Raw genomic sequence first — 42,855 nt, 5'->3', positions numbered from 1 at the left:
CGTCTGTCCGACCAGGAAGTGGCCGACGTGTCCACCTTCGTGCGTGCGAGCTGGGGCAACACCGGCGCGCCAGTGAGCGCCGAAGACGTCGGGAGGGTCCGCAAGACCATCACCGTGAGCACGCCGGGGCTGCCGCCTGGCGCAACGCTCAAGCGCTAACGCGCCCCGCGCAGCACTTTTCCCTCCCCGCGTTTCACACCTGCGGTCTCGTTCGCGAGACCGCACGTGTGTGCGCGCATAACCAGAAATCGCTCAACAGGCGATCTTTAGACGTTGATACAACAAATGATGAGAAAACACCTGCTCGCCGCACCAGTCCTGTTCTCGCTCGCCGGCATCGCATCGGCGCAAGGCTCGGTCACGCTGTATGGCATTGCCGACGCCGGCATCACGTATCGCAGCAACGAGCGCACCGGCACCACCGGCGCTTACACGGGCCATTCGAACGTGGGCCTCTCCACCGGCAACCTCTCGGGCAGCCGCTGGGGCATCAAGGGCAAGGAAGACCTGGGCCACGGGCTCGCGGCCATCTTCCTGCTCGAAGACGGCTTCGACATCACGAACGGCACCTCGGGCCAGAGCGGGCGCCTGTTCGGCCGTCAGGCCTTCGTGGGCCTCTCGGACCAGCGTTACGGCTCGCTCACCATGGGCCGCCAGTACACCTCGCTCGACGACTTCGTCGGGCCGGTCGCGCCCGTGAACTTCATCGGCGGCTTCGGCGCGCATCCGGGCGACATCGACGACCTCGACCAGACCACGCGCGTCGACAACTCGATCAAGTACACGAGCGCGAACTACGGGGGCTTCACGTTCGGTGCGCTGTACGGTTTCGGCGGCCAGGCGGGCAGCATGAAGCGCAAGAACACCTGGAGCGTGGGCGCGGGCTACGCAAACGGCCCGCTGCGCATGGGCGTGGGTTATGAACACTCGGACAACAGCAAGACCGGCCTCGACGATCCCACCTACGGCAAGTGGCAAGGCACGTACGACGGTACGTTCAACTCGTCGATCAACGAAGGCTATGCGAGCGCGCAATCGCAGCAGGTGGTGGCGGCGGGCGCAACGTGGGACTTCGGTCCCGCCGTGGTCGGCGTGAACTACAGCAACGTGCAGTATCGCTCGGGCGCGAATTCGCTGTTTTCGGGCAATGCGATCTTCAATACCGCGGGCATTTTCACGCAGTGGAACGTGCAGCCGCGCACGCATCTGTTCGCGGGCTACAGCTATACGCGGTGCAGCGCCGTGGAAGGTGTGGATGAAGACGCGCAGTACCACAACGTTTCGGTGGGCGCGACCTATGATCTCTCGACGCGCTCGACGGTGTATCTACTCGCGGGCTACCAGCATGCAGGAGGCATGACGCTCGACGCAGCCGGCAATCCGGTCGCGGCAACCGCTTCGGTGTCCGACAAGGGCAACGGCCACTCGTCGGCCACGCGGTCGCAAGCCATCGTGAGCGTGGGCTTGCGTCAGAAGTTCTAATACTCCGAAGTTTCGTTGCTTGCGCAACGAAATTGCGGGTGCTCACGCCATGAGCGCCCGCTTGCCTTTGCCGGCCGCGCCGCCGCTCAGTGCAGCACCTCCGGCCGGTCCAGCAGGCCGTAGAACTCGTCGATCGTCACGGTCGGTGCGAACTGCGAGAGCGTGGCGACGATCACGTCGTCGGTAATCGCCGATCCTGCCGCCGATTCGAGCTGAACCCCGGCCGCGGCGGCCTGGCTCTCGGCCAGCTCGAGGGCGATCGACAGGATGAAGCGTGCGTCGGTTTGGGTGAGTAGGGCTTTCATGCCTGCTCTAACGGCGCGCGCACAGGGAATCTTTAGGGTTTTGTGGGGTTTCGTAAGGCTTCGTAATCGTTACGCGCAGCCCTATGTTCAACGCGTACGGGCCACGAACTGTCCGGGACTCGTGCCCGTCAATCGTCGGAACATTGCGATGAAAGCCGACGACGTGGCGTACCCCAGATCCAGCGCCACGGCCTCGACGCTGCGCCCGGCATGCAGCATCGGCAGCGCGTTGACGAGCCGGATGCGCTGGCGCCATTCCGTCAGCGACATGCCGAGCTCGTTTTGCGCGCGGCGCATGAGCGTGCGCTCGCTCATGTGAAATGCATCGGCAAGCTCTGCAAGCGAGCGATTGTCGGCGGGGTTCTGGCGCAGCACCTGGAGGATCGCGTTGAGATCGGCGTCGTCGGTATGCGGCACGAAGCTGCCCGTGGTCGCGCAGGTCGACAGCTGATCCACGAGCACGCGCAACAAACGCGCGCGCTGGGCTTCGCCCTCCTCCTCCGTTGGCGTCACACGCAGATGCTCGAGGATCGCGCGCACGAGCGGCGACACCATCACCGCGCAGCTTGTTGCCGGCATGCGCGTGCACAGGTCGCGGCTGATGTAGACCGAGCAATGCACGGTCTCCTGCTCGTTGAAGCCCACGTGCTCGGTGCCCGGCGCGATCCAGAGCCCGAGATGCGGCGGCGTGATGTAGTGCTCGTCCCCCGCCTTCACCTCGGTCGTGCCGCTGAACGCGTAGACGAACTCGCCCCACGGGTGGCACATCTGCGGATAGGTGGCATGCGAAGGCATGTGCTCCATGCGAAAGAACACGGGCGTGGGCAGCACGTCGGTGAAGGGCGGCAGGCGCAGGTAGCGCGCCGGGCGAGCACGGGCAGGTGTTTTGGGCATGGCGGTCTGGGGCTATCGATTGTCAGTTTTGCGCTATATGCGCGCATCCCGTCGCATCAATACTACGCCCACTGCCAACAAACTTCAGCCGAATCCTTCAAATCAGTGAGCCCGCAATGAGAAAGCAAGTCGACGCAACGGCCGTGGCCATCATGGTGGCGCTCTGCCTCGCATGGGGTCTGCAACAGGTCGCGATCAAGGCGGTGGCCGGGGACATCCCGCCCATGCTGCAGATCGGGCTGCGTTCGGGCGTGGCGGCGGCACTCGTGTGGCTCTTCAACCAGCTCGTTTCGCGCGAGCGCTGGCTGCCGGGCGTGGCGCGCGGCGCTGGGCTCGTCACAGGCGGCTTGTTCGCGCTCGAATTCGTGTTCGTGGCCATGGGCCTGCGCTGGACCAATGCCTCGCACATGGCCGTATTTCTCTATACCGCGCCGATGTTCGCGGCAATCGGCCTGCATCTGCGCCTGCCCGACGAACGCCTCGCGCGGCTGCAATGGGGCGGCATTGCGATCGCCTTCGCGGGCATCGCCATTACGTTCCTCGGGCCCGCGCTGCTGGGCGCCGACATCCCGGGCTCGCCGTTGTGGCTGCTCGGAGACTTCATGGGTCTTTGCGCGGGCGCGGCGTGGGGGCTCACCACTGTCGTCGTGCGCACGAGCCGCCTGAGCGAGGCGCCCGCCACGCAAACGCTCTTCTATCAACTGGCGGGTGCTTTCGTCGCGCTGGTGCCGTTCTCGTTCCTGACCGGCCAGGCGCATTTTCACGGCACGCCGCTCGCCCTGGCCTCCCTCGCATTCCAGACCTTGCTCGTCTCGTTCGTGAGCTATCTCGTGTGGTTCTGGCTGCTGCGCCGCTATCTGGCCGCTCGCCTCGGCATACTGTCGTTCATGACGCCGCTGTTCGGCGTGGCGTTCGGCGTCGCGCTGCTGCACGAGCGCGTAGAGCCCGCGTTCCTGTTTGGCTCGGCGCTCGTGCTGATCGGCCTGCTGGTGGTGAACGCCCAAAGCTGGGTCCGCCAGGCTTTCGGCCGTCGTGCCGCCAACGCAAACGGCGCTCGGGTTTCCTGATTCGATCAACAAAGTACCCGAATTACGCGGCATCTACGGTCTTTCGGTTGGCGTGACGGCGTCTCGCCGCACGCCTGCGCTTTCTGAGGTAAAGTCGCTCGGGTTCCGACTCACCTCGAATCCGGCACCCGATGCAAACCCTCTCGACTTTTACGCCCGTAGCGCTCGAACACGCGAGCCGCCTCATCAATCACGGCCCCACCGTGCTCGTCACCAGCAGCGACGGCAAGCGCCGCAACGTCATGGCGGCCGCGTGGTCGATGCCCGTAGAATTCACACCGCCGCGCATCGCCATCGTGATCGACAAGCGCACGTTCACGCGCGAACTCATCAACGCGAGCGGCACGTTCGGCGTGATCATTCCGGGCGCCGCCGCCATCGATCTGACCTACGCCGTGGGCAGCGTCAGCGGCCGCGAGACCGACAAGTTCCAGCGTTTCGATATCGCCGCCATTACGGGCCCGAAGCTCGGCTTGCCCCTGCTCGAAGCAGGCTGCTGCGCGTGGATGGAATGCCGCCTGATTCCCGAACGGCACACCGAAGACGCCTACGATACGTGCTTCGCCGAAGTGATCGCTGCCGCGGCCGAGCCGCGTGTCTTCCGCAATGGCCACTGGGAACTCGACAGCCGCAACGCGGACCTGCACACGATCCACCATCTGGGGGCCGGCAATTTCGTGCGCGCCAGCGACACGATTAAGGCACGCGAACTCGCGTAAGCGCACCAACGCGATCAGGCCGCTATGATTCGCGTGTGGTGTGAAATCGCCACAAATATTTCGCATTGCATATATTTGAAAACATCTATTGGCGTGTTTTCAAGCGGCACAGGAGCCACGCATGAGCGATCTCGATACGCCGGCATCATTTGGCAGCCCCAAGGCGACCGCGCAAGCCGGACGACTCGGTTACCTGCCCGTCGCGCTGTTCGGCTCGGTCATGGGGCTTGCCGGGCTCTCGTCGGCGTGGCGGCTCGCGCACCGCATGTACGGCGTGCCGCTGTGGATCGCGCAGTTGATCGGCGTGCTCGCCGTGCTGGCGTTCCTGATGATCGGCTTCGGGTACGCCGTGAAATGGGTCACCGGCCCCGATGCCGTGAAAGCCGAATTCAATCATCCCATTGCGAGCAATCTCTTCGGGACGCTGTTCATCAGCCTGTTACTGCTGCCCATCCCGCTTGCCGACGTGAGCGTGCCGTTCGCGCGCGCGGTGTGGATCGTCGGCGCCATCGGCATGATCGTGTTTGCGTGGTTCGTGATCATGCGCTGGCTCAGTCAGCGTCAGCATCCGTCCCATGCCACACCCGCGTGGATCGTGCCCGTCGTAGGGCTCATCGACATCCCGCTCGCCACGCCCGCCATCCAGATCACGGGCGTGAACGGCGTCTTGATGCTCGCGCTCGCCGTGGGGCTCTTTTTCGCTGTGCCGCTCTTCACGCTGATTTTTTCGCGCCTCATGTTCGAGGAGCCCATGGCCAACAATCTGCAGCCGACGCTCCTCATTCTGCTCGCGCCGTTCGCCGTGGGCTTTTCGGCCTATGTGACCGTGACGGGCGAAGTGGACCGCTTCGCCGATGCGCTCTACATGCTCACGCTGTTCCTGCTCACTGTGCTCGTCGGCCGGCTGCGCTATCTCGCGATCACCTGCCCCTTCCGGCTCTCGTGGTGGGCCGTGAGCTTTCCGCTCGCGGGCTCGGTGAGTTGCGCCGAGCGTTACGCCGACCATGCTCCGGGCCCCATCACGCACGGCATCGCGATCTTTCTGCTCGCGACGGTCACGCCGCTGCTGTTCCTGCTGGCCGGCCGCACATTGTGGGGCGTGCTGCGGGGAGAACTGGAAGCGCTGGCCCACTAGCAGCTCGAACACAACTGCGTGCTTGAATTTTATAGACGATCGGTCTAATATCGGCGACATGGAACCGATCATCGCCAAACCGCGCCGCGGCAGGCCGCCGAAAGATCCGCGCGCGCACGCCGACACACGCGACACGCTCATTCGCGCCGGCATGGAAATGCTGACCGAACAGAGCTTCGCGGCCACGGGGCTGGATGCCCTGCTCAAGCGGGTGAACATTCCCAAGGGCTCGTTCTATCACTACTTCGACAGCAAGGAAGCATTCGGGCGCGAGTTGATGAGCGCGTACGATGCGTACTTCTGCGCGAAGCTCGACCGCTGGCTGCAGGACGACACGCGCCCTGCTCTCGAGCGGCTCGGCGCCTTCGTAGACGACGCCAGCAAAGGCATGGCCCGCCACCGCTATACACGCGGCTGCCTCGTGGGCAACCTCGGCGTCGAGGTGGACATCCTGCCCGACGACTTCCGCGACACGCTCGAACGCATTCTGCAGGGCTGGCAAGCGCGCATCGTGGCATGCCTGCACGAGGCCCAGCGCGAAGGCGCACTCGCAAAGCGAATCGACCTTGCGTCACTCGCCGCATTCTTCTGGATAGGCTGGGAAGGCGCCGTGCTGCGCGCCAGGCTCGTGCGCAGCGCGGCTCCACTCGAGACATTTTTTAGGGGTTTCATCGCAGGGTTGCCTCGCGCGTGAGCGCGTGAGCCGCGGCAACGCCAACCGTTCACCGTTTCAGGAGCAAGATGCATCATGTTCAAGGCCATCGTCATTGATAAGGAATCCGGATCGTATGAAGCGCGCGTTGCCGAACTCGACGAAGCGCGCCTGCCGGAAGGCGACGTGCTCGTCGATGTCGGCTATAGCACGCTGAACTACAAGGACGGCCTCGCAATCACGGGCAAAGGCCCGGTCGTTCGCAGCTTCCCCATGGTTCCGGGTATCGATTTCGCGGGGACGGTCGCGCAAAGCGCGAACCCTTCCTACGCGGTGGGCGACGCGGTCGTGCTCAACGGGTGGGGCGTTGGCGAACAACATTGGGGCGGGCTCGCGCAGAAGGCGCGCGTCAAGGGCGACTGGCTCATTCCGCTGCCGGCGGGCTTTACGCCGCGGCAAACGATGGCAGTCGGCACGGCCGGATACACGGCCATGCTCTGCATTCTCGCGCTGGAGCGGTACGGCATCACGCCCGCGCACGGCGACGTGCTCGTCACGGGCGCGAGCGGTGGCGTGGGCAGTTTTGCCATCGCGCTGCTCACGCGCCGAGGCTATCGCGTGGTGGCGTCGACCGGCAGGCTGCAAGAGGCGGAGTATCTGAAGCAACTTGGCGCCGTCGAAGTCATCGACCGCGCCTCGCTATCGGAGCCGGGCCGCCCGCTGCAAAAAGAGCGCTGGGCTGCCGCGATCGATTCGGTTGGCGGCCACACGTTGGCAAATGTCTGCGCGAGCCTGTGCGCCGATGGAGCGGTGGCTGCCTGTGGCCTGGCACAAGGCATGGATCTTCCCGCGACGGTCGCGCCATTCATTCTGCGCGGCGTGAGCCTCCTCGGCATCAATAGCGTCACGCGTCCGTTTGCGCAGCGGCAGCAAGCCTGGCACGCGTTGGGAGAGACGCTCGATCTGAAGCAGCTCGACATGATTACGCGAGAAATCGGCCTGGCCGAGGCCATTGCCGCCGCAAGCGATCTGCTCGCCGGACATGTGCGCGGGCGGCTCGTGGTGGACGTCAACCGGTAACGTGCACAGCCGCGGCGATTCGACGATTCACGATGTCGCCGCGTTCACGAACGATTCGCAAACGCGCGCGGCGTAACGCCGAGAAGCCGCGTCATCCAGTGCGCCATATGGCTCTGATGCGCGAAGCCTGCTTCGAGCGCCACCTGGCTCAGGCTGAGTTTGCCTTCGATGAGCAGCGCCCTCGCGCGTTCGACGCGCCGCCGCACGACGTATTGATGCACCGGCATCCCCAGCGTTTCGCGAAACAGGACCTTGAAATGTGGCACGCTCAGGTCGACGACTGCCGCGAGTTCGACGAGTGTGAGGCGTCGATCGAGATGGCTCTCGATGTAATCGGTCACGCGCGCCGCTTTGTGTGTCGCAAGCTTGGTTGCGCCCCGGCCTTCTGATGCGCCCGTGCCGCCGAGCAGCCGCACGACCATTGCCGTGGAAATGCTCTCGGCAAATAGCGGATCGCAAGCCGTTCCCGCATCGATCTCGGCCAGCAGCGCGCCAGCCAGCGAATTGATGCGCGGGTCGCGCAACTGCAGATGCGGCCGGATCTCGCGCTTACCCCACGGGTTCTCCATCTGCTCCGCAATCGATCGCACGAAGCGGTCGTCGAACCACACGCGCAGAATCATGCAGTCCGCATCATCGGTCCATTCGCCTTCGACCCCGGCAGGCACCACATCCGCGTCGCCGTGCGCCTGGAGCCGCGATTGACGGCGGCCGTCGCAGGCGCATCGCGCACGCACCGGCATGCCGACATGAATTCCTATGCGGTGGTACGCCATGGCGGGAAAGCGATGCTGCCCCGCACTCACACGCAGCAGTTCGGCGCCACCGCCCTGCCAGCCCAATCCGGCGCTCGAACGCAGGCTGACGCTTGTTCCAGCATGCCGGTGCGGATCTGCAGTCAGTGCGCTCATGGCAATCCTTTTCGACGCTCAAGCCGTGCGGGAATTCGTGCGATGTTTGCGGCCAGTTTACTGGATTCGGGCCACGCTCGCGCACCGCGCCATGGTGGACGTATTCAATCATCCGTTTCTGTCCAAGGCCATCCGTTCCTGCGCGCCATACGGCGTTCGTCTGCCTACGATGATGCAGACCACGCACACCAGGAGAAAGCGATCATGTTCGTGATTTTTGGAGCAGCGGGAAAAGCCGGGCGCGTCACCGCCGCCGCGTTGCGCCGTGCGGGCAAGCCCGTGCGCGCCGTGGTGCGCCACGCTCGTCAGGGCGAGAGTCTCGCGGCGCTGGGCTGCGAAATCGCACTCGCCGACCTGACAGACGCGCACTCGGTCGCGGCCGCGATCAAGGGCGCACACGCCGTCCAGCTGCTATGTCCCGTTCCATCCGGTGATACGGATCCCGAAGCGACCATGCGCACGACGATCGACGTCGCCACCGATGCCCTGCGCGAAAACCCGCCCGCCACGCTGCTCGCCATTTCCGACTATGGCGCGGAGCTGCCGTTGAATACCGGCATCACGCGGCTCTATCACTACCTGGAAAAGCAGCTGAAACCCATTGCCACGCAATTGGTGTTGCTGCGCTCGGCGGAACATATGCAGAACTGGGCGGCGTTCATGCCCGGCGCGCTCGCAACCGGTGCGCTGCCGAGCCTCCATCTGCCTTTGGAGCGCCGCTTTCCCACGGTTGCCGCACAGGACGTTGGCGCGGCGAGCGCCGAACTGCTGCTCGAATCGCATCAGTCCGGCACGCCGAGAATCGTGAGCGTTGAAGGACCGCAGAGGGTCAGCGTGAACGACATCGCGACGGCATTGAGCATTGCGAGCGGCCGCACGATCACGCCTCATGCGCTGCCGCGCGAATCGTGGGCACCGATGCTTCTCAAAGCCGGACTCAGCGAGAAGCACGGCCGGCTCATCACCGATCTGTACGACGTTTACAACACCGGCCGCATCGACGTGGAAGCGAGCCGCAGCGAGCGGCGCTTCGGCATGACTGCGTTAAGCGACGTGTTCGGGCCGCTCGTTGCGAAATTCAAGAGCCAATAGCGTGCACGCCGCAGTGACAAAAAAGCCGGGCGCTACGCACGCCCGGCCTTCAGTGCATGACTGCGCGGCGATCAGAACCACTTGCCGAACTGGCCGCCCGGCGCAAGCGACACCCCGCGCAGCACTTCACCGAAGCCCGCGTTGCGCAGCGTCACGAAACGCTCGTTCGCCGCACCCGAAGCCGTGGTGTTGCGCAGCACGTCGCGCACGGCGACGAGGCGATTCGGGTCCGCGCCCTGGTCGCCGTTGCCGCTCACCGTCGAGGTGATCGCCCAGATCGTGACCGTGCCGTCCTGCTCGACGTGGCCCGTGATGTTACGCAGGCCGTCGGTGGCGGGCGACCACGGCAGGCTGGTCGCGCTGTTCGTGCCCACCGGATAACCGGCCACGGTGTACGACGTCCCCAGATTCAGACCGTTCTGGATCGTGTAGGCAAGCTTCCACGACTTCGTTCCGGCGTTGTACACCCACTTCTGCAGGCCTGCACCGGTCTGCTGCGCGGCGTGCGTGTAGAGGTCCGTGCCGCCCGAATAGCCATCGCCCTCGTCGGCCACATAGAGCGTATTGGCGTTGGCGAACCACAGGCCGAACGGATACGAGAGCGTCGTCGCCGTCTTGTTCGGCGTAGCCGGGAAACCCGCGAGCACGCATACGTTGCTCGGCAAGCCGCTGGTCGTCAACGTGGAGGCGTCGTACGCGAGCGGGTTGGACGGCAGTTTCGCGCCCGCCACCGGCACGCCTACGCCGCCCGAAGGGCACGCCTTGCCCGTGGTGTCGACGAAGTACACTGTGTTCACGCCGTTGCCGCCGCTGCCCTTCGTGAAGTACACCACGTTGTTGAAGACGGTGAGCCCGCGGAAGTTGTCGTCCTTGCCGACCTTGTCGGCCTTCGCACCGAGTTGCGTGACCGAAAAGCTCGCGAGCGGCGTGGGCGTGCCCGGCGTTTGCTGCGCCTCATGCTGATGCGTCGCCTCGATGAATTGCGCACCTGCACCGAGAATCACACCTGCCGGCTGCGGATTCGAACCGTTGCCTGCGTTGCCCACCGTGAAGTAAACGCCATTGCCTTCGCCGTTGTCGTTGCCGTTGTTGAGCAATGCGGCGCGGCCGTTATTGCCGCTGTATGCATTCGTCTCCGTAAAAGAGAAGTGCCCTTCGGCATCGAGCCGCGCGACGGCGCGATAGAACGCCTGACCATCCGGATTCGTCGGATCGATCGCGCCCGGCGTATTCGAGTTCGATACGTCGATCGTATTGACCGGCGCAACGTAGCCCATGAAAGTCAGGTAACGGCCGTCGCGCGAGAGGTTGAGCCCGAGTTCGGACTTGGAGCTGAAGCTCGTTACGAGCTGGTCGTGGCCATGGCCCGGATGCAGACTGTTGGGCACTTCCAGCGTGTGGACGACCTGGCCGCCCGGCGTAATGGTATCGAGGAAAATGCGCGCCGTGATGCCGAAGCTCGGATCGTAGAGCGCGTTGTTCCAGACGGCCGGATACGTGCCGTCAGTGGGCGCGCCGCCCGTGGGGCAGCTCGCCTGCGCGCTATTGCAATTGGGCGGCAGCGTCATGCCCGGGGTGACGTTGCTCGACACATTGTCGTAGACACTGCGGCTCACGACGAGCAGGCCCGAACCGCCGAAAAATGCGTCGGCATCTTGCGCGGAAGCGGATGCGCCTGCACTGGCGCAAACCAGGGCAGCGGCAATAGCAAGTCGGGAAGGACGTGCGGCAAAACAAGGGCCGCGAACTACTGGGCGAAGGGTATTGATGGCCATCTGTAGCGTCTCCGAAAGGAATTACAAGCGTTTTGTCAGGACGAACGCGGGGTCAATCCTGCTTACCGTAGCGAAATTTTGTGAAAGATTCGTTGCAGGCAATGCGGCTTCGTTCACGCGATTTCCTCTGCGGAAATCGAACGGCTCAGCCTGTTTTCCGATGCAGACTAATTTCGTTTGTTATCCTCATCATCTGTTCGTGCGCACGCACGTAACGCTTCGTCATAAAACCGCCGCACGATAGCAGGATTCAATTTGAATCCTGCTTGTCACCATCCTGTAATTGACAGTACGCGGACCAGACAGACTCCGCGACTTCCCAGAAAACATGAATAACGGGAGAGGCTCGTGAGACCATTGCGCCCCCTGATTGCCGCGCTCGTTTGCGGCATTTGCACGTTGTCGGCCAGCGCCGAAGACGTGACCGGATGCGGCAGCACGCTCGCCGCCCCCCTCTACTCCCACTGGGCCACCGCCTACCAGAAATCCGGCGGCGGTAAGGTGATCTACCGCAGCACAGGCTCCACGGACGGCATCAAGGAGATCGTCGCGCACACGGTCGATTTCGCCGGCTCCGACGCCCCGCTCACGAGCGAGCAATTGAGCAAGGACGGATTGCGGCAGTTTCCTACCGCGATCGGCGGCGTGGTGCCGGTGGTGAATCTCCCGGGCATCAAGGCCGGGCAGTTGATGCTGAACGGTGAGGTGTTGGGCCAGATTTTTCTCGGCAAGATCCTGTTCTGGGACGACCCGGCCATCGTGCGGCTCAATCCGAAGATCAAGATGCCCAACACGCCGATCGCAGTCGTGCGGCGTCTCGATGGTTCGGGCACGACGCTGATCTGGACGCACTATCTCTCGCAGGTGAGCCCCGAATGGAAACGCAAGGTCGGCGAAGGCACCACTGTTCACTGGCCATTGGGGATAGGCGGGAAAGGGAATGAAGGCGTCGCCACGTTCGTGGGCTACCTGCCCGGCGCGATTGGCTATGTCGCCTGGGACTTCACGAAGCAGAATCGTCTGACCTACACGGCGATGACCAACGCGGCGGGCGTGGTCGTGGAGCCGGGCATCGACACATTCAGCGCCGCGGCCGCGAATGCGGACTGGTCAAGCACGCTCTTTCAGGTGCTGACCAATCAGCCGGGCAAGGACGCATGGCCCGTGATGGGCGCGACCTACGTGCTGTTGCAGGCGACACCGGATCACTCGGCGCGCAACGCTGAAACGCTGAAGTTCTTCGACTGGGCGCTCACGCACGGCGAGCCGACGATCCAGGCACTGGACTATATTCCGCTGCCGGCCGTAGTCGTGACGAAAATCCGCGCGCAATGGCACGACGGCAAGAGCGACGACGTCGCACCGAAGGACGCTAGCGCGCAGTAGCGTCAACAAGCGCGTTGCCTGGGTAGATGAAAAACGTGGGCGAAGTTCTGTGACGGCGTGCGCGAATCAACGCTTGCCTGCTTTGCGCCTGCGGGAATCGGATTTACGGCAGAGGTCCGTCAACACCCAGCGCGCGATGATCTCGGGGCGATTCGTCCCGTACTGCGCGAACTTGATTTCGCTTTCGAAGTAGACAATGACGCTTCCGGCCATGACGCGGTAAGTACCCGCGTAGTTCACGCCATCCAGTTCAACGCTCAAAGGATGGGTGGTTTCGTATTCTGCAAGAGCCAAGGTAAACGCGGAAATGTCTAAATTATGACAATATCGTTTCGCGGCCCCATTGGTCAATTAAATATGCGTTTTGTTTCATATTGACGATTGCCTTCCCGATTTCCGCACATTACGGGAACCTGTCGCGCCTTTTAACGGGGCACGGATTAACGCCGCCTGACTCAGCCTGCCATAGGGGCTTGCCGCGAACCACCGCTCGCCGACGGAAGCGCTCCAGGCATTCACCCAGCGCGTCGCCATCAATTTATCGGGTTCTGCTTCGGCGTTCATCAGCCGCTTCATTGCCAGGCCAAGGCGGTGCATTGCATACCGCTTACGGCGCGCTTCAGCATCTACTCGCGCGTTCATCGTCTCGCCTCTTCCGATTCAGTATTGCGTAGACAAAACCTGGAGACCCGCCTGCACCGATACCTTGCGAAGCCGGAGCATGACTCCCGCCGAACCAGGCGAGAACACTCATTAAGGCACGGAAATAATGGCGGAAACATCAGGGAGAGTATGGACGCAGTCGCCATGAAAGCGCTTTCGCCGGACAACGGGAAAAAGGGCACGCCACCCATGACGATCTGGCTCTCTGCTCACCACTCACCACATTACGCCGACCATATGACACTCGTTAGTAAGCCACGAATTCGAGCCTTTTGTCGAAATACAACCGGTGAATGGCGGCGACCTGGCGACGCGCTGCGAGATGATGGTGGATCGGCAACCCCTTTCCAGAAGGTTCACAACGTATCGATCCATGCGAACAACGACACACGGCGGCCCCCGATTCGCGCTCGGACGCGCACTGAAGCAACCGTTGCTGAATGTCGTGGCCCGGTTGCCCGACAGCGTGCAGCGCGCGATGTTCATTCCGCCGATACGGCGCATCTGCATTCGCGTCCCGGTATTGCGCGCAGTATATTCCGGCTGTCTGCGGCGCCACCCCATCGATCTCCTGTACGGCACGAACACGAGCGGACTGGTCGATTCCAACGCGCTGCAGCGCGACTGCGATCTTGCCGCCCAACTCAGGCCTTACATGGGCTCGCAGCCGACCATCATCCGCCGCGCGCTCGACACCCTGGGCGATATCACCGGCTATACGTTCATGGACATCGGTTGCGGTAAAGGCCGGCCGATGATCGTCGCCTCCGAGTATCCGTTTGCTTTGGCGCTGGGCTACGACATCAGCGCGGACCTCGTGCGAACGGCGAACGCGAACGCGACCGTCGTGGCGCGGCGCTTCCCACAACGGCCGCCCATTCGCGCGCTGCACGCCAATGTCGCCGATCTGCAGGTGCCGTCGGGCAACGTGGTCGTCTTTCTGTTCAATCCATTCGGGCCCGAGCTGATGGCGTCGTTGCTCGAGAAACTCGAAGCGGGCCTTGCGAGCGGCACCATCGAGCATCTTTTCATCGTCTACGATAACCCCGTGTGCGGCGAAGTCTTCGACGGCTCCCGCCAGTTGAAGCGCTGGTTCGCCGGCGTATTTCCGTACGATCGCGACGAAGTCGGCTTCGGACCTGAGGACCACGAGAACGTCGTCGTCTGGCAAAGCGTGCGCGGCGCGCGCCCTGACACATTCGCCGACCGCAATCGCCGCATTACGACTAAAGACCGCCTCAGCACTTCCATTGAAGGCTGAATCACAAGCACCACGAATTCATTCAGGAGACGCAAGTGCCGACCTCCGTCGTGGCGATATACGAGTCGTCGCCGGCTGCTTCCTTCCGGTACGCGTTGCGCACGTGCGAGACCGTCGATGCGTTTCGTGCATTCGAGCCCCAATGGCGTGCGCTTATATCCGGAACCGAGGCGCACTCGCCATTCATCAGCTTTGCCTACTGCGAGACAGCCGTCGCGGCGGCACTGAAGAGCGGCGCAAAGGTCGAAGTCGCGACGGTGCACGACGCGCGTGACCTTCTGGCGCTATGGCCCGTTGTCATTACGCGCGAAGGCGCGTGGCGAACGGCCCGGGCGCTGGGCTGCGGATGCGGCGAGGAATACGGCGGCCCGCTGATCGCCGACACCCGGCGCGCGGAACTTTACGATGCGGCAGTCCGTGCCGTTTTGCGGATTCACGCCGACGTGCTCCACATTCCGATGCTCGAAAACGGCAGCGCGCTGCAACATGCGCTCGACGCCGCGCCGCAGTCCTGGGTGCAGCGTGCGCTGCCGCAGCGCTGGCGCGTGATGCCCGGCTATTCGATCAACCTGCGCGCCGCGCCCACATGGAACGATTTCCTCGCCACGCGGCACTCGACGCTGCGCGCCGCGCTGCGTTCGAGTGCGAAGCGGCTACGGCGCGAAGGCGAGGTCAGTTTTGGATGGTGCAGCAACGCCGACGACACCGAGCGAGTATTGAGGTGGCTATTCGCCAACAAGCGCCAATGGGCGCTCAAGCGTGGAATTGAGTCGCCCTATTTGATGGACGACCGCGTACGCGATTTCTTCATCGAGCTTGCCAGGCGAACCGATCTGACCACCCAGCCGCTCGTCGCCTACGTGCAGGTCGATGGGCAGCCGGTGGCGGCATCCGTCAATCTCGTTGGCGCACGCAGCATCGAGTATTTGATCACCACTTATGACGAGGCGTTCAGCGTGTTTTCGGTGGGAAACCTGCTGATCGAATCCATCGCGCAATGGGCCCAGGCCCATGGCCGCGATTTCGACTTTCGGCCGCTGCACGGCGACTACAAGGTGCGTTGGGCGGATCGCGAAACAAAGCACGAATCGCGCATCGTCGTGCTCAACGCACGCGGGCGGCTCATCGAGCTGGCGTTGTCGTGGGCCCAGGCGAGGCGCGTCTATCGAAAACTCACGACCCTTGTGATGGCGCGCCTGAGATGAGTAGCGTGCAATGCATAGGCGCCGCTCACGGCCTCACCGCACCGCCCTCCCCGTGTGTTTCGCCTTGCGGCGAATCGTCGAGCTTTTCCAGCGCCGGGTTGTGAGGGAGGACGAGCGCCGCGCCCGCGCCCACGAGCCCGGCTCCCGCAAGACATAGCAGGCCTGCGCCGAAGCCGCCCGTGCTGTCCTTGATCCAGCCCATTGCGTAGGGGCCGAAAAAGCCCGCCAGATTGCCGAGCGAATTGACGGCGGCAATGCCGCCGGCCGCGGCCGCGCCTGAAAGGAACGCGGCCGGCAGTGTCCAGATCACTGGCAGGCAGCCGAAAATACCGAAGCCCGCAATCGAAAGCGCGAGCATCTTGAGCACCGGATTATCGAGTCCCGCGGCAGCCGCAATACCGGCGGCCGCGACGGCCAGCGCAAATGCGACGTGACGCTTGCGTTCCAGCCGACGGTCGGAATGCCGACCCCACAGCACCATAGAAACGACGCCCACCGCGTAGGGCAGCGCAGTAACGAAGCCCGTCTGCACGTTCGAGAGCCCGAACGCCTTGACGATCTGCGGCAGAAAAAAGCTCAGGCCGTAATTGGTTGCATTCGCACCGAAATAGATCAGCGCCACCGCCAGCACGCGCGGATTGATCAGCGCCTCCAGCACGCTGAACGAGCGCACCTTCTCCCGATGACGGCGCTCCTGCGCCTGGCGATCGACGAGCCAGCGGCGCTCGTCGTCGGCTAGCCAGCCGGCGTCGGCGGGTTTGTCGGTCAGATAGAACAGCACGGCCACGGAGAGCACGACCGCAGGAATTGCCTCGATCAGATAGACCCACTGCCAGCCCGCCAGCCCCCCTCTACCGTCCAGCGAAAGCAGCGATCCGGATATCGGGCCGCCAATCACCGTCGACAACGGAATGGCCGCCATGAAATAGCCCACCACGCGCGCGCGGTATTTGGCGGGAAACCACAGCGTAAGCAGAAAGATGATGCCGGGGAAGAAACCCGCCTCGGCGATACCGAGCAAGATACGCAGTCCATAGAATACGTGCGCGTTCGACATGCCGGTGAAGCGGGCCAGGTCCGGAATGAACGCCATCGCGCCCGCGATGATGCCCCACGTGAACATGATGCGCGCGATCCAGCGCCTTGCGCCGAAACGTTCGAGCAGCAGGTTCGACGGCACCTCGAAGAAGAAATAGGCAATGAAGAAGATCCCTGCGCCAAAGCCGAACGCGCTCGCGGAAAGATCGAGTGCCTTGTTCATCTGCAATGCAGCAAACCCGACGTTGACCCGATCGAGATACGCCACGAAATAGCAAAGGATCAGGAACGGCACGAGCCTTGCCATTACGCGCGCCATGGTGCGGTTTTCAAGCTCCATTTCTGTCTCCTTCGATGCCGGCTCCGTTGCGCGGTGCGCCAATCACGGGCCGGACCGTTCGTCCGTTTGGAATCGTTAAAGACTAGTCGCTCGCAACGCGATACGAAAGGGTGGTTCACATGGTGGGACATCGACCGCAAACGGCATGACAGCGGAATTAAAGCCTCGGACACGAGAGCACTTGCAGCGGCTGTGTCGCGACCCCGGGCTGGGCGCCACCGGTCGGTGTGCCCTGCGGAGGCGTCGAAACGAGGCGCACGCTGTCTGGACCGGCGTTGGCTAATGCGTACTTCTCTTCGCTGCCTTGGGGTTGCCAGTACGCGCGAAATACGGGTCCATCGCTGAAGACGAGCAGCGTGCCATGCGTGGCCTGTCCGTCCGACACGAAATCGACCGGTTCGCCGCTGCGCAGTGCGAAGCCGCCGGCGGCGTTTGTTCCTACTAGCTTGCCGCACGGCGGCGCGGCGTCAGGCGTGGGCGTGAGGGTAGGATCTGCGCCATGTGCGGGCTGCGTCGTGAGCAACGCCACGCCGAGACATGACGACAACGCGAGCATAAAAGTCGTTTTCACGCGCAACCTCGTGAACTCGTCATCGATCTTGCGAAGCTCGCAAATCGCATTCCCGCGCGAGAAGGGAACGAATGGCCCCCAGCACCTTAAAAGTCGCCGGAGTCCTTGCCGAGCGTGTTGATATCGATCTCGAGGGCGCGGCAGACGTCGCGCACGAATTCATCCATGGCGGCCGTGCATTCAGGACTTCCCGCCGGGAAGTCCTCGGGGTTCTTCTTGCCTTGCGCACGGCGGATGGCGCGAATGCTTGCCTCGAGCGCGCGCGCCTCTGCCCAGATGGGAGGTTTGTCGGGATAGTCGGGATGTTTGCGCGCCATGGACGGTATTTCGGCAACGGCTACGCGAACTTTAGGCCGGGCCACCAAGCGAACGGCGGCACGTCCATATAGTTGAGGACGCCAAACGTTTGCGCCGAAATCATTGCATTGCGATTGACCGCCCTGGTGCGGGGAAGACCGGTTTAAGGGCACGTTGAAAGCCCCGAAGAATGAGGCGCGCGTCGACGATGAAAAGCCCGCGCGTTGCCTCCAGAAATAACGCGAGCGGTCGTAAACGGGGGTATTACATTTCGTTCCCGGCGGTTGCAACGGGACCGCTCCGACTCGCAAGACCATGTTCAACGTTCTGGCCCAGTATTGGGGAACGATTCGGCGCACTTTCCTCGCCGGAAACAGCTCGGCCCTGAAGCTGGCGCAGTTGCGCGTGATGATCTATCAGCTTCCCATGATGTATGGGCTGCTGGTCGTCAACACGTGGGGCATGGTGCTGCCCCACGAGAACGTGATTCCCGCCTGGCAGGGCGTAATCTGTCCGCTCGTGCTCACAGCATTGTGTTTCGTACGCGTGCTCTCGTGGTTGCGGCTCTCGAGGCTCCATGTGAGTGCGGAAGACGCGGCTACGATCCTGCGCAATTCCGGCAGGCTCGCCTGGGTCTTCTCCATCTCGTTCACGGCATGGTCGCTGTCCCTGCTGCCTCATGGTGGCGCGGCATTCAAGCTTCATGTCGCGTTTTACATGGCCATCACGGTCATCGGCGTCATCTTCTGCCTGATGAACGTCATCAAGGCGGCGTTCACCGTCACCGCCATTGTCAACGGCGCGCTCGTCGTCACGTTCCTGAGTTCGGGAAACGGCGTATTCCAGGCGATCGCGATCGATACGTCGCTGGTTTCGCTGGCGATGCTGATCGTCGCCTTCACACAATTCAAGAACTTCTCGGATCTCGTTGCCACACAAGCCGAAAACAAACGGCTCGCGAATATCGACAGCCTCACGAATCTCCCTAACCGGCGGGCCTTTTTCACCTCGCTCGACAAGCATTTCGATGCCGCCATGGCATCGGGCGGGCGGCTCGCGGTGGGCCTCGTCGATCTCGATGGCTTCAAGTCCGTCAACGATATTCACGGCCACTCGCTGGGCGACCACGTGCTGGCCGATGTCGCGTCGCGTCTCGCCAACGCGGCGCGCGGCACGATCACGCTTGCGAGGCTGGGCGGCGACGAATTCGGCATCATCGTCACGGACGACTGCACGGACGCTGGCCTCTCGCAACTCGGCCGTACCATCTGCGATGTTTTCCAATGTCCCATACTGGTCGGCGAGATTTCGGTTCGCCTCGGAGCGACGATCGGCTTCTCCACCTATCCGCACATTTCACGCAACAAGGCGGATTTGTTCGAAACAGCCGACTACGCGCTTTACGAAGGCAAGCACCGCTCGCGCGGCTCGGTGACGATCTTTTCGGAGACGCACCGCAACGCCATCATTCGCGAGTCGCAGATTGCCCAGGCGCTACGCTCCCCCGATCTCGCCGGCGAACTCGACCTTGCGTTCCAGCCGATCTACTCGCTCGAACGCCGGCGCACCGTCGGTTTCGAAGCCCTGGCGCGCTGGCGAAGCGCGTTGCTCGGCACGGTCCCGCCCGGTGAATTCATTCCTGCCGCGGAGCGCAACGGCGTCATCAACGGCTTGACCCTCGCGCTGTTTACCCAGGCCCTGGCCTGCGCGAAGCAATGGCCGGCGCATATTCGCTTGTCCTTTAATCTTTCCGCGCATGATTTCGCCAGTGAGTCCGCGGTGAAAGAGTTGGCCCGGTGCATCGTCAGCAGCGGCATCGACCCGGCCCGGCTCGACTTCGAGATCACCGAAACCGCGATGGCCAAGGACTTCGACCAGGTCCAGAAAGCGGCCAAGGTCCTGCGCGCGCTGGGCTGCGGTTTGTCAGTCGACGATTTCGGCACCGGTTATTCGAGCCTCTCGTACCTGTGCAAACTTCCACTCACGCGCCTGAAGATCGACAGGATGTTCGTGAGCGGTCTCAAGGAGCGCACGACGGCGTTCACAGTGGTTCGCACGCTGCTCAATCTCAGCCGGCAGATGTCGCTCGACTGCATTGTGGAAGGGGTGGAAACGGCGGCCGAACTGCAAACGGTCGCAGCGCTCGGGGCAACGCTCATTCAGGGCTACTATTGTTCGCGCCCGATGGAGGCTTCGGCCGTGGCGGGTTTTCTGGAGCGCGAAAGCGAGGGCGAAACCCTGGCTCGCCTGGCGGGAGCATGACGAGTAGTCCGCATACCAGAACGGCTGCTGAACTGTTTATACGGCTGCGCGCGGCTTACGATGTGCCGAACAATCACGGAGCCCATCATGAAGCGCTTTCATACGGGGTTCCGGTCAAGTCGTGATGCGTGCGCATCGCTCAGCCGGCTAACGCGCCCAGGCAACGGCCGCACGAACGCGCCTGGCCCAGTCGCAGACGCCCGGCGCTCACGGTCACCTCATTGCCGCAATCGCACCGGCAAACCCACTTGCCGTCGCCGGCATAGCGATCCGTCGTCAGCTGGCCGAACACCTCGCCGCCTTTGAGCGCAGGCGAGCCCGGCCGGGACCGCCACACGCGGCGCTGCTCGCCGCAGCCGCAATCCCTCGTCTGGCCGCCCTCCACCGCATCCAGCGCGGCCGTGACGTGGGCGCCGCAGCGGCACCGCCAGAGCCACATGCCCGCGCCGCGATATTGAAGCGCGACGAGATCGCCGAAGGCGCGGCCGGACACGTCGCGATACGGCGGAAACGGCCATTCGGGCGGCAAGGGGGGACGGATACGCTGGTTCACGACAGGTAAATGGGATTCGGCGTCCTGGTCTCAAGGGTGTCCGGCCGTTTTCGATGTGCGGACGTGCGGCCCGGCAAAGAGGGGCGGATCATCCCGCGCGGCCGGCGAGTCACCGCCTCGTTACGGGTTATCTGTGTATTTTGGCATCTCACGTCACGAATGATAAATCGTGAACGTCCTGGCAGCAGGAGCGGACGCCATTTGACCCGCTCAGACATCGCAAGTCATTCCTGAACATCCTGTTCGCACGATGCACTGCGGGCCAGCAAACGGACGCCCACCGACTCTCTGCGCAGCCTGCGGCGCTCCAGCGCGTTGCGCAACTGACCCAGGATCAGCGTGCCGGCAATCAGCGCGAGATAGAGCGTGACGAGAACGTGACGTGCACCGTTGAGGGCGGCCTGATGGACGACGAGCGCGGCGTCGACAGGCGGAAGCAGGTGGCCCGCCCCCTCGACGGCTCGCATCATGTGGATGAAGCCCGCTGCCGAAAGCAGCGGCAACAGGACGAAGAGGATCAGCAGCGTGAGCCGCATGCGACGCGCCCACGCACGGTGGCGCAACCGGAACCACAGCCCGAGGCATCCGTGTATCCAACCAGGCGCTAGCAACGCGAGTTGCAGCCCCTGCGTGCCGCTCGTGAGCAGCACGACGATGACGCGCTCGTAGTTCGGTTCGAAACCATAGAGCGAAGAAGCAAGCCGGGTCGTCACCGCATGCCGGATCAGCAGGAGCGGCAGGCTGAGCCCCGCCCACAGGCGGATCCATTCCGCAGGCGGAAGCGCCCAGTGGCGCCGCCCATATATCGTGTGCAGCGCCAGCGCGAAATGCACCGACGCGGCGCCATACAGCGCGATCGTGCCGGGCGCGCTGCGCCAAAGCCGCAGCGCGAGTACGAGACCGTGTCCGGCAAGCTCGATCGACCAGATGCCGAGCGCGTGATTGACCAGATGCAGAAGGAGATACGTCAGCATCACGAGGCCCGACGTGAGTTGAAGCCGGCGCAGCAAGAATTGAACGTTGATCCTCGCTTCGCTGGCGCGGCGACGGGTCACGTCGACGATGTCCATATTGGTTTCCGCCATTTCGTGTGCCACGCCTGCCATACCGCGAACCCACGCCGGTTATTCCCGTGCTCGACTCGCAAAAAAAACCGGGAATAAAACAGCGGCGCTCGCGGTATTGCACGTGAAGCCCGCCCTGGAGGCGCTCCGAATTGCGCCGGCGGTCGACTTTCTGAACCCCGTCGAGAGGACATCATGTCGTCAGATCTTCCTTCCCAACCGTCACGCCGCAACGCCCTGAAATGCCTCGCCTTCGGTGGCGCCGGCACCGTGTTCGTTCTGGCCGGAGGCGTCCTCACGCCCATGGAACTGGCACTGGCGGCGAGCAGCAAAGAAAACGCCGGCGTTCCGCTCTTTTTGCAGATCAGCGACTCGCATATTGGCTTCAACAAGGAAGCCAATCCCGACGTCGCGGGCACGCTCAAACAGACCATCGACTATGTCAACGCGATGCCCGTCAAACCCGCCCTGGCGATTCACACGGGCGATATCACCCATCTCTCCAAACCTGAGGAATTCGATCTGGCGGCGCAGCTACTTTCCGGTCTCGACATTACGGAGTTGCACACCACGCCTGGCGAACACGATGTGACAGATGGACCGCAAGGCGAATACTTCAAGCGCTTCGGCAAGGCGTCGGAGAACCGGGGTTATTACAGCTTCGACCACAATGGCGTGCACTTCATCGCGCTCGTCAACGTAATGCATTTCAAGCCGAACGGGCTGGGCAACCTGGGCGAGGATCAACTCGCCTGGCTGGAAAACGATCTGAAGGGCCGCACGTCGAGCACGCCGATCGTCGTGTTTACGCACATGCCGATGTGGACGATCTACGAACCATGGGGCTGGGGTACCGGCGATGCGGGCCAGGCCATGGACTACCTAAAGCGCTTCGGCTCGGTGACCGTGCTCAATGGCCACATACATCAGATCGTTTCCAAGGTGGAGGGCAATATCACGTTCCACACGGCGCGCTCGACCGCCTATCCGCAGCCGACGGCCGGCGACGGACCCGGCCCCGGGCCGCTCAAGGTGGCAAGCGATCAGCTGCCGAAAATGCTTGGCGTCACCAGTATCCGGATCACGCGCCATCCTCTCGCGGCGACGCTTTCCGACACGTCCCTCGCCTGACCTCGCGTCTCGCTCACTGAACAAGGATTCGAGCCATGCTCTCCATTCACTATCGTCGCGCGTTCGCCCTCTTCTACGGGATCGGGATGCTCATGGCCGGGGCCTCCCTTGGCGTGCCTGCCGCCCAGGCGCAGGAGCCCAATGAGATCGACATCAAGAATTTCATGTTTTCGCCGATGGCTCTCACCGTGAAAGCGGGCACCACGGTGACCTGGAAAAATATGGACGGCGAACCGCATACGGTCGTCAACGATGCAGGCGTCTTTCACTCCGCCGCGCTCGACCAGAACGATACGTATCAGTTCAAGTTCGACAAGCCGGGGGTGTACAAGGTGTTCTGCGGGATTCACCCGTATATGAAGGCGACCATTACGGTGCAGTAGAGACCGATGCCGATGCGTCGTCGCGCTTGTTCCAACTCGCTTGCGCGACGCGACGACGTTCGTTCGCAGTTCAAGGATTCGGCAGCAGGGTCGGCGAAATCTGCGCAGCGTTGCTGATGAAGACGTTCGTCGCATCGTCCTGCAGCAAATAGCCTTGCTTGACGAGTGCGTTTGCCGCGGCCGCAACCGCCGCTTGATAGCGTGAGCGGCTGCCGCCATAGAGCGCGTTCAGCGTGGCCCGGCTATCGACGCCGCCCGACTGCGCGGACGCGTTCACCGCGAACGGAATCGCCGCGCCGTTGGAGATGCAGCCTTCGCCGATCGCGTGGCCGGCACCGCGATAGTTCCACCCGGTGTAGGTTGCAAGCGGTACGCTCACATCCGGCACGAGTACGCCCGTGGTTTCGTTGCCGTTGGCGTCGACCTTGGGGACGAGAATCGTGTAGGGCTGCGCAGTGCTCACGACCGGCACGGCCTTGCTGTAGTCGGTCACGAAGACCTGATTGTATTCGCCATTGAACGTGAGACTGAACGCTGTCGGCGTCGCGGCGGGTCCGCTCGGCACGGTCACGCTCTCGAGATCAGGGAAGCCCGTCGCGGCTTGCGTCGGCGCGACCAGATTGCCCGATGCCACGGTCGGATATTGCGAAGCGGGCGGCTCGGTGCCCTTGCCGGCCCATGCGACCAGCGCGGGAATCAATGCGCGCTCGACGGGCGTTTCTTCCACGGGCGAGCCCGGCAACTGACACAGACTGCCTGTCGCTGGCACCGTGAAGTTGCCCGTGGTCACGCCGCTGCCGCCGCCGTGCTGCGTGCCCGGCACGAGGTAGTAACGCACATTCGGCGGCAAGTGGATGTCGTTGCCCCGTCCATCGGTGACGACCAGCGACGCGGCCCCGCCCCACCATTCGAATGCGCCGTCGAGTTGCATGATCTTCGGACACGTACCGGAGGCCTCGCAACGCTTCAGCAGGCCATCGGTCGCGCCGCTGACCGGATCGGTCGTAACCGCGTACGTGAAGGGGAACTGGAAACCCGGCATGAAGTGGTCTTCATGCTGTTTCGACCACCGTCCCGGCTGTGCGAACGCGGCGTTGGTCCACGTGCGGCGTGCAGCGGAAATGATCGGAAACAGTCCGTCGAAAACGATCCTTCCGTGCTTGTCCTCGTTGAATCCCTGATAGAGAAAGTCCTTGATGAAGCGGCCCGACTGCGAAATGCCTTCCCCGATCGCGACGTCGAAGTTCGTATCCCGGGAGCACTTCGACGCTGCACATGCCGCATCCTTCAGATCGTTGAGCGGATTCTGGACGCCCCGCGCATCGGCCCTGTCGTAGCGCAGCCAGGAGACGAGATCGCGCAGCGCCGCAAAGCCGATGCCGTCGATGGTCGGCGCCGCGGCCTTGTAGACGAAGCTGTAAATCGTCCCCGCATCGGGCGTGACGGTCCTGCCGTTGGGACCCGGCACCGACGCGGGCGGCGTGAACTTGACCGAGTAATTCCCTTCATAGACATTGTTCGGCGTGCTGATATAGCTCCACGCCGTCACCTTGGTCGAAGGCGCCGTATAGGTTTGCACGCCGCCCGGAATGCTGCCGTAGGCCGATAGCCACGATTGCCGCGCGGTGAAGGTCACGCCGCCCGTATCGTTGAGATCGGCGGGCGGGTACGTGAGCGGAATCGTCGTCGGGTCGCCTCCCGCATAGTCGGGAATGAACTCCTCGCGCGATAGCGCGGTCATCGGCGAACCGTCCTTGTTGGTGGCCACGGGGAATCTCGTGCCGACCAGACCCGTGCCGGCCAGCGTACTCGTCCCGTTGAGCGGAATGTCGCCTTGCCAGCCGCTCCAGAGAATCGTATAACCGTGGCGCAGCAACGAAGGAAATGTGGACGGCGGGGGTGCCCCGGTATCGAGCGCACCTGCGCCAATGAACGACCCGTCGGCGAGCTTGTTGCCGCGATTCACGACGTCGTAGAAGAGCACGCGCGTGGCGTTCGCCGCGCTTCGCGGACGCAGGATCACGACATCGGTCCAATAGTCGACGTAACCATCGACGCCGACCGGCGCGTTCCTGATGTTGACAATACCGGCATTGAGCGGAGAGCGCGGATCGAGGGCGCCGTGCACGACGGCGGTGATGACCTCGTATGGCCCAGCCGCGCCGGCAGGCGTCGCACCGCCAAACGCCGGTTCGGCAGCAATAATCTGAAAACTCTTGATGAAGCCCGCGCCCCGCTGGCCAGGTTGCGGGCCGTGCGGATCGCTGTGGGCGATTCCGCCGACGAACATGCCACTCGCACCGACAATCAGTAGCATTCCTATATTTCCAGTCTTCATCGTAGAATCTCCTGACCGTGGAGAACATGGCGGAAGCGGAGTCTCGCGCCGTGTCCCTTGAAGAACGGCGAACCCGAGAGAGGCAAGGTTTTCACGCGAATGGTCCAGCATTGCGCATGCATGCTGGACCGACACGCGTGAACAGGCGTGGCGGAAGTCGAATGCTTACGATTGGCCGAAATCGTTTGATATATCTTGCGCGGCCTTGTGTATTTATAACTCGCGCAAACACGATTCCAACTGTCGTTTACGCGTACGCTGGAGGTGCTCGCGCAGGCATCACAGGTCAGCGCTTCGCGATATCGTCGCCGTGCGAGTCCTTATAGACGACCTCGACGTCGACGGTCCGGCCGTCGTCGCCGAACTCGCGCGCCTGCCTGCGCAGCGCGCGGATCTTCCACCAGAGATAGCCGACGACAATCGCGCCCACGCCGAACAGCACGGCAAGCAGCACCAGCGACAGCATCGCTGCCACCACCAGCACGATTGTGCTCACGACGACGGCGGCCAGCCGGCCGAACCATCCGTACTCGCCGATCCGGATCCCTTTCTGATACGTCGCGCGCTGCGGCGACGGTTTGTCGTTGTCCATTCCACTTCTCCTGGCCGCCGTCCTGCTGAACCGCCCGCGCGAGCGTGGACTTTGCCTGGACAGCGGATCAATGATGCCGACGCATCCCGCGATACGCGTGGCGCATATCCCGGATCCCACATCGTGCAGATGCACATGAAGCGTTCCGAAACATCTCTGCCCTCGCACGCCGGTCGTCGTCGTTCGGTTAACTGAAAACTTACCCATCGCCCGCTCGCGCCTGTGTCTATTCTAAAGAAGTCAGGCAAGCCGAATCGAGTCGTTTCCAGTCACTGTCGAATGGGGCAACCTATCATGGCTGACACGAGCTACATGGCGCGCAAGTCCGTCGCCGACATAGTGGGAAGCGCCGAAGCCGAAGGCGGCCGCGCGCTGTCGAAGACCCTGGGGGCGCCAAGCATCACGGCGATGGGCATCGGCGCCATTATCGGCGCGGGCATTTTTGTCCTCACCGGCACGGCGGCGGCACAATTTGCCGGACCGGGCATCATCCTGTCCTTCGTGCTGGGTGGCGTTGCGTGTGCGTTCGTCGGTCTCTGCTACTCCGAACTGGCCGCCATGCTCCCCGTATGCGGCAGCACCTACACGTATACGTATGCGACGCTCGGCGAAGTGTTTGCGTGGATCATCGGCTGGGACCTGATTCTCGAGTACGCCATGGGTGCCGCGACGGTCGCCGTCGGCTGGTCAGGTTATATCGTCAGCCTGTTGCGCAACGTCGGAATCAGCATCCCGCCTACGCTTGCTGCCGCACCCGGCACGACGGTCCAGTTGCCTGACGGCTCGACTGTCGCCGGCATCATCAATCTCCCCGCCGTGCTGATCATCGCGATTCTCACGACGATGCTGGTGCTCGGCACGCGCGAGTCGGCACGCATCAACAACGTGATGGTCGCAGTCAAGCTGACGGTCGTGGCGGCCTTCATCGCCATCGGCGCGTTCTTCGCGCATCCCGCCAACTGGCATCCATTCGTTCCGCCCAACACCGGCGCGTTCGGCAGCTTCGGGGCCAGCGGCATTCTGCGTGGCTCCGCCGTCGTGTTCTTTGCGTTCATCGGTTTCGATGCGGTATCGACCGCCGCGCAGGAGGCGAAACGGCCACAGCGCGACATGCCGATCGGGATCCTCGGTTCGCTGGTCATCTGCACCTTGCTCTATATCCTCGTGGCTGCCGTGCTCACCGGACTCGTTCCATACGCACAACTGAACGTTCCAGACCCGATCGCCAAGGGCGTCGACGTCATTGGTTTCACCTGGTTCTCCATACTGATCAAGATCGGCGCGCTCACCGGGCTGACCACCGTGATACTCGTGCTGCTCTACGGGCAAAGCCGTATCTTCTTCACGATGTCGGAGGACAGACTGCTTCCCCATCTGTTCTCCACCGTTCATCCGCGCCTGCACACGCCGCATCGAAGCCAGATGATGATCGGCACGGTCGTCGCCATCGTGGCGGCCCTCACGCCGATCGGCGTACTAGGCGAGATGGTCAGCATCGGCACGCTGTTCGCGTTCGTGCTCGTGTGTGGCGCAGTCATGTACCTGAGGCGCAGCGACTCTGACGCGAGCCGTCCATTCCGCGCGCCCGGCGTGCCGATTGTCCCCATTCTCGGCATCGCGTTTTGCGTGTTGCTGATGGTGGGACTGCCGCTCATCACCTGGGTACGGTTGATCGTCTGGCTGCTGATCGGCATGCTGATCTATATGTCTTATGGCCGGCATCATTCGCGACTACGCCATCCGGAGCGTGAATGACGGAACCGGTGGCTACCATGAACGCTCAGCGCGCGTATTTCGTTCGCACGGCACGGGCTGCAATGTACGCGGCTTCGCTCGCAACGCTTGCCGCCTGCGGAGGAAACGCATGCATTGGCCTCGATGGCTGCGGCGGCACAAGCGTGACGCCGAATGTCACCATCTCCGGCACGGCCGCGACCGGCACAGCGATCGCCAGCGCAACGGTCAACCTCAGTTGCGCTCAGGGCTCGGGGTCCACCCTGTCCGATGGCGGTGGACACTACGCAATCACGTTCAATGCCACGCCTGCCTGCATCCTCAGCGTAAGCTCCGGCAGCGTGAGTCTGCATTCGGTGGCGTTTGCCGGGGGCACCTTCAATACGACGCCGGAGACCGAGTTGATGCTCGTCTACCTCGCTTCACAACTCGGCACGAGCGAGAGTGGTTTGATCGCGGGATTCCCGACCAACTCACAGTACCAGCAGGTACTGGGTAACGCGTCCGACGTGCAGGCTGCACAATCCGCAGTCGTCACAAATCTGCAGCAGCGCTATGCTGTCACGCTGACGGTACGGGCATTTCTCACGACATCCTTTACGGTTGGCCAGGCAGGTGTCGATAGCGATCTAGTCACGCTGGCGGCAGCAGGCGCGATAGACGCGAATGGCATGCCAGATCCGGCCGCCATCTCGCTGCTGTCGGCGGCGGGCGCCGCGCATCCGCTCACCGCGACGTCCACCCCCTCTTCCGGCACCGGCGGTACTGGCAGCGGCAGCGCAACGATGTGATGTGGACCTGGCGATGTCTGAACGGCGCCGGACCGCTGCGCCCAAAGGGGGTTGGAACCGCGTGCGAATGCCCACCGTTGCCGCGACCTGATTCCCCGTTGACGATGCGCCGCTGACCCGACACGTGCTGCTACATCGCCTCGGCGTAGACGCTACGGCAGCGCGGGAAATCAAGCAACTGATCGAACAACAACACGACAACTGTCGTGTCGTGCGGGGCTTCGCCAATGGAACGCTTCTGCTGCGCTCATTTCTGCGGCATCTGCTTCTTGAGACACCGATGCGGACGCGATAACGTCGTCCTTTCTCTGTCCGCCGTATCACGGCATTTCCGCACTCACCATGTACCGCTATAACGAATTCGACAAGGCCTTCGTGGCGAGCCGCGCGGCGCAGTTCCGCGATCAGATCGAGCGTTGGCAGCAAGGCAGCCTGAGCGAGGATGCGTTTCGCCCGCTGCGTCTGCAAAACGGCTGGTATGTGCAGCGGCACGCACCCATGCTGCGCGTAGCTGTCCCGTACGGCGAACTGTCGAGCGCACAGCTTCGCGTGCTCGCTCGCGTGGCCCGCGAGTACGACGAACCTGAGGCCGAGGTATACCGCAGCGCGCTCGATGCGCAACGCAAGCTCGGTACGAGGCGGTTGCCCACGCATCACGCCCACTTCACGACACGCACCAACGTTCAATTCAACTGGATACCGCTTTCGAAAGCGGCGGACGTGATGGACCTGCTTGCGACGGTCGACATGCACGGCATCCAGACGAGCGGCAACTGCATCCGCAATATCTCTTGCGACGAGCGTGCGGGTGTCGCTCCCGACGAGATCGCGGACCCGCGCCCGTTCGCCGAAATCATGCGGCAGTGGACCACGCTGCATCCTGAGTTCGCCTTCCTGCCGCGCAAGTTCAAGATTGCGGTCACCGGCGCGACGGAAGACCGTGCGGCGACGGGCTGGCATGACGTCGGCCTGCGCCTCGTGCGCGACGAACAGGGTGAACTGGGCTTTCGTGTGACCGTGGGCGGAGGCATGGGTCGAACGCCGATGATCGGCACGCTGATGCGTGAGTTCCTGCCGTGGCGGCACATCATGAACTACATCGAGGCCGTGGTACGTGTGTACAACCAGTACGGCCGCCGCGACAACAAGTACAAGGCGCGCATCAAGATCCTCGTGAAGGCCGAGGGCCAGCGCTTCGTGGACGAAGTCGAGGAAGAGTTCCGGCAGATCGTCGACATCGACGGCGGTCCGCACACGATCGAGCAGGCCGAGTTCGAGCGGGTACGCCGTTGCTTTATCGAACCGCCGAAGCTCGATACGGCACGTGTCGTCGATACGCATGCCCCCGCCATGCTCGAGGCTGCAGCCACGAGCACGCCACAGCTGCAGCGCTGGCTCGAGCGCAACGTCGCGCCGCACAGGGACCCGTCGCTGCGCATCGTCACGCTCTCGTTCAAGCGCGTGCTGCAGGCGCCCGGCGATGCGTCAGCCGACCAGCTCGAACGCGTGGCGGATCTCGTCGATCGCTTCTCCGCGGGCGAAGCGCGCGTCACGCACACGCAGAACGTCGTTTTACCGTGGGTTCACGCCGACGATCTGCTCGCCCTGTGGCAAGCGGCGAACGCGGCCGGCCTCGCGAGCGCGAACGTGCACCTGCTCACCGACATGATCGCCTGCCCCGGCGGCGATTTTTGCGCACTCGCCAACGCGCGGTCGCTGCCGGTCGCGCAGAGCATCATGGAACGTTACCAGGACCTCGACGAACTGAACGACATCGGCGAGATCGACCTGCATATCAGCGGCTGCATCAACTCGTGCGGCCACCACCATAGCGGGCACATCGGCATACTCGGCGTCGACAAGGACGGCGCGGAGTGGTACCAGGTGACGCTCGGCGGCTCGGACGGGTCGGCACGCAGCGGCGATGCGCGTCCTGGCAAGGTGATCGGCCCGTCTTTCTCCGCGCAGGAAGTGCCAGAGGTCATCGAAGCCTTGATCGGTGCTTACGTCGCGCTGCGCGAACCGCGCGGCGAATGCAACGAGACATTCATCGAGACGGTGCGCCGCGTGGGGCTCGAACCGTTCAAGGCGGCCGCCGATGGGGTTCGAGCCACGACGGAGGGCACGGCATGAAAACCGCCTCACGCATACGTCTTCTGGACGCTGAGGCTCATGCCGGCGATGTTTCGGCATCCACCTTGATCCTCCCGAACGATGCCGATCCGCTTGCCTACGCCATCGAAATTGCAGCTGCGTCGCGCCTGGAACTTCAATTCCCGTCGTTCACCGATGGGCGCGCCTATAGCCAGGCCTACCTGATCCGGCGACGGCTCGGCTTCGAAGGCGACCTGCGCGCGACGGGCGAAGTGCTCGTCGATCAGTTGCTCCAGATGGAGCGCATGGGGTTTTCGAGCGCCGTGTTGAGCGCTGACGTGTCCATGGCGGATGCCCTTCGCCAGCTCGAACGCTTCCCCGCGTTCTATCAGGGTGATGCCCTGCGCGAGGCGCCGTGGCGCGGGAACGCGTTTGACTGACCGCCTAACCTATTACTGCATTCGTGCGCGTGGCCGTTCTAACCGGTCACCGCTTTCGTTGCGTCACTGGTCCGTCCCGGCCGGTTGTGACGCCCGGGTCAGGGCAGCGAATACCGGCTGATTCATGACGCTCTGACGCTCCAGCATTCTTGCGTACCAGGCTTGAAGCGCATCACACTCCACAGGCACCGGTAGCTTCACAAGTTTGGCAAAGACCAAACCGCCGATGACGGTGATGTCGGCTATCGAGAAAGCCTCGCCGGCGACATAGGGTTGGCTTTTCAGAACGGCATCAAAGTAGCGCATACCCCTCAACGCCTTATCGCGTTGACGGAACCCCCACTCCGGGTTTTGATACGTCTCGACGTCGGGGCCCAGTCCCGGCGTGCCGTGATGGAAATAGACGCTGACGGCGTCGAGCAGCTCCAGCTCGGCGCGCTTGCTCATCATGTGGATCACGCCCTTTTCGCGCGGTGTGCTGCCGGTGAGCGTAGGCGCGCCGTCGAGCGCGTCGAGGTATTCGGTAATGGCGGTGCACTCGGCGATACAGGTTCCGTCATCGAGTTCGAGCACCGGCAGCGTCCCCGAATAGTTCTTGGCGGCGATGAAGCCGGGCTTTTTGTGCTCCCCCTTGTAAAGGTCGACCATCACGAACTCGACGCATGATTGCAGCCGCTTTTCAGCCAGCGCGATGCGGACGCGTGTGGGATACGGCCCTGTCGGGAAGTCGTAAATCTTCATCACTGGCACCTGGGTTGCTTCGAAATTGACGGTACTGGAAGTCATTGCCGGTTCGCTCCATAGTCGGTTGCATTGGATTGGGCCTTGTAAAGACACGTCACTCACGCCCCTACCTAACGTTCGTTAGGTTAACAATAGAAGGTACAATGAGCGGTGTCAACACCCATTTCCTGTTTGCGGAGGCTGAAGCAGTGAGAAATGACGCGAGCTCAAACTCGAGGGAGAGAATCCTGGCGGCCGCCACGAGGCTCGCGCAGGCGCACGGCTATGGCGGTTTGAACTATCGTGATCTTGCGGACGAGGTTGGTATCAAGGCCGCGAGCATCTACCACCACTTCGAAAGCAAGGCTGATCTCGGCGCCGCGGTAGCGAGGCGTTACTGGGAGGATTCAGCGGCGGCTCTCGATGACATGCTGGCCAGATCGCAGGATCCGCTGCACTGCCTGCGTCACTATCCAGACACATTCCGCAAGGCGCTTGAGACCGGCAATCGCATATGCCTTTGCAGCTTCATGGCCGCCGAAACTGACGACTTGCCGGATGTCGTGATGAATGAAGTCCTGACCTTTGCCGACGTGAACGTCGCGTGGCTGAGCAAGGTTCTGTCCGCAGCGGCGGTGGTCGGTTCCCGGGAGAGCAAACAGCGCGCTCGCGCTATCTTTGCTGCCATCGCCGGCGCTCAGCTCATTGCGAAGAGCCGTTCTGATATCTCTCTCTATGACGCACTCATCGAAAGCTATCGAAAAGCTGGACTTTTGCCCGCATGAGGCGCAGGGCCTGCCGGAAAAACCGGTACGAGAGACGACCACTTGAGCCGTCCACGATGGCTTGCGCATGAACGGTGGAGCGTCAGCTGCGCGCTCGACAGCGGACCGACGCTGCTACGCCGGCCCGAGCCCGTGTCGGAGGGTATGCACGCGTCTCTAGAATATCGTGCGAAGTCCGACTGCCACGCCCACCTGATTGGTGCGGCCAATGGTGTTGGTCGGAATGCCCTCGCCGTTGACCCCGCCCGGGTAGTCGGCGGAGAAGGCGCCTGTGCCGCGCGCGAAGTCCGTGATCCCATAGACTTCCGTGCGCTTCGTGAACGAATATTCGGCGAGAACGGTAGCCGATTGGTTTATCCCCCTGCCGAGGGTGCCGTCGAGCAGTTCTGCGTTGCGCGTCTGCCCGTAGTAGTAGGCGAACGTGAACAGCAGCGCAGGCATGGCGTGCCAGTTCGCACCGATGTACCAGGTGTCGTCGATACGGTTGGGGCTGCCACTACCCTTCAGTGTCGGCGCGCCAGATTGCTGCATATAGCTATCAGTCAAACCAGTCCGGTCTTGCCCCCGCAGCCAGCCGGCCAGCAGGCGGATGTCGTGGGTGATCTGAAACGCGCCGCTGATGTGCAGGAAGTTGGTCTTGGCGCCATTGATCGAGCTGCCGACACTGGTGCCAACCGAAGAGCCAGTCGCAGATGTCGGAACGGAGACCTGCTGGAAGCCTGCGTTGAGCATGGCTGGGCCGTACGTGTAAGTCAGTTCCACGGCATAGGTGGCGCCGAGACCGAGCGCGCCCGGCTGGTTGCCAAAGCCGTAAAGGGCATTGATATCCAGGCCATCGAAGCTGCCCTTGTACTTGACCGAGTTGTTGACTTCCAGATAAGGGCCGATGCCGTTATACATCCAGCTGTTTTGCCAATAGTTGCCAACGGTCAGTGGGTCGAAGATATCGCCCAAGGTGTCGTAGGCCGGCGCATATTGCCTGCCAAAGGTCAGTGAGCCCCACGTTTTGTTGGACAGACCCACGAAAGCTTGCCGACTGAACAGTGTGCCGGGCACGTGTAGCTGCCCATTGAACGCTTCGAAGCCGTTCTCGAGGCGGAAGATTGCGGACCAGCTGTCGCCCAGATCCTCACTGCCCCTCAAGCCCCAGCGGCTGTGTGTTTCCGGGCCGGACGTCATCGCAACCTGATCATTGCCACCCGGGCCAGCATTCGTCTGATACCGAATGGCTTCATCGACGATGCCGTACAGCGTGACCGAGCTTTGTGCGAATGCCGACGACGCCGCTGCAGCGAACAGCGCGCCAGTGGCACTAAAAATAAGTATTTTTTTCATTGGCAATCCACAGTAATTGATGGGTAACTGGGAAAGTCTTTTCGCGCTCGAACCAAAAGGCCGTGAACGGGAGCGTAGCGTGTCATTTCATTGCCGCACAGCTATTCGTTACAGAGTGTTGTTTATCTGCTGTGCCGGGATAGGTAGGTGCAAATCGTCTGATAACTCTATGTTCGGGAAAACGACCTGGCTGTCGGGTCTTGATGCGCCGCGCCGCTTTGAGCACGTGGCAAGCTATTCATCGCTGCGGCAGTGGAGCTTTAGTATCAGGAATGAATTAAGCGAAACAATACTTTCTTCTGTTGCGCGGTTCACAGGATTTGGCTTTCTGCGAGAGTTCGCCGCAGGATCGAGTCCAGCCTCACACGACCGCTCGCGTACTCGATGGGACCACCCGGCCGGCTTCTGCGCGTCCGACTTGCTACACTGCGGTGGTACTTGCGCCTGGCGCATTTCACCGCGTAAAAGACACGTCAATCGCCGTTGCCCGTCTGAAATGTCTGAAATGTCTGAAGCAGGTCGAGGCTCTCGCAGGCGCCTCCGGGACGGACCCGGTGCCGCACTCCCGAGATTGGCCCGGAGGTTCATCATGTTCACGACATTTTCCCGCCTGTCGAGAACCGTCCTGGTTGTGGCTGTGTGTACTGCATCGACAGCAGCCTTTGCCAGGCACGCGAGGCAGCCAGAGGTGCCCCCCGAATCGATTTCCTCCCTGTTACTGAGCGACGACGAACGCATTGAGTACTGCGCAGAGATGCACCGTGCGTCGACGCTCGAAGAACGTCGGGTGGTCGTGGAGCGCATGCGCAATACGCTCATTCCCCGCGCAAAAGCACAAGATCTCCCCCTCCCGCGCTGGTTGCTGGAAGGACGTCCGATGAACGGGTTCGGCGGCCCCAATGGCGTCATACCCGGACTGGATTGCGAATCGGGTATCAGCAGACCCCACGCACATGCCGTCGCGCCTGCGCGGCAGGCACCCGACCACAAGACGCCCCCCACTGAGGCGCCGCCCAGCAAGACGCCAGTTCAGGAGATCCCAGCCAGCGACATACCGGTCGGACACGACCGCGGTATCGCCTATGTCACGGGCGGCGTGGGCGAGGATGAAGCCACTACGCTTCGCAGGCTCGCGCCCGGCTATAGCATGCGGGCAACATTCACCGCCGCATCGGGCGAGTATCTCTCGGGTGTCGCCGTGCAGATATTCGGGGCCAACGGGAAGGTCGTCTTTGCCGGCACATCGGCCGGCCCCTACCTGTTCGCGCGGCTGCCCCCTGGCCACTACCGCGTCGTTGCCACATTCGACGGCGTGGAGCGGACTCGCGCGCTCTATGTTCCCACCCGCGGCAGCGTCCGATTCACACTGACATGGTCGACGTCGCGCGCGGCTTCGTCCAGCTGAGTTCTCCGGACGTGCCGCCTGCCGCGAAGGCGCGGATGACCACTGATCCTGGACAGCAGCCAGCAGCCGCTCGTGGGGCGGCCATATCAGGGGGAACGGCGAAGCCGCACCCTCGCGCAAACGAAAGGGCGGCCCGCCAAAGGCCAGGGTTACTGACCCACTTCCTTGATGGTCAATGCGTTCTTGACCGAGGTCACGCCGGCAACGCCCTGTGCGACTTGAGCGGCCTTGTCGACCTGCGAGGAATCCGGAACGGTGCCTTCCAACGTCACCACGCCATCGCGAGCGCGAATCACAATATTTTCCGGCTTGATGTCCTTCGCGTGATCCAGTGCGGCACGCACTTTCTTTTCCAATGCGTGGTTGGCCTGCTTCGACGTTTGCGAAGTGGCAGGCGCCGTGCCTGTATCGTTCCCCTGCGCCCATGCGCTGACCGAAGCGGCGACGATCAGTGCGCCACCAGCCAGCTTGATTGCCTGAATACCCTTCATTCTCTTTCTCCTTTTTCAGAGTTACGACGAATCCGAACAGTGGTCTCACAGAGACACTAACGGAACGCAGGAAAACTAATGCAGCTGCGCCGACAGGTTTGTCAGGAAGCTCAAGGCCACCGCATGAATTGTACGAGGATGCTCAATTCTTCGCCGCGCCGGCGGCCGGCACGGCCCGCACGTTTTGCGCGGTAGCGCGGACAGAGGTCGGCCATAAAGAGACAACTGCGTCGCGAACACGAATGTCGTTGTGCGAAACCAGTCCGTCACACTCATGTCGGTGGCAGTCCCAAAGCTGCGGATACGGGCGTCATTTGGGTGGTGGGGATCTCTGCTGAATCATGCAAAATAGTCGGCATCCAGGATGCGGAGGCCGGTTGTGGGCGTGAACTTTGACTTGAATGACTTGCAGGCGTTTCGGGCGGTGGTGGAGCTGGGAAGCTTCCGAAAGGCCGCCGAGGCGGTGAGCATATCCCAGCCAGCGTTGAGCCGTCGGATCGACAAGCTCGAGGAAGCGCTCGGCGTGCGTCTCATCGAGCGCACCACGCGCAGCGTCACGCTCACCACCGTCGGCCGCGTGTTCGCCCAAAGCGCAGAACAACTGCTCGATGATCTTGACGTCGCGCTGCTCGGCATTCGCGATGTTTCATCGAGCCACTTGGGTCATGTGACTATCGCATGCGTGCCTTTGGTGGCGTATTACTTTCTGCCGAGCGTCATCGCGAGCTATCATCGCCGCTTTCCACGCATCCGGGTCAAGCTCCTCGATTCGAGCGCTAACGAGGTGCTTGGCGCCGTCATCAGCGGCGAGGCTGATTTCGGCGTGAGCTTCATGGGCAGTCAAGAGTCCGAGATCGAGTTCAAAGTCCTGCTGCAGGAGCGGTTCGTTGCTGCCTGCCGCCGCGACCATCCGCTCGCACGCAAGAAGCGCGTGACCTGGGACGAGCTCTACGAACACGACTACGTCTCGGTCGACAAGACTTCCGGTAACCGCCTGTTGCTCGACCAGGCGCTCACTGCCGTGGCGCCGCGAGCACCGAGCGTTTGCGAGACCCGGCACGTGACGACCATGCTCGGATTGATCGAGGCGGGGCTCGGCGTCGCCGCCGTGCCCTCAATGGCCATGCCCGGACATGACCATCCAATCCTCACGAGCGTGCCGCTCGTCGAACCGGTGGTAAAACGACGCGTGGGAATCGTAAGACGGCGCGGACGGCCGCTCACACCGGCTGCACAGGAGTTTCACCGGACGATCATCGAGACGAAGCGTGCCGGCGTCGCACGCAGTGATGCCGTGGGCAACAGCGCGACGACGGCGAAGACGAGAAGGAAGACCGCATCGTGAGGCTGGCTGAGACAAGCCTTCCCATGGTCTGCCTCAATGCGCGGAGACGGAATCGAGCCCGGTCGATCTCACTTCGGCTTGCACATCGGGCGATGCGAGATAGTCGAGGAGCGCCTTCGCTTCCTTCGGATGCTGCGCGCCCACGGGGATGCCGCCGGCGAAACGCGTGACGGACTGCAGAGACTCGGGAATCTTGCCAACGAACGTTGCCCCCTGGACGGGCAGCAATTCGCTCACCTGCTGGAAGCCGACTTCGTAGTCACCGTTCGCCACCACCGACGCCACCGGAATGCGCGGAATCATCTTCGCTTTCGACCTGACCTGATCCTCGATACCGAGCTTCCTGAACAACTCTCGCTCGATATAGACGCCGCTCGCGCTGTCCGAGTAGGCAATCGACTTCGCGTGCAGCAAGGTCTGCCTGAGGCCTTCCGTCGAGCCGATGTCGGGCTTTGCCGCACCTTCACGCACGACCATGCCGATGCGCGAATCGGCCAGCTCGACCCGCGATCCGGGAATGACCTTGCCTTGCTTGATCAGGTCGTCGAGTGCGTAGCCGACCATGATGACGACGTCCGCAGGCTCGCCACGCTCGAGCCGGTTGGGGATCGCTTCGGGCGATTTGCCCATCGACGGGCCGAGCGCGGTGTCGAGCGTGTTGCCCGTCTGGGAAGCGAACCTCGGGCCGAGCACCTTGTACGCAGCGGTGAAGCCCCCCGAGCTCATGACGTGCAGGTCGGCGGCCTGCACGTTCGCCGCAGCGGCCGAGGTTGCGACGAGCGCTGCCGCGCAAAGTTTCAGAAGCAGGTTTCTCATGGTCGTGGTCGTGCTGGGTTGCGATGCGAGCGGGGGAAACGCATCAGTGCGCCGGCGTCAGTGTCACTGCGCGGCGGCGATAGAGCGCGAACGTCGCCAAAAGGGCGCACGCTGCGGCCAGGCTCATCCAGTAGCCGGGTGCGGCCTTGTCGCCGGTCATATGAATGAGCGCCGTCGAGATCGCCGGCGTGAAGCCTCCGAACACGGCCGTAGCGAGACTGTAGGCGAGCGAGAAGCCAGCAACGCGTACCTGCACCGGCATCACTTCCGTGAGCGCGACGACCATCGCGCCATTATAGATTCCGTACATGAAAGAGAGCCAAAGGAGGACGAGCAGCATGTTGACGAAGCTCGGCGCGTGAGCGAGCAGCGACAGGGCCGGGTATGCGGTCGCGATAGCGAGCACCGTCATGCCGACGAGGAGCGGCCGGCGGCCGATCTTGTCGGAGAGTGCCCCGCCGATCGGCAGCCACACGAAATTCGACACGCCGACACAGAGCGTCACGAGCAGACTGTCGGCGGTGCTCAGGTGCAGGACCGTCTTGCCGAAGGTCGGCGCGTAGACGGTGATGAGATAGAAGCTCGTGGTGGTCATCGCCACCAGCATCATGCCGGCGACGACGACGGCCCAGTTCTGGACCAGCGTGCCGAATACTTCTTTCATGCTCGGGCGATGCTGGCGCGCCTTGAACTCCTGCGTTTCCTCCAGATTGCGACGCAGCATGAAGATAAACGGCACGATCATGCAGCCGACGAAGAACGGTACGCGCCAGCCCCACGCGGCGATGGCCGGTGCGCTCAGCCACTGGTTGAGCGCAAAGCCGAGGCCCGCAGCGACGACGATCGCGACCTGCTGGCTCGCCGACTGCCAGCTCGTGAAGAAGCCCTTGCGGCCGGGCGTGGCCATCTCGGCGAGATACACCGACACGCCACCCAGTTCGGCGCCCGCCGAGAAGCCCTGTAGCAGCCGCCCGAGCAGCACGAGCGCGGGCGCGAGAAGTCCGATCGTCGCATAGCCCGGTACGAACGCGATCAGGATGGTGCCGCTCGCCATGATGGAAAGCGTAGCGATGAGGCCCTTGCGGCGGCCGACGTCGTCGATGTAGGCGCCAAGCACGATGGCGCCCAGCGGCCGCATCAGGAAGCCGGCACCGAAGACCGCGAACGTCATCATCAACGAGGCGAACTCGCTCCTGGCGGGAAAGAAAACGTTGGCGATCTGCGTGGCGTAGAAGCCGAACAGGAAGAAGTCGAACTGCTCGAGGAAATTCCCGCCTGTTACGCGGAAAACCGCGGCGGCCTTTGAATGTCTGGTCGAAAGGTTAGACGAGGGGTCCATCGAGGTGTCTCCTGAATTCTGGAACATACGCGGCGTTCCGGTCGATTGTGGCTTTCGCCATATTCGCCCGGAGCCGGCAAAACGATAAGTGCAATTTTCTGAACGATTGATGTTCTGTGGTTATCAATCGATGTCGAAGCCGCCGCGACCTTTCGTGCCGCGGCCTCGACTCAACTGGGAGTGGTCAGGGATCCGACGACCAGTTACGCGGCGGAGAGGGAGTGTCGCCGCCACCCGGTTACCCGCGAGAGAGCAAATTGACTTCGGTTGAGATCCTTACCCCATGTGAAGCCCACCATTCAGCGAGAAGTCTGCTCCAGTCGAAAAGGCCGCTTCATCGCTGGCGAGCCACGAGACAATTGAAGCGATCTCATTGGCTTCTCCGAGGCGCCCGACTGGAATGCTCTGGACGATGGCATCAAGCACTTCGGGACGAACGGCCCGAACCATATCCGTCCCGATGTACCCGGGGGATACCGTATTCACCGTGATGCCCTTTGTCGCGACTTCCTGGGCAAGCGCCATCGTAAAGCCATGAATGCCTGCCTTTGCGGTCGAGTAGTTGGTCTGGCCGAACTGTCCTTTTTGTCCATTCACGGAGGAGATGTTGATGATGCGCCCCCATCCCCTTCCGACCATCCCGTCGATGACCTGCTTGGTCACATTGAAAAGACTGGTCAGATTCGTGGCAATGACTTCGTTCCAGTTCTCACGTGACATCTTGCGAAACACGCCGTCTCGCGTAATGCCCGCGTTGTTCACCAGCACATCGATCTCGCCGATCTCCTTCTTTACCTTGGCGAAGGCGACCTCAGTTGATTCCCAGTCCGCGACGTTGCCCTCCGAGGCGGTGAAGGAAAAACCGAGTGCAGCCTGCTCGGTCAGCCACCGCTCGCGACGCAATGAATTTGGCCCACAGCCGGCGACTACGGTAAATCCGTCGTTATGGAGCCGCTGGCATATTGCGGTTCCGATTCCGCCCATGCCCCCTGTTACATAAGCAATTCGCTGTGCCATTGTTGCCGCCTCCCATACGCTACGTTGGTAGATCGAAACGCTTTCAGGTACAGCTACGATGAGTCGCGTTTTACACGCACTCGAAAATCGCGTTAGAACTGTTGGACAACTCGCGAAAACCCGAAACTCATTGCTTTACATGCTGATACGGGCGCTTTGCATAACCATCCGCTCTTGCGCGAACGCGAGCGAAGCGAAGGCTTAAGGCGTTGCCCCTGGCGACGGGCCATGCTTTACAAACCCCCGGATTACCTCGGCTGCTCTCAGGTTTCCGCGCTCCTCCAGCTTCCTGGCGAGTGCGCGCGTGAATATTTTCAACTCCTCAGGTCCGTGCGCGGCCTCGAACTGAAGAAGGGTTTCCCTGATGGCTGCCTGCATGCTTTCTTCATGCATCATGCTTGCGATGTGGGAAGCACTTCGCGCCAGTTCCATATCATGCTCGATCAACCACTGCCTATCCGCCCTGTAGCGACCTGTCGTCATATCCGCACCTTTCGCACTAGTTGTTCGAGACGCGTTCTACTCGAATGTCGACGGGAAGCCAGAGCTGTTCACGCCTATTGGTTCACTCAAAATTGCTCCGACCGCAGCGAATCGAATTCGTCGCGGCAAAGATCGCTGAATCGGTTGAGAATGTCGATCGAGCCATCGGCGAGCATTTCGCGCAGTTCGAGGAAAGTTTTCTCCGGGGCATCATAGGTGTCCACAATCTTTCGCCCGATCTGATCGGCTTCAATGGAAACCTCGGTGGAGGATTGGACACGCATGCGACTTATCTTCGCGAACAGACTGACGAGTGCGGTAACGTCCGGCTCTTTGTGCTGTAGCGCGTGGACATAGCATTGCGATGCCTGCTCGATGAATTCTCTATAGAGGTCCTGTCGGCGGATGCGGTCGTGCGCGAGCCACTCTGCCCTTGCCTGCGTTCGTTGAGTAACAAGAGATGTCAGGCCGCCAATCGCTGCACCGAACAATGCCGCTGTAGCTGATAAGAGTGTTGCATTCATCGTATTCAATTGGCGACGGGCCGCCTGCCCTCCAATATGTTTGCCAGGACATTGCAGGTCCACGTGCAGTCGGTCGGCAGCGGCATGTGATCCAAAAGCGGTAAGCGCCCCGCCTTCACACTTCCTTCTGTGGTACGCGCACACTCGCGACTGCGCGCCTGGCATGCGACTCCGCCATGACACGCTCTCTACCGGGACACCAGCAAAGACTGTTAATGACATTAGATTCAATATTGATCGTTATGTCAATTATTCGCAAGAAACTCGACCCTCTCAAGAAATCAATTTTCTGAGTGTCTGCTGCATCATTGGTGTTCCCGGACAACCTGTGGGCGAGTGGCACTGCCTTCACTAACCTCGAAAAACGCCGCGGCGTGATCGATAAACGCTCTAACCTTCGCTGGCAACATCGCGCGCCCTATATACGCCAGCCGGACCTCCGCCGCGGTATCCGCGATCTCGAAGTCTTCCAGCAGTCGAATGAGTCGTCCCGACTTGATGTCTTCTTCCACGAGCGCGATGGGAAGCAAACCGATGCCCAATCCCTCCAGAATGACGTCGCGGTTAAAGATCGGATTGTTCGACGATATCTCGTAGTTGATCGGGACGGCGATCTTCTCCTCTCCTGTCCGAAACGTGACAAACGGCTTGTGCATTGACGGCGGAACCGTCACGAATGCATGTTGCTCGAGATCAGCAGGATGCCGTGGCCGAGGATGCGTGCCAAGGTAAGCTTCCGTTGTCACGATGACGAGCGGTAACCGCTGCAGAAGCCGTGTCACTGCCAGATCCGTCGCCAGCATGAATGGCAGCACGATACCCAGATCGTAACCGTCGGCCGTCAGGTCAACTGGCCGCTCAGTCAGCGTGATATCGAGAGTGACATTTGCGTGTTTCCGTCTGAACGACGCAATCAACGGCGGCAGCCACGTCAGGGCGGCCGTCGTGTGCGCAACCAGTCGTAACACTCCCGTCGGTAGCCGGCCGTGGTCCGCGGCGCTCGCTTCCATGCAATCCAGATCGTCGAGGACGCGGCAACACCCGTCGTAGAAGCACTCCGCAGCTTCCGTCAACGAAAATTGTCGAGTCGACCGGTGAAACAGTCGCGCCCCGAGGCGCTTTTCCAACGACGCAATCGCACGGGAGACGACCGAGGGTGACAGGCCCATCATTTCGCCAGCTCGCCGAAAGTTTTTGACTTCGACGATGGTGCGGAAAAGGCGCAAACTTTCGATATATTCCATCGTTGAGATAAACCAGGTGTCTCTGTTACGGCATTGCCGGTCGCGCTGAGGACATCGTCTTGTGACGTCTGAATCGCGAACCGATGACTACGG

At 62.4% G+C, this 42,855-nt stretch carries 43 protein-coding genes and 1 pseudogene (1 of these 44 running past the window's edge); 21 read left to right on the top strand and 23 right to left on the bottom strand.

Annotated elements, in window-relative coordinates:
* Positions 1 to 159 (top strand): annotated as a pseudogene (locus AB4Y43_RS12075) (cytochrome c); the annotation flags it as partial.
* 129 nt (positions 160 to 288) lie between these two features.
* On the top strand, positions 289 to 1,482 hold the full coding sequence (locus tag AB4Y43_RS12070; protein ID WP_368727890.1) for a porin: 1,194 nt from the start codon (positions 289 to 291) through the stop codon (positions 1,480 to 1,482).
* 86 nt (positions 1,483 to 1,568) lie between these two features.
* On the opposite strand, the gene AB4Y43_RS12065 is transcribed toward AB4Y43_RS12070, so the two are convergent.
* Positions 1,569 to 1,787 carry a hypothetical protein gene (locus AB4Y43_RS12065; protein WP_028207581.1) on the bottom strand — a complete coding sequence of 73 codons (219 nt, stop codon included), beginning with the start codon at positions 1,785 to 1,787 and terminating at the stop codon, positions 1,569 to 1,571.
* Positions 1,788 to 1,874: 87 nt separating this feature from the next.
* Complete coding sequence (locus tag AB4Y43_RS12060; RefSeq protein WP_069266346.1) at positions 1,875 to 2,681, bottom strand: helix-turn-helix domain-containing protein; 807 nt, start codon at positions 2,679 to 2,681, stop codon at positions 1,875 to 1,877.
* A 116-nt stretch (positions 2,682 to 2,797) separates the two neighbouring features.
* On the opposite strand from AB4Y43_RS12060, the gene AB4Y43_RS12055 reads away from it, so the two are divergent.
* From AB4Y43_RS12055 to AB4Y43_RS12035, 5 genes are all read left to right on the top strand, one after another.
* Entirely contained in the window at positions 2,798 to 3,748 is a 951-nt protein-coding gene (locus tag AB4Y43_RS12055) for a DMT family transporter (RefSeq protein WP_069266345.1), read from the top strand.
* Positions 3,749 to 3,879: 131 nt separating this feature from the next.
* The gene (locus tag AB4Y43_RS12050; RefSeq protein ID WP_368727887.1) at positions 3,880 to 4,467 is read left to right on the top strand and encodes a flavin reductase family protein; all 588 of its coding nucleotides are present in this window, start codon (positions 3,880 to 3,882) and stop codon (positions 4,465 to 4,467) included.
* 121 nt (positions 4,468 to 4,588) lie between these two features.
* On the top strand, positions 4,589 to 5,602 hold the full coding sequence (locus AB4Y43_RS12045) for an SLAC1 anion channel family protein (protein WP_368727886.1): 1,014 nt from the start codon (positions 4,589 to 4,591) through the stop codon (positions 5,600 to 5,602).
* A 58-nt stretch (positions 5,603 to 5,660) separates the two neighbouring features.
* Complete coding sequence (locus tag AB4Y43_RS12040) at positions 5,661 to 6,296, top strand: TetR family transcriptional regulator C-terminal domain-containing protein (RefSeq protein ID WP_368727885.1); 636 nt, start codon at positions 5,661 to 5,663, stop codon at positions 6,294 to 6,296.
* Positions 6,297 to 6,350: 54 nt separating this feature from the next.
* On the top strand, positions 6,351 to 7,334 hold the full coding sequence (locus AB4Y43_RS12035) for an MDR family oxidoreductase (protein ID WP_368727884.1): 984 nt from the start codon (positions 6,351 to 6,353) through the stop codon (positions 7,332 to 7,334).
* 44 nt (positions 7,335 to 7,378) lie between these two features.
* On the opposite strand, the gene AB4Y43_RS12030 is transcribed toward AB4Y43_RS12035, so the two are convergent.
* Positions 7,379 to 8,245 carry a helix-turn-helix domain-containing protein gene (locus tag AB4Y43_RS12030; RefSeq protein WP_368727883.1) on the bottom strand — a complete coding sequence of 289 codons (867 nt, stop codon included), beginning with the start codon at positions 8,243 to 8,245 and terminating at the stop codon, positions 7,379 to 7,381.
* 204 nt (positions 8,246 to 8,449) lie between these two features.
* Here AB4Y43_RS12030 and AB4Y43_RS12025 point away from each other — a divergent pair, with 204 nt between their 5' ends.
* The gene (locus AB4Y43_RS12025; protein ID WP_342946370.1) at positions 8,450 to 9,337 is read left to right on the top strand and encodes an NAD(P)H-binding protein; all 888 of its coding nucleotides are present in this window, start codon (positions 8,450 to 8,452) and stop codon (positions 9,335 to 9,337) included.
* Between the two features lie 71 nt (positions 9,338 to 9,408).
* Here AB4Y43_RS12025 and AB4Y43_RS12020 read toward each other — a convergent pair whose 3' ends face one another.
* Complete coding sequence (locus AB4Y43_RS12020) at positions 9,409 to 10,953, bottom strand: hypothetical protein (RefSeq protein ID WP_368727882.1); 1,545 nt, start codon at positions 10,951 to 10,953, stop codon at positions 9,409 to 9,411.
* A gap of 507 nt (positions 10,954 to 11,460) precedes the next feature.
* Between AB4Y43_RS12020 and pstS the strand changes: the two genes are divergently transcribed.
* The gene (gene pstS / locus AB4Y43_RS12015; RefSeq protein WP_368727881.1) at positions 11,461 to 12,498 is read left to right on the top strand and encodes a phosphate ABC transporter substrate-binding protein PstS; all 1,038 of its coding nucleotides are present in this window, start codon (positions 11,461 to 11,463) and stop codon (positions 12,496 to 12,498) included.
* Between the two features lie 66 nt (positions 12,499 to 12,564).
* Here the strand turns inward: pstS and AB4Y43_RS12010 are convergent, their stop codons facing one another.
* Together AB4Y43_RS12010 and AB4Y43_RS12005 are read right to left on the bottom strand one after the other, a co-directional pair.
* The gene (locus AB4Y43_RS12010) at positions 12,565 to 12,792 is read right to left on the bottom strand and encodes a hypothetical protein (RefSeq protein WP_176732931.1); all 228 of its coding nucleotides are present in this window, start codon (positions 12,790 to 12,792) and stop codon (positions 12,565 to 12,567) included.
* 75 nt (positions 12,793 to 12,867) lie between these two features.
* Positions 12,868 to 13,140 carry a hypothetical protein gene (locus tag AB4Y43_RS12005; protein WP_368727880.1) on the bottom strand — a complete coding sequence of 91 codons (273 nt, stop codon included), beginning with the start codon at positions 13,138 to 13,140 and terminating at the stop codon, positions 12,868 to 12,870.
* A gap of 394 nt (positions 13,141 to 13,534) precedes the next feature.
* On the opposite strand from AB4Y43_RS12005, the gene AB4Y43_RS12000 reads away from it, so the two are divergent.
* Together AB4Y43_RS12000 and AB4Y43_RS11995 are read left to right on the top strand one after the other, a co-directional pair.
* Entirely contained in the window at positions 13,535 to 14,422 is an 888-nt protein-coding gene (locus AB4Y43_RS12000; protein WP_141710754.1) for a class I SAM-dependent methyltransferase, read from the top strand.
* A 35-nt stretch (positions 14,423 to 14,457) separates the two neighbouring features.
* Positions 14,458 to 15,627: a GNAT family N-acetyltransferase gene (locus AB4Y43_RS11995; RefSeq protein ID WP_368727879.1), complete on the top strand. Its 1,170-nt coding sequence runs from the start codon at positions 14,458 to 14,460 to the stop codon at positions 15,625 to 15,627.
* 25 nt (positions 15,628 to 15,652) lie between these two features.
* On the opposite strand, the gene AB4Y43_RS11990 is transcribed toward AB4Y43_RS11995, so the two are convergent.
* The 3 genes from AB4Y43_RS11990 to AB4Y43_RS11980 all read right to left on the bottom strand — a co-directional run bounded on the left by AB4Y43_RS11990 (position 15,653) and on the right by AB4Y43_RS11980 (position 17,893).
* Positions 15,653 to 17,005 (bottom strand): MFS transporter, encoded by a 1,353-nt coding sequence (locus AB4Y43_RS11990; RefSeq protein ID WP_069266333.1) that lies wholly within the window; start codon positions 17,003 to 17,005, stop codon positions 15,653 to 15,655.
* A gap of 157 nt (positions 17,006 to 17,162) precedes the next feature.
* The gene (locus AB4Y43_RS11985; RefSeq protein ID WP_368727878.1) at positions 17,163 to 17,576 is read right to left on the bottom strand and encodes a hypothetical protein; all 414 of its coding nucleotides are present in this window, start codon (positions 17,574 to 17,576) and stop codon (positions 17,163 to 17,165) included.
* A gap of 86 nt (positions 17,577 to 17,662) precedes the next feature.
* Complete coding sequence (locus AB4Y43_RS11980; RefSeq protein ID WP_069266332.1) at positions 17,663 to 17,893, bottom strand: hypothetical protein; 231 nt, start codon at positions 17,891 to 17,893, stop codon at positions 17,663 to 17,665.
* A 295-nt stretch (positions 17,894 to 18,188) separates the two neighbouring features.
* On the opposite strand from AB4Y43_RS11980, the gene AB4Y43_RS11975 reads away from it, so the two are divergent.
* On the top strand, positions 18,189 to 20,135 hold the full coding sequence (locus AB4Y43_RS11975; RefSeq protein ID WP_368727877.1) for a putative bifunctional diguanylate cyclase/phosphodiesterase: 1,947 nt from the start codon (positions 18,189 to 18,191) through the stop codon (positions 20,133 to 20,135).
* 139 nt (positions 20,136 to 20,274) lie between these two features.
* Here the strand turns inward: AB4Y43_RS11975 and AB4Y43_RS11970 are convergent, their stop codons facing one another.
* Both AB4Y43_RS11970 and AB4Y43_RS11965 read right to left on the bottom strand, forming a co-directional pair.
* The gene (locus AB4Y43_RS11970; RefSeq protein ID WP_342946376.1) at positions 20,275 to 20,688 is read right to left on the bottom strand and encodes a hypothetical protein; all 414 of its coding nucleotides are present in this window, start codon (positions 20,686 to 20,688) and stop codon (positions 20,275 to 20,277) included.
* A 224-nt stretch (positions 20,689 to 20,912) separates the two neighbouring features.
* Entirely contained in the window at positions 20,913 to 21,662 is a 750-nt protein-coding gene (locus tag AB4Y43_RS11965; RefSeq protein WP_368618494.1) for a hypothetical protein, read from the bottom strand.
* Between the two features lie 285 nt (positions 21,663 to 21,947).
* On the opposite strand from AB4Y43_RS11965, the gene AB4Y43_RS11960 reads away from it, so the two are divergent.
* Positions 21,948 to 22,883: a metallophosphoesterase gene (locus AB4Y43_RS11960; RefSeq protein ID WP_368618433.1), complete on the top strand. Its 936-nt coding sequence runs from the start codon at positions 21,948 to 21,950 to the stop codon at positions 22,881 to 22,883.
* Positions 22,884 to 22,969: 86 nt separating this feature from the next.
* Positions 22,970 to 23,266, top strand: coding sequence for a cupredoxin family copper-binding protein (locus AB4Y43_RS11955; RefSeq protein ID WP_069266367.1), 297 nt, complete (start codon positions 22,970 to 22,972; stop codon positions 23,264 to 23,266).
* Between the two features lie 70 nt (positions 23,267 to 23,336).
* On the opposite strand, the gene AB4Y43_RS11950 is transcribed toward AB4Y43_RS11955, so the two are convergent.
* Entirely contained in the window at positions 23,337 to 25,583 is a 2,247-nt protein-coding gene (locus AB4Y43_RS11950; RefSeq protein WP_368727876.1) for an alpha/beta hydrolase domain-containing protein, read from the bottom strand.
* Between the two features lie 307 nt (positions 25,584 to 25,890).
* Positions 25,891 to 26,196, bottom strand: coding sequence for a hypothetical protein (locus tag AB4Y43_RS11945; protein ID WP_342946378.1), 306 nt, complete (start codon positions 26,194 to 26,196; stop codon positions 25,891 to 25,893).
* Positions 26,197 to 26,490: 294 nt separating this feature from the next.
* Here AB4Y43_RS11945 and AB4Y43_RS11940 point away from each other — a divergent pair, with 294 nt between their 5' ends.
* The 4 genes from AB4Y43_RS11940 to AB4Y43_RS11925 all read left to right on the top strand — a co-directional run bounded on the left by AB4Y43_RS11940 (position 26,491) and on the right by AB4Y43_RS11925 (position 31,255).
* Complete coding sequence (locus tag AB4Y43_RS11940; RefSeq protein ID WP_368727875.1) at positions 26,491 to 27,951, top strand: amino acid permease; 1,461 nt, start codon at positions 26,491 to 26,493, stop codon at positions 27,949 to 27,951.
* Positions 27,952 to 27,968: 17 nt separating this feature from the next.
* Positions 27,969 to 28,721: a hypothetical protein gene (locus AB4Y43_RS11935; RefSeq protein WP_368727874.1), complete on the top strand. Its 753-nt coding sequence runs from the start codon at positions 27,969 to 27,971 to the stop codon at positions 28,719 to 28,721.
* 342 nt (positions 28,722 to 29,063) lie between these two features.
* Complete coding sequence (locus AB4Y43_RS11930) at positions 29,064 to 30,854, top strand: nitrite/sulfite reductase (protein ID WP_368727873.1); 1,791 nt, start codon at positions 29,064 to 29,066, stop codon at positions 30,852 to 30,854.
* Positions 30,851 to 31,255, top strand: a complete 405-nt coding sequence (locus AB4Y43_RS11925; protein ID WP_368727872.1) for a DUF934 domain-containing protein — start codon at positions 30,851 to 30,853, stop codon at positions 31,253 to 31,255. The genes AB4Y43_RS11930 and AB4Y43_RS11925 overlap by 4 nt, the downstream gene beginning before the upstream one ends.
* A 63-nt stretch (positions 31,256 to 31,318) precedes the next feature.
* Here the strand turns inward: AB4Y43_RS11925 and AB4Y43_RS11920 are convergent, their stop codons facing one another.
* Positions 31,319 to 32,041, bottom strand: a complete 723-nt coding sequence (locus tag AB4Y43_RS11920; RefSeq protein WP_368727871.1) for a glutathione S-transferase — start codon at positions 32,039 to 32,041, stop codon at positions 31,319 to 31,321.
* 146 nt (positions 32,042 to 32,187) lie between these two features.
* Here AB4Y43_RS11920 and AB4Y43_RS11915 point away from each other — a divergent pair, with 146 nt between their 5' ends.
* Entirely contained in the window at positions 32,188 to 32,763 is a 576-nt protein-coding gene (locus tag AB4Y43_RS11915) for a TetR/AcrR family transcriptional regulator (RefSeq protein ID WP_176732930.1), read from the top strand.
* A 156-nt stretch (positions 32,764 to 32,919) separates the two neighbouring features.
* Here AB4Y43_RS11915 and AB4Y43_RS11910 read toward each other — a convergent pair whose 3' ends face one another.
* Positions 32,920 to 34,098: a porin gene (locus tag AB4Y43_RS11910; RefSeq protein ID WP_368618426.1), complete on the bottom strand. Its 1,179-nt coding sequence runs from the start codon at positions 34,096 to 34,098 to the stop codon at positions 32,920 to 32,922.
* A 589-nt stretch (positions 34,099 to 34,687) separates the two neighbouring features.
* On the opposite strand from AB4Y43_RS11910, the gene AB4Y43_RS11905 reads away from it, so the two are divergent.
* Positions 34,688 to 35,503, top strand: a complete 816-nt coding sequence (locus AB4Y43_RS11905) for a hypothetical protein (RefSeq protein ID WP_368727870.1) — start codon at positions 34,688 to 34,690, stop codon at positions 35,501 to 35,503.
* Positions 35,504 to 35,652: 149 nt separating this feature from the next.
* On the opposite strand, the gene AB4Y43_RS11900 is transcribed toward AB4Y43_RS11905, so the two are convergent.
* Positions 35,653 to 35,994 (bottom strand): BON domain-containing protein, encoded by a 342-nt coding sequence (locus tag AB4Y43_RS11900; RefSeq protein ID WP_069266319.1) that lies wholly within the window; start codon positions 35,992 to 35,994, stop codon positions 35,653 to 35,655.
* Positions 35,995 to 36,373: 379 nt separating this feature from the next.
* Here AB4Y43_RS11900 and AB4Y43_RS11895 point away from each other — a divergent pair, with 379 nt between their 5' ends.
* Positions 36,374 to 37,339 carry a LysR family transcriptional regulator gene (locus tag AB4Y43_RS11895; protein ID WP_368727869.1) on the top strand — a complete coding sequence of 322 codons (966 nt, stop codon included), beginning with the start codon at positions 36,374 to 36,376 and terminating at the stop codon, positions 37,337 to 37,339.
* Positions 37,340 to 37,372: 33 nt separating this feature from the next.
* Here AB4Y43_RS11895 and AB4Y43_RS11890 read toward each other — a convergent pair whose 3' ends face one another.
* The 7 genes from AB4Y43_RS11890 to AB4Y43_RS11860 form a co-directional block, all read right to left on the bottom strand.
* Entirely contained in the window at positions 37,373 to 38,155 is a 783-nt protein-coding gene (locus AB4Y43_RS11890) for a substrate-binding domain-containing protein (protein WP_368603022.1), read from the bottom strand.
* Between the two features lie 43 nt (positions 38,156 to 38,198).
* Entirely contained in the window at positions 38,199 to 39,494 is a 1,296-nt protein-coding gene (locus AB4Y43_RS11885; RefSeq protein ID WP_069266316.1) for an MFS transporter, read from the bottom strand.
* Positions 39,495 to 39,770: 276 nt separating this feature from the next.
* Positions 39,771 to 40,511 carry a 3-ketoacyl-ACP reductase gene (locus tag AB4Y43_RS11880; protein WP_368727868.1) on the bottom strand — a complete coding sequence of 247 codons (741 nt, stop codon included), beginning with the start codon at positions 40,509 to 40,511 and terminating at the stop codon, positions 39,771 to 39,773.
* Positions 40,512 to 40,712: 201 nt separating this feature from the next.
* Positions 40,713 to 40,958 (bottom strand): hypothetical protein, encoded by a 246-nt coding sequence (locus tag AB4Y43_RS11875; RefSeq protein ID WP_368727867.1) that lies wholly within the window; start codon positions 40,956 to 40,958, stop codon positions 40,713 to 40,715.
* A 122-nt stretch (positions 40,959 to 41,080) separates the two neighbouring features.
* On the bottom strand, positions 41,081 to 41,518 hold the full coding sequence (locus AB4Y43_RS11870; protein ID WP_069266313.1) for a hypothetical protein: 438 nt from the start codon (positions 41,516 to 41,518) through the stop codon (positions 41,081 to 41,083).
* A 305-nt stretch (positions 41,519 to 41,823) separates the two neighbouring features.
* Positions 41,824 to 42,762, bottom strand: coding sequence for a LysR family transcriptional regulator (locus tag AB4Y43_RS11865; RefSeq protein ID WP_368727866.1), 939 nt, complete (start codon positions 42,760 to 42,762; stop codon positions 41,824 to 41,826).
* Between the two features lie 87 nt (positions 42,763 to 42,849).
* On the bottom strand, positions 42,850 to 42,855 hold the end of the coding sequence (locus AB4Y43_RS11860; RefSeq protein WP_368727865.1) for a TetR/AcrR family transcriptional regulator. Its footprint extends 567 nt past the window's final position; 6 of the gene's 573 nt are visible here — the last part of the coding sequence; its start codon lies off the right edge, out of view; its stop codon occupies positions 42,850 to 42,852.

Origin of the sequence: Paraburkholderia sp. BR10872 (assembly GCF_040965835.1) — a bacterium.
Lineage (GTDB): Bacteria > Pseudomonadota > Gammaproteobacteria > Burkholderiales > Burkholderiaceae > Paraburkholderia > Paraburkholderia nodosa_A.
This window is presented reverse-complemented; position numbering and strand designations above follow the sequence as displayed.

Excerpts from the sequence above, each read along its gene's own strand:
- AB4Y43_RS12070 (WP_368727890.1), top strand. The coding sequence starts at position 289 with ATGAGAAAACACCTGCTCGCCGCACCAGTCCTGTTCTCGCTCGCCGGC.
- AB4Y43_RS12065 (WP_028207581.1), bottom strand. The coding sequence starts at position 1,787 with ATGAAAGCCCTACTCACCCAAACCGACGCACGCTTCATCCTGTCGATC.
- AB4Y43_RS12060 (WP_069266346.1), bottom strand. The coding sequence starts at position 2,681 with ATGCCCAAAACACCTGCCCGTGCTCGCCCGGCGCGCTACCTGCGCCTG.
- AB4Y43_RS12055 (WP_069266345.1), top strand. The coding sequence starts at position 2,798 with ATGAGAAAGCAAGTCGACGCAACGGCCGTGGCCATCATGGTGGCGCTC.
- AB4Y43_RS12050 (WP_368727887.1), top strand. The coding sequence starts at position 3,880 with ATGCAAACCCTCTCGACTTTTACGCCCGTAGCGCTCGAACACGCGAGC.
- AB4Y43_RS12045 (WP_368727886.1), top strand. The coding sequence starts at position 4,589 with ATGAGCGATCTCGATACGCCGGCATCATTTGGCAGCCCCAAGGCGACC.
- AB4Y43_RS12040 (WP_368727885.1), top strand. The coding sequence starts at position 5,661 with ATGGAACCGATCATCGCCAAACCGCGCCGCGGCAGGCCGCCGAAAGAT.
- AB4Y43_RS12035 (WP_368727884.1), top strand. The coding sequence starts at position 6,351 with ATGTTCAAGGCCATCGTCATTGATAAGGAATCCGGATCGTATGAAGCG.
- AB4Y43_RS12030 (WP_368727883.1), bottom strand. The coding sequence starts at position 8,245 with ATGAGCGCACTGACTGCAGATCCGCACCGGCATGCTGGAACAAGCGTC.
- AB4Y43_RS12025 (WP_342946370.1), top strand. The coding sequence starts at position 8,450 with ATGTTCGTGATTTTTGGAGCAGCGGGAAAAGCCGGGCGCGTCACCGCC.
- AB4Y43_RS12005 (WP_368727880.1), bottom strand. The coding sequence starts at position 13,140 with ATGAACGCGCGAGTAGATGCTGAAGCGCGCCGTAAGCGGTATGCAATG.
- AB4Y43_RS12000 (WP_141710754.1), top strand. The coding sequence starts at position 13,535 with ATGCGAACAACGACACACGGCGGCCCCCGATTCGCGCTCGGACGCGCA.
- AB4Y43_RS11990 (WP_069266333.1), bottom strand. The coding sequence starts at position 17,005 with ATGGAGCTTGAAAACCGCACCATGGCGCGCGTAATGGCAAGGCTCGTG.
- AB4Y43_RS11980 (WP_069266332.1), bottom strand. The coding sequence starts at position 17,893 with ATGGCGCGCAAACATCCCGACTATCCCGACAAACCTCCCATCTGGGCA.
- AB4Y43_RS11975 (WP_368727877.1), top strand. The coding sequence starts at position 18,189 with ATGTTCAACGTTCTGGCCCAGTATTGGGGAACGATTCGGCGCACTTTC.
- AB4Y43_RS11965 (WP_368618494.1), bottom strand. The coding sequence starts at position 21,662 with ATGCTGACGTATCTCCTTCTGCATCTGGTCAATCACGCGCTCGGCATC.
- AB4Y43_RS11960 (WP_368618433.1), top strand. The coding sequence starts at position 21,948 with ATGTCGTCAGATCTTCCTTCCCAACCGTCACGCCGCAACGCCCTGAAA.
- AB4Y43_RS11955 (WP_069266367.1), top strand. The coding sequence starts at position 22,970 with ATGCTCATGGCCGGGGCCTCCCTTGGCGTGCCTGCCGCCCAGGCGCAG.
- AB4Y43_RS11950 (WP_368727876.1), bottom strand. The coding sequence starts at position 25,583 with ATGCTACTGATTGTCGGTGCGAGTGGCATGTTCGTCGGCGGAATCGCC.
- AB4Y43_RS11945 (WP_342946378.1), bottom strand. The coding sequence starts at position 26,196 with ATGGACAACGACAAACCGTCGCCGCAGCGCGCGACGTATCAGAAAGGG.
- AB4Y43_RS11940 (WP_368727875.1), top strand. The coding sequence starts at position 26,491 with ATGGCTGACACGAGCTACATGGCGCGCAAGTCCGTCGCCGACATAGTG.
- AB4Y43_RS11935 (WP_368727874.1), top strand. The coding sequence starts at position 27,969 with ATGAACGCTCAGCGCGCGTATTTCGTTCGCACGGCACGGGCTGCAATG.
- AB4Y43_RS11930 (WP_368727873.1), top strand. The coding sequence starts at position 29,064 with ATGTACCGCTATAACGAATTCGACAAGGCCTTCGTGGCGAGCCGCGCG.
- AB4Y43_RS11925 (WP_368727872.1), top strand. The coding sequence starts at position 30,851 with ATGAAAACCGCCTCACGCATACGTCTTCTGGACGCTGAGGCTCATGCC.
- AB4Y43_RS11920 (WP_368727871.1), bottom strand. The coding sequence starts at position 32,041 with ATGACTTCCAGTACCGTCAATTTCGAAGCAACCCAGGTGCCAGTGATG.
- AB4Y43_RS11910 (WP_368618426.1), bottom strand. The coding sequence starts at position 34,098 with ATGAAAAAAATACTTATTTTTAGTGCCACTGGCGCGCTGTTCGCTGCA.
- AB4Y43_RS11905 (WP_368727870.1), top strand. The coding sequence starts at position 34,688 with ATGTTCACGACATTTTCCCGCCTGTCGAGAACCGTCCTGGTTGTGGCT.
- AB4Y43_RS11900 (WP_069266319.1), bottom strand. The coding sequence starts at position 35,994 with ATGAAGGGTATTCAGGCAATCAAGCTGGCTGGTGGCGCACTGATCGTC.
- AB4Y43_RS11890 (WP_368603022.1), bottom strand. The coding sequence starts at position 38,155 with ATGAGAAACCTGCTTCTGAAACTTTGCGCGGCAGCGCTCGTCGCAACC.
- AB4Y43_RS11885 (WP_069266316.1), bottom strand. The coding sequence starts at position 39,494 with ATGGACCCCTCGTCTAACCTTTCGACCAGACATTCAAAGGCCGCCGCG.
- AB4Y43_RS11880 (WP_368727868.1), bottom strand. The coding sequence starts at position 40,511 with ATGGCACAGCGAATTGCTTATGTAACAGGGGGCATGGGCGGAATCGGA.
- AB4Y43_RS11870 (WP_069266313.1), bottom strand. The coding sequence starts at position 41,518 with ATGAATGCAACACTCTTATCAGCTACAGCGGCATTGTTCGGTGCAGCG.
- AB4Y43_RS11865 (WP_368727866.1), bottom strand. The coding sequence starts at position 42,762 with ATGGAATATATCGAAAGTTTGCGCCTTTTCCGCACCATCGTCGAAGTC.